Below are 57,671 nucleotides of genomic sequence, written 5' to 3' on the forward strand. Positions count from 1 at the left end.
CAGTTCCGAACTGGCGCGATTGCACGACGCGACACGCCCTTCACTGTCAAACGTGATGATGCCCTCGCTGGCGTTGGCCACGATCGTTTCAGAACGTTGATGTTCCTGGATCGCGATTCGCCGCAAGGGGCCGATGATGACCCACCACAGCACAGGCGCGCAAACCATCGTCAGCAACACCGCATCGAGCACCGCGGTCCCCGATTCACCCAGAAACTCGGGCATCACGTGGGGCAACAGAAACATCACGCCGACTTCGGCGGTGAAAACCAGCATCAAGACGATCCCCAGAATTCGCGTCGGTGAACGCAGGATCGATGACAGGGCGGACACGCGGTTGGACATGCGCAAAAACTGACGGAGGCTGGGAATTCGAGGCACCCGCGCGACCCGACACAAGCCGGCCCGCGGCTTGCAAACCTGATTCTGGCGGTTCTGGAATTCCCATTCTATCAGCGATTTCGACATCAAACATCTCGGCCGCACGGCGGACACCATCCACTTGCCGTCGACGGGATCGGCGGATCGCGCCGCACGATTGATCGACCCCTTCAAGGCTACGCTGCGAAGTATTGATCCCCTGCGTTTGACGAGGTGATAGCGGCAGGGCGCAAGCCCTCCGGTTCCTCATCGTTACCGGAACATCGGAGGGCTCGCGCCCTACCGCTAAAAAAGACTTCACAGCGTTTCCCTTCAAGGGATTGCAACCGATGTGCCAAAACCACCACGCAGCGATTTCATCACCGCACCGACGCATCACATGCCAGCGCAACGCGTTTCTCGCCTGAGTGCCAAGCTGTGGCGGAGAATGTCATGGAAAGAATCTGTCCATCACGTGAACAACTCTTGCCTTCGGTGCGTGTTTGCTGCTCAGAGCGGGTGGCAAGACAATGGGGGCAAGACAATGCCGAGGGGAGGTGAGGAGAAGGCAGAATGATTCGGGGCAGAATGATGAAGATGGGATGGGGAGATGGGGAGACAAGGAGATGGGGAGGATCGGTACAGAACAGCAGACTGCCACCCCACTATTCTGCCACCTATCGTTTTGCCACTCAGCTCCGACACCATTCAAAATCACTGTCCGCCGAAGGACGCGCCGCGGATTCCATCGCCGTCGGTGTAGTCGGCCGGGGCGTCCAGGCCGCCGGTCAATAACAGCCCTTCGACTTGGGCGTTGGCCTGTGCCAGTTGACCTTGGGCGGTGATCAAACGAATCGCCGATTCGAAATAGCTGCGGCGAACGACCAGGACTTGCAAGAACTCCAGTTCACCGGCTCGGTAGGCTTCTTCACTCAGGTCCAAACTTTTCTGCGTCTGGGGAATGATCTCCTGCTCGTACTTCGTGACCGCCGCCAACGAGGAGTCGAAGGCTTGTGCGGTCCGCGCCAGTCTGGCCTTGATCGCTTGTTCGATGCGTTTGACATTCTCCAAGGCTCGCGTGTAGTCGGCGTAGGCGGCGGAGATGTTGCCCGCGTTCTTGTTCCAGACGGGAAGGGGCGCGTCGAACTGCAGATTGATCATGCCCGAGTCGGTGGCGTTGTCATAGCCGGCACCGAACTGAGCGGTCAGGTTGGGAACCATTTGCACGCGTTGTCGCTTCAGCAACGCGTACTTTTCACAGACCAACGCGTTGGCGGCGGATAACTCGGGGCTCTCGGACAGAATCTGGCTGTAAGCGGCTTCCCAATCGCGGGATGATTGCGGTGTCGCGGGAGCGTCGACCAATCGCGCGGGGGCTGCATCGCCCAGTCCGGCGACGGCGGCCAGATCTTGCCACGCACCCCGATACTCGATTTCCGCTTGCTCGGCGGCGAGCATGATTTCGCTGAGCAACGTCTGGGCCTGCAAGACCTCGATCAGATTGCCCTCTTCGGCTTCTTGACGCTCCTTCGCGATCTGAACCCCGCGACGGGCGACCGTTTCAAAATTGCGCGTCGCGTCGGCTCGTCGCTGCGCCGCAACGGCCTCGAAAAAGCGGACACGAACATCCGTCAAGACGCGAAACCGCTGGGTCTGCATTTCCCAACGTTGGGCCGACATCGTGTGGCCCAAGACTTCTTGATTGAGTTCTAACTTGTTCCCGCGAACAAATTCCTGTTCCACAAACACGCCGTGCTGGTCGGTATTTTCATCGGCGAGTTGTTGCCCGAAATAGCCCAACGTCGGATTCGGGCGCGTCCCCACTTGGTTCCGCAACCCGGCGGCCTTGGTGGCCGTTGCGCCGGCGGCGATGATCGCGGGATTGTTGCTGAGCGCGAGTTGTTCGAGTTGTTCGAGCGAGTAGACGTTCTCGCCGACCGTTTGAGGTCCGTCGGCCGTCACCAGATCGCTGAACGATTCCAATCGCGATTCAACCGCCTGGAGATCGACCGGCTGCAATGCGATTCGTTCCAATTGATCGGCAAAACTGATCGCCTCTCCGTCCCCCTCGTCCGCGTAGGCGACCGTGTCGACGGCACCGGTCGTTTCACGTGTCGCTGTGGATCGCACCGGCGTGGCGGCGCCGGACTGCATGCCGTCGGGCGCTGCGGGCGCCGGGGTGGTCAGGGACAAGGCATTGATTGTCGCAGTCGCCGGCGGGTCGGGGTGCGGACCGACTTGAGCACAACCGACCAAAGACAACAAGCAACAAGCCGATAGCGACATCTTGCGATGTCTAATGGCATCCGTGCGCACCGCTCAACTCCCAAATGAGAAATGATCAACGGGCTTCCCTGCCAAGTTGATCCAAAGCACATCCGATCGACATGCAATACGAACGTTCTATCGGAGCGATTGTCGCGATGCTCCGTCTTGTAGTGGGGCTGAGCCTCAAAAGCACGGCTCTCGTGCCGGGCAATCCGTGCAACCGGTAGAGATTGACAGGGTGTGATAAACTCTCTTCCGAACAGTGATCTACCGCAGGAGAGAATGCGTTTGATGGACAGGTTTCTATTGCTGCAGATCCGCAATGCGGACGACCTGATGCGCGATCAAGAGATCGGGTGTTTCGCCAGGGCGTTGAACTGCGACCGATCTCAAATCGGGGTTCACGATTTGCTGGCCGGCGCGCCGACGATACGAGAACTCGATGCCGTCGATGTTGTTCTGTTGGGGGGCAGCGGTGACTACTCGGTCGCCGAGGGCGGGGACTGGCTGCCGCCGGCTCTGCTGGCGATGTGGGAGTTGTATGAATTGGGCAAGCCCACGTTCGCGTCCTGCTGGGGATTCCAGGCGATGGCCAAGGCGCTCGGCGGCGAAGTCGTGACCGACGCCTCGCGGGCTGAACTCGGTTCCATCGAAGTTCAATTGACCCAGGCCGGACGTAACGATCCACTGTTCGGGCCATTGGGCGACCGCTTTCTCGCCCCGATGGGACACCAGGACTGCGTCGTCCGATTGCCCCCCCAAGCCGTCTTGTTGGCGCGGAGTGAAACGAACCAAAACCAGGCCTTTCGAGTCAAGGATCGGCCCATCTACGGGACTCAATTTCATCCCGAACTGGACCGCGTCGCCTTCATTGAACGGATCCACGCCTACCCGGCCTACGTCGAATCGATCACCGGAGACTCGCTGGAAGTGTTCGAGGCAAGCGTGCAAGACACGCCCGCGACCGACCAATTGCTCAGCCGGTTCATGCAATGCTTGCGCGAATCGTAGGGCAGGCCGATGGTCACAGTGTGACCTACCTGCCGCGATGACAACTGCAACCGACCGATTCGGATGCCGTCGCCAACACGCCCGCACCGGCGTTGGCTTCCCAAAAGAACTCCGCCCGGGGCGCGTTGTCTCCGATGCGATTCATCCGATCGGCTTCGAACAGGTTGCCGTTGGCGATCACGAATTGGATCTTTTCCGAGTCACGAATCTGCTTGGTCGGATCGGCGCCCCGGCGGATCACGATCAGGTCCGCCAACTTGCCCGCTTCGATCGATCCCAGATCGTCATCCAGCCCCAAGTACTTCGCTCCGTTGATCGTTCCACAGGTGAGCGCCTGCATGGGAGTCATTCCACCTTGCACAAAACTCCACATTTCCCAGTGCGTGCAGATTCCCGGAAGCTGACCATGACCACCGGTTTGAACCAGCCCGCCCTGCTCGACCACTTGCCTGGCGATTTCGGCGACCTTGATGTGGTTGTAATCTTCCAACGGTGATTTTTCGCGGCGGCGGGCGCGGGGGTTCAAGATGTGCGGCGGGATGAACGTTTTCAACCGCGTGTGCAACCACAGGTCGTCGATCTCGTACCAATAACGCTCGCCCGAGAGCCCCCCGTAGGCGACGTTCAACGTCGGCGTGTATCCCACGCCGGTGCCTCGCCATAGATCCATGACGTCGTCATAGGCCGTTTGCACCGGTAAGGTGTGTTCGATCCCCGTGTGTCCATCGACGATCATCGTCATGTTGTGCATGAACGTCGAACCGCCTTCGGGGACGACCAACATGTCCAGCTTTCGAGCGGCCGCCAAGACTTGCTGTCGTTGATCGCGTCGTGGTTGGTTGTAGCTTTTCACACTGAACGCTCCGACGGCCTTCATCCGTTTGAGATGAAACTCGGCGTCGGCCAGGGATTCGATTTCGGCTTTGTAGGAGCCCGTCGCACCGTACAGAATCTTGCCGGTCGAAAACGTTCGTGGGGCATGGATCACGCCCGCCTTGGTCATTTCGCTGGCCGCGAAAATACTGTGCGTGTCGTTGCTGGGGTCATGGATCGTGGTGACGCCGAACGCCAGACGGGCGTAATCGATCCAGTTCTGTTGAGGCGTGATCCCGTCGGTCGCTTGGGCCCCGTGGGCGTGCGTGTCGATCAAACCCGGCAACACGATTTGGCCCTTGAGATTCGTTTTGATCGCATCGTCCGGCAACTCGACCTCCTCGCGACTTCCCACGGCAACGATTCGATTGCCGCGGATCAAGACGACGCCGTCTTCGATCACACCAGCCGGGCCCATCGTGACGATTTTTCCGCCGACCAACGCACGGGTTTCATCGGGTTTGGCGTGGGGATGGGTGAAGCCGATGTGGACGTTCTGGACAGCCGGCGGGGAGGTGTTTTCGGTTTCCTTTGCCTGGGCATCTGCTTCCGCATCCGCCTGATTCGCTTCCGCCTGATCCGATGGAGCATCGTCCGGTTCAACACCGACGCTTGCCAACTTGACCATTGCTTGAGAAACGTCGCAGGTGAACAGTTCCGGTCCGAGGGACCAGTGCAATGCCGAACCGTCACCGGAAAAATGCACAAAGTCGCCGGCTTGTTCGCTCACTTTGGCGATCGGCAAGCCCTTTCCGCCGGGACCGACTTTGATCGCCGACGGGGCGTGAACAAAGCGAGTGACATAGACATGAAACCGCTCGATCAGCGCCAGCGACTTTCCGTCCGGCGAGATCTGCATCTCGGTCGCCCAGTCACTCGTGTAGTGATCGCGGGCGTGTTGGCCGGAAAGGTCGACCGAATACAGGGTGACGTTGTCGGATTCTTTTCCGCCGCTGCGTCGCGTCAAGAAAACTCGATCGCCCGAGGCGGCGAACTGTGGATCGCTGCCCGATTGGGTGATCTGCTCTGCCACTCCGTCACGCCAATTGATTTGGTAAATCCCTTGTTCACGTGACCACAGCGCCGACCGCAGGTGGCCGCCGCCGCGGCGTTCAAACACCACCCGTTTTTCATCGGGCGAAAACGTCGGGTTGGTGTAGTGCCCCGGTTGATCGGTCACGATCCAGTTTTCGTCGGCCGCCGGATCGGTCGATGCGATTCGAATCGTTCCGAGATCACGATCATTCCATGTGGTGTAAACGATGTAGTTGCCGTCACGGGAGAAACACGGTGCAAATTCAAAGTGCCGGGTTTGTTCGGTCAAACGAACGGGTTCACCGTCGGGCAAGGATTTGACGTAGATGTATCCGAGTGCTTGATAGGCGACGCGGTCACCGCTCGGCGACACACAGACGTCGCGTAACATCTTGACATCGAAATCGACTTCGGCGACCGGCGTCTTGTGGCGAACAACGGTCTTGACGGTTCGCTTGTCGCGGATGCGGAACGGGATGATTTCGGACGCGCCGCTTTCCAATTCGATCCGGCGGATTTTCCCTTTCGCCCAAATCACGATGGATCGCCCGTCGGGGGTGAAATCAAACGCGCTGTAGACGCCGTGGATCGCCCACGATTCTTGCATGTCACGTTCCAGGTTGTCATCGACCAATCGAATTGCGCCCGATTCCAAATCAAACAAATGCAATCCGGTCTTCGCCCCGACACGGCGAACGAAGGCCAGTGTTTTTCCATCCGGCGACGGTGTCGGGCGGCAGGCTCCGCCGGGCCCGCGGATCAGGGTTTCCGTCGTGCCCTCGATCAGGTCCAACCGCTTGATCGCATAAATGCCCTGGTGCGAATTCTTGTCGTATTCAAAGGTGTCGCCCGGTGTCACGTCTTGGCTGTAATACAGGTAGCGTCCGTCGGGTGAAAAAACCTGCTCGTTGACATCCTTTTGGTCGTTGGGACGCTTGGTCAGTTGCACGCCCGCGGTCGCCCCGCTGGCAACCGCGTCGCGGTGGTACATCCAAAACTCGCCGGCACCGAGCGACCGCCGGCTGGTGAAGTGTTTGCGACCGACCAGATACTGACCGTCGGGCGACCAGACGGGATTGCAAACCAGACGATACGTTTCGCTGGTCACCTGGGTCGGTGAGGATCCATCGAGAGGGAGGATCCAGAGGTTGTCGCCGCCTTTCTTGTTTTTGCCGGTGCGGTCGCTGGTCATCGCGATCTGGCTGCCGTCCGGGCTAAAGCGTGGCTGCATTTCCCAAGCAACGGTGTTGGTCAAATTCTTGGGAAATTGCTTGCCCGTCGCTTCGGTCCCGTCAGCCCCCGTGATCGGCATCAGGTACAGGTCGCCGAGCAGATCAAAGACCAGCTGGGTTCCGTCGGGACTGACATCCAGGTTCATCCAAGTTCCCGTGTCGCAGTCGATCGCCTGTTGGCGACTCGGGCCGGGGTAGTCCTCAACGGCCCATTCTTGCGACGTGTCCGGGTCGGCGGCGACGGCGGGGAGTGTCACGACGACGAACCAAAACGCGAGTGAGCGAGGGAGCAGCATCTTAAAGCGGGGGAGCATGGTGCGATGAAAGTTCAAGGGGCGGGTGGCGGGACGGCAGGGCGACGCTGGACGCGAACGAGTGCTGCCGACGGACGATAGTGTAGCTGGAGCCCCGTTGTCTTGAAGGATCACCCGTCGCAATGGCTCGCTGTTCCGCGTCTCGGTGCGATACGGGTTCTCGGTGCGCGACAAGTTCCCGGTTGGCGACAAGTTCTCGGTGCGCGACGGGCACGCCAGTTGCATAGGCGACGATCCGATGGGGGCAATCGTCGCCTGAATGATCTCGGCAATTCGTTTCCCTTTTCGTTTCCTTCCCAGAGCATTGCAGATCCCGATTCGCCAAGCATACGTAGAACATCTGGAGGCTGCGTCGTTGACGCGAAATCAACCAGCTTGGCCGATCAACTGCAGCCAACTCGCTTGTGGTGTGGGAATGCGAATCAAGACCTACAACGCAATTTGAACAACTGGAGCACTGAATCATGAGACCAAATCCTTTCACGCACGTGTTGCCCCCGGTCGCACTGTTGGCGCTGACAATCTCCCCGTTGGTTGCCGAAGACACTCCGCCGCAACCGTCAACCCTTTTGGTCCGCTCCAACACCATCAGTTCCCATCAGCCGCGTGTCGGGATCGAGAAGGCCGCCGCCCGCCAGTCCGATTCGCTGAACCCGCTACGTGCGATCTTGATTCAGGGACAAGAAAGCTTGGAACGCTGTCGTCGCGACATTCAAGATTACACCTGCACGTTGATCGCCCAGGAACGGATCGACGGACAGCTTCAAAGCGTCAAGTGTTGCCAAGCCAAAGTCAAACATCACGATGAACCGGGCGCGGACGGCAATGGCTCGGTCAGCATTTACCTCAAGTACAAAGCACCCGAATCAATCAAAGGCAGAGAGGTGCTTTGGGTCGCCGGTCAAAACGACGGCAAGATGCTTGTCCGCAAAGGCGGGTCGCGGTTGGCGTTTATCACCGCACTGATTGAACCGACCAGCGAGATGGCGACGCAGAATAGTCGGTACACGATTCACGATTTCGGAATCCAGCGTCTGGTCGAACGGATGATTGAGTTCGGCAGCATCGAATTGGCCGGCGGCGAGTGCCAGACCAACGTGGTCGAAGATGTCGACGTCGATGGACGTCCATGCAGACTCTTCGAAGTCATCCACCCCGAGCGGCGGGACGATTTGCCGTTTCATTGCGCCAGAGTCTACATCGACAAAGAACTGCAATTGCCGACTCGGTTCGAAGCCTACGATTGGCCCAGCGAAGACGACGATCAACCCGTCTTGATCGAACGCTATGCCTACTGTGATCTACAACTGAACGTCGGTTTGACTCCGGAAGATTTCGACAAGGACAACTCCGAGTATCAATTCCGGTAGTCAATTCAGCCAATCCAATTTTCACCCTGCGAATAAGGAACCACAGGCAACCACGATGGCAACCAACGTCGACGAGCGGATCCAGTTGGTCGATCCGCGACCAATGTACGCGCAACCGCCGTTTGATCAGCAGTCAAAATTTGATGTCCCCGGATCGACGGCCCAGATGTCGCCCCAGCCGGATCACGGAGAACAGTCCTACCAAGGGTCGGGAAAACTGCGTGGCCTCTCGGCGCTGATTACCGGCGGTGATAGCGGCATCGGGCGTGCCGTTGCGATTTGTTACGCCCGCGAAGGCGCGAACGTCGCGATCAATTACCTTTGCGAAAATGACGATGCCGAGCAAACGGCCGAGTTGGTGCAGCAGGCCGGCGTCCGCGCCGAATTGATCCGAGGCGATGTGCGCGATGAATCCTTTTGCGCGGATTTGATCGAGCAGTCGGTCAGCAAGTTTGGCGGACTGGACATTCTGGTCAACAACGCGGCTTACCAACAGACACGGGATGGAATCGATGACTTTTCAACCGAAGTGTTCGACCGCGTTTTCAAGACGAATGTGTACGGGACGTTCTGGTTGTCGCGGGCGGCGATGAAACATCTGCCACCGGGAGGAAGCATCATCAACACGGTGTCGATTCAAAGCTTCCAGCCAGCCGGTTATCTGCTGCCATACGCCGCAAGTAAATCGGCGCTCGCGGGCATGACCAAGGCGATGGCAGAACTGGCCATCAAAGAGGGCGTGCGAGTCAACGCGGTTGCTCCCGGCCCCGTCTGGACGCCATTGATTCCCAGCACGATGCCTGCGGAAAAAATGGAAACGTTCGGCGGCAACACGCTGTTGAATCGTCCCGCCCAACCGATTGAGCTCGCGCCACTGTATGTTTGGTTGGCCAGTCCAGAGGCGAGCTGCGTCACCGGAGAGATCTTTGGATGCACCGGAGGCCGCACACCGCTGTGATGAAGCTGGGATTTGACTTGCGGGTTGGGAGAGAAGAAACTGTCGGCGGGACCGTGTTCGGTTCCGTGCCGCCAGAGACACCCGCATTGAGACCAAATCGGATTCGACATGATTCAATTCCTTGCTTCGAAGCGGGCCGGTTGCCGCCAGTCATTCTCGCGTCCTTTGCGAAACAGAATCACTCCGCTCGCTCGGATGGCAGTTGTCGCTCTGTTGACGCAAACCCTGTCTCTGTCCATTGCAAACGCGGAGTCCGCCACTCGCCCGAATATCCTCTACATCATGTCCGATGACATGGGCTATTCGGATATCGGATGTTACGGCAGCGAGATCGAGACGCCGAATTTGAACGCGCTCGCCGAACACGGCCTGCGGTACACACAGTTCTACAACACGGCGCGGTGCTGCCCCACGCGGGCAAGTCTGCTGACGGGGTTGTATCCGCATCAGGCAGGGATCGGTCACATGATGAATGATCGCGGCTACGACGGATACCGCGGCGATCTGAATCGAAACTGTGTCACTTTGGCCGAAGCTCTCAAGCCGGCCGGTTACCGGACCTACCTGTCGGGAAAGTGGCACGTCACCAAAATGATCCGACCGGAAAACGAGGCGGACAAGCACAACTGGCCTCGCCAACGCGGGTTCGATCGCTTTTACGGCACCATCCACGGCGCCGGTAGCTTCTTTGATCCCAACACGTTGACCCGCGACAACCAATACATCTCGCCATCGGCCGATCCCGAATACGGACCGGAGGAACAAACCAACGGTACGTTCTACTACACCGATGCGATCGCCGATCACGCCGTTCGTTTTATCAACGAGCATCATTTCGAAACCGGCGATCAACCTTTCTTCATGTACGTCAGCTTTACCGCCGCCCACTGGCCGATGCATGCCTTGGAAAAGGACATCGAAAAGTACAAGGGGAAATACGATGCCGGGTACGACGCCATCCGCGCGGCGCGGTACCAAAAAATGATCGAGCTTGGCGTCATCGATCCGAAGGCGACGACGAATTTCCCCGTCCCCGAAGGTGCCAAAGAAACCGAGTTCTGGGAGTGGGACAAACGCAACATGGAAGTCTACGCTGCGATGATCGACAACATGGACCAGGGCATCGGACGGATCGTCGAAGCGCTCCGCGATACCGGCGAGTTTGAAAACACACTGATCTGTTTCTTCCAAGACAACGGCGGCTGCGCCGAAGGCTATGGCCGGGGCGGCAAGGGCAAGCAACGCAGCGAAACGGCACCCCTGCCCGAATTGCCCGACGATTATCTGCAGCCCGACATGCAACCCAAACAAACCCGCGACGGATTCCCGGTCCGGACCGGCAAGGGCGTGATGGCGGGACCGGCAGACACCTACATCGGCTATGGACGCGCCTGGGCGACCGTCTCCAACACACCGTTTCGAGAATACAAACACTGGACCCACGAAGGAGGCATCTCGACGCCGTTGATCGTCCACTGGCCGGCAAAGGTCACTCGTCATGGCGAACTGGAACACACGCCCGGGCACCTGGTCGATTTAATGGCGACCGCCGTCGATGTCTCCGGTGCAGAGTATCCGACCGTTTTCCACGGCGGTCGCAAGATCAAGCCGATGGAAGGCAAGAGTTTGGTGCCGACGTTTGAAGGAAAACCCATCCAGCGCGAAGCGATCTACTGGGAACACGAAGGCAATCGTGCGATTCGCGTCGGGGATTACAAATTGGTCGCCAAGAGTGCCAAGGGGAAATGGGAACTGTACAACATCGCGAACGATCGCAGTGAGCAGCACAACCTTGCCGACGAGCAACCCGAGCGCGTCGAACAGCTGGCGGCGATGTGGCAGGCCTACGCCCAGCGGGCCGACGTGTTGCCACTGAATCCAATCAAAAACGCCAAGAAGAAGCATTAGATTGTCGCGTCCGGAGGATGATCCGGGCACGCAGAGGGTCCGGAATGGGTAGGAAGATTTTGGAGGTAGGAAGATTTTGGAGGTAGGAAGATTTTGGAGGTAGGAAGATTTTGGAGGTAGGAAGATTTTGGAGGTAGGAAGATTTCGGAGGGAGGAAGATTTTGGAGAAGTCCACCATCAAGGCCAATCCAATTTTCCTACCTCCAAAATTTTCTTACCCTAGATCTCGCTCTCGCCCGACCGCCCCAGCGACGCACTGAAAAAGCCGATCGTCGATTCGAACAGTCGCTCGCGGGCGGCATCTTGATCATCCCGTGACGTATCCGGATTGAGTTCGTCCAGGTTCGCGCGGCAAAAACCGCACCCCAGAGTTCGGACGTGAAAATCGACGTATTCCGCCCACGGCGGTGGCAGAATGCCGAGCGTGAATTTGCCCAACGTACTTCGCTTGGGGCAACTCGGTCGCTGCGATTCCCAGACGCGACTCAACAGGTCACTGGCCAATGTCATGTCGTTTCCCCAGTCGGCCAATGGCTCGGTCGATTGACTCACATCGTCTCGCAGCCGCCCGATCAAGCGTCGTTTGACCACGGCAATTTCGTTTTCGCTGCTGTTCATCACTGCGGCCAATTCCCGATTGCGTCGCCGCGCGAAGAACAACCCTTCGGCGATCTGCAATTCTTTGAATCGCTCGCCCGATTGAAGGAATTGCGCCAGACGACGCACCGCGCCGGCCAGCGCACGGATGGCCCGTTCGTCTTGCTCGTCGCGGCGGACGTACCAACTGACGCCCGGTTCGGTTGACACCGCGTCCGTGACGACATCACTCGCATCGGACCCGATGAAGTCACACACCGGCACCTCTCGATGGATGCCGCTGCGACGGTAATGGTCGATGATGCGATAACGCAGAATCTGAAACAGAAACGATTCCAATTCACCGTCGGCACGATAGTTTTCCTGCGACGACAAGAACGAGACAAACGTCTCTTGGACCAGATCCTCTGCGGTGGCCACCGATCCAACGCGTTTGACCGCGAACGCGATCAACCGTCGCTGGAAACGATCAACGAACTGCCGCCATCCCTCTTGATCACCGGACTGGACTAATTGCAAGAGATGCCCGTCAGCTTCGTTCATTTTTTGACTTTACGCGATCATCAACGCGGCGAGCAGAAAGCCCATGACCAAGACGCCGGCCAATCCTAACACGAGCTGGCTGCGATAATAGCCTTGGGTGACCCAATTCAGCGCAAGGCACAGCAAGATGGTCGCAATGACCAGAACCATCATTCCAACGGCTTGCGTCAGCTTACCCATGTAGGATCGTTGAAAGGATTCTTCGACGGTCATTCGAGCCACACTGACCTGTTCCTGGCCGGGGACTTCGACCAAAACGGCCTCCCGCCAAACGTCACCGTAGGAACGTGAAAGCCGCTGAGCGAATCGATCGATGACATGCCGCTCGTCGATGATCGCATACGGCTTGCCGCGAAAATGGATCGCGGCCTGGCGAACCGCATCGGACAACGCCTGTTTGCGGGCTTGCCCCTCGGAAGACTGAAGTTCGCCGGAGTAGCCGACGACAAAATTGCGTTGCGGATACATCGAAACGAACTGATCCAACGATTCGACCCAAGGCTTTTCGGTGACAAAGGCTTGAAACGACGTTTGTCGCTGGGCGGATTGAATGGTGCAGGTCAACAATCCGTTCTCGATAACTTGTTGACGATCCCAAGTCGCCGGTTGCGAACTCGCCGCAGAGACGATCAGTTGAACCGAAAGCTGGTTCTCGGTGGGTTCCGCCGGCACACTGCCGACCGACCGGACGACGACGCCGGGAAACAGCTTGCTCAGCTGTTCGGTGATCTGAGGGACCAGAGACACGGCGCTCGAGCCCGACGCGCTGACGACAATGGATTCGGGATCGATCACGCCGTCGATCTCGTCGCGCTGGAGCACTTGCTTTTCTGCGAGTTTTTCTCGCAGTCCAGCAGTCAGCGGCCTGATCGCGGCGGAGTAACTGGGATACACGTTCGCCGTGAACGCTTCGGTGTCAGCCGTTCGCCATTGCCCCGGCGATGGTTCACTGGTGGCCGGTTCCCCGGCCAACTCGACGATCGGCGGCGGCACAGGTCGCTCGGGGGCGGACGCAACGGCGGCAGGAGCCGGTGCCTGGGCCGCGGTGGGAGCAGCCACCTCAAACGATTGTGGCGACGGCACGGACTCCGCCACGCCGGTCACCGTCGAGTGACCGGTTCGGGGCGCCTCGTGGTTCGATTCCATGCGAAGGGTGAAGGTGGCGACCAGGAAGAGCATTGGCACCACCAACAGCAAAAACAGTCCGGCCAAGATTGATCCGACGCGACCGGCGGTCGACTTCGCGTTGACGGCAAACACGATCGTCAGGATCAAGACTGCGAGGTACAAGCCGGCAATGATAAACAGGGCAAAGGTCGCAATCGTCATGAGACTCGCTCGGCGGTTGGTGGTGTGGAGGCTGTGGATTGATCCAAGGAATGCACACGTGGTGCCGTCCCGTTGGCCGAGACGTCTGTCCCGGTCGTCTCATGTCGGTTCAGCGGAAACGGGTCCGGGGGCATCCATACCGCCGTCAATTGAACCGTGATCGCGGCCGTCATCGTTGCCGCCATCGATAAGATGACGTAGTCCAGAACGGCAGAATGCATCCCCAGCGCCCAACCACTCAGTCCGGCAACCACTCCACTGATCGTACCCGCGACCAAGGTTCGCGAGATGGTCACGCGTTGGGCTCGATGTGGGTCACAAAAGCAACGCCAATCGATCAGCATCGTTGCCGCCAGCGCACCGAGCCAGCAGCCGACATACACTTCGTATTGTGGGAAATTATTGAGAAAGTTGGCGACGAAAAAGTAGGCCACCAGCCAAATTCCGATCAACCAGGTTCGCGAGACCAGCGCTGTGGAGATGCCGGGATCTTGAGGCACGACCAGAACAAGCGTGACAGCTAACGCCATCGAAATCAGCCAAATCCCGAGTGTCATCAGTACGGCGGTCGATCCGTCGAAAAGCCCAGAGCAATACTCCGTGGCTGCGAAGGCCACCATCATCAAAATAGCTGTTGAACCGATGGACAGCCCCACCCGGGCCAAGTAACGAACGTCGGCCATCCGTTGCAGTCCCCCCGCAAGTACTTCGTCGCGATTTGATTTATCGGCCGGCGTTTCTGATTCGGTGGTATCGCTAACGGCGTGTCTCGCACCGACGGTGTCGGCCAAATCTTCGACTCCGATCGATTCAATTTGCGACGGCCTCCGGCGTGATGTCGATGCCGGTTTCCGTCCCACCAGCGACAGACTGGCGGGAATGGAATCATCCGTCACGTTCTTCGTTTCGCAGCCCAGTGCGGTGGCCATCTCCCGGGCCGACTGAAATCGTTTTGCCGGATCTCGGTCCATGGCTTTTCGCACAACACCGGCAAACGGTTCTGGCAATTCACTGACGTCGACTTCGCCCTTGAGATGTTTCATCAAAATCTCACCGACACTTTCTCCGACGAACGGAGGCTTGCCCGTCAGCATTTCGAACAGCATGACGCCCAGCGCGTACAGGTCGACGGTTTTGTCGTACCGTCCCATGCTGATCTCCGGCGCCATGTAGTGCACGCTTCCCACGGTCATCGTATGACCGCTGGCGTGACTGACCGTGATCACTTTGCTCAAACTGTAATCGCCGATTTTGACGATGCCGTCCTCAAAGAAAATGTTGTGCGGCTTCAAATCCCGGTGCACGATCCCGGCCTCATGCAGGTAGTCGATTCCTCTGGCCAATTCGCGAACAAAGAACAACGCTTGCTCCGGTTCGATCCCCTTCGGGGACGCATCCAAGATCTCACGTAGTGAGGCGCCCGAGACAAACTCCATGATCACCCAAGGCGTTCCGTCGAGACCTTGTTTGACATCGAAAATCATCACCAGATTCGGCGACTTGAGATTCATGCAGTGGCCGATGCCGCGCAGCTCGATGTCTTCGTAATTCTGCACTGCTTTCAAGGCGACTTCGCGGCCGGCATCGCTGGTGGCAAAGTAGACTTCGCCGAACCCGCCACGGCCGAGGGCGTGCCCGATCGTGTAACCCTCCAGCGGTCGATCGCCCGGTTGATAGTGAAAAGCTGCCATGCGGCGATCCTACGACAAATGGATTTGATTGAGTGTAAACCGCGTCTCGCCGAGCAAGACCGAGCGATCGGCCTCCAACTGGTGGACGTCGCCACCGGATCCGGCGTACTTGATCGCGTAACCGTCCGCAGCACGAAAAACGACGATCGGGCGTTCGCAAACGGAAATCGAAAAGTGTCCGCCCCGCGGGGAAAACAGCAATGAATCCGCCATCAGGGCCGCACAGCGAATCTCTCGCTTGGCCAGCCCCGCACCGGACAGCTGCAGCACCGCCGACCCGCTCGCCGGCACCGGCTTGCGAAACTTCAATCGACCGCGTCGCCCGAAACCGATCGAGTCGCCGTTTGCCAGCAGTCGCCGTTTCGTCGGCTGGTCATTGACACCAAATTCGGCTTCCGACTCGGCAAAATAGTCATCGCCCGCCCGGCGGATGAACAAGGCTGCCGAAGGGCCTTCGGTTTGCAGCGGCAGATCGTAGCGTTGGGATCGCGAGGAGGAACCGACCGAAATCCGATCGGCATCGAGCAACAAGACCGCCCCTAGCCCATCCACCCGCAATACCCAAGCCCCGAAACAGGTGTCCGACACCTTTTTGGGGGCTTGGGGGGTATGAGGGGCGGAGGTGGTGAGTGAGAGGCTGCCGTCGAGTAGTCCCAGTGGTCCCGATCGCACGTTGGCGGCGTGACGGGACAGTTCCGCGAGGGTCTGCCGCGTCTCGGAAATCCATCGCGTTGGGCCGACGACCTGGCCGACCAGGGCCAACTGATGATCGGCATCGGTGTACTTCCCCTGGCCAATCCGCTCCAACGCGGTGATGCATCGATTGAGACTGGTTCGAAGTTCATCCAAACGAGCATCGGTCGGTGCCAGCTGGAGTGCCTCGCGCAAACATGCGGCGGCGCGATCCAATCGACCGTTTTCCAAGTCGCCGACGACGCGTTGGGCAATTTGAGGAATCATCGCATTAAGCTTCTCGGCCACCAGATGATGGCGTCGGACATCGGCATCAAGCGACTGAAGGATCGCGATTGCGGTGCTCCAATCGTCTGAATCCATCGCCCGCTCGATCCGAGTGGCTGCATCGACCGCCAAATGGCGTTTGCGTTCGATTTCGGCGGCGAGCCTGGAATGGGATGGACCGGTCGGCAAAAGATTTTGTCCCAAAGTGAAGTGCCCCAACTGAGCTTGGATTTTAGCTGCTTGGGAGGAATCTTGCTCTGTGACGTCCCGCGAATGCTGCTCTGACTGCATTCGATTGATTTGCTCAGCCAAATCAGCGACTTGCTCGGTTCGCCCGGCCAGCATTTGTGCTTTGTCACAGTCGGCTCGTGCATCGCCGTAGCGTTGTTGCGCAAGATGCTGTTGTGCACGGCAGACCAGTTGGTCGATCAGCACGTCCGTGAGACGTTGTCCCTCGCGATGCTCTCGCTGTGGCGTCGCCACGAGTCCGTCAAACGCTTCCTCCAAACGCCCTGCAGCGATCACGGTTGCGATACGTTTGAGTTGAACTGGAAGCACGGTATGGGTGTCCCATGAAGGGAGAGGCGGACGGGAGGAACGAGCGGCTTTGGCTGGAGTTTTGTGGCGGGGGAATTGCTCAGCGATGACCAACGACCCTCCCCTTGCTTCGCTCGACCCTCCCGCACACGGGAGGGTTACTTCTTAACTTAGTGCCTATGTCCCTCGCTTCGCTCGACTCTCCCTGCCAGGGAGGGTGATACAAGCTGTTTTGGCACCAATGTCTGGCAGACCGGTGACGTCGATTCAGTCGGATCACGTCACTCGGTTTCAACGGTCACCATCGTTTTTGCGTCTTGGCCGTCGCCGAAGTACTCGTCGAACTCTGCCAGTACCTGATCTTCACTTTGATCCTGGTCGATCAGGTCGATGGCGAAGACGTCTTGTTCGTGATCCAAGACACGTTTGGCAACCGCCAGTCGCATTTCGATCTGCTGCAACAACTGATCGGCTTGGGACAGTTGGCTGCCGTCGACGTGGATACTGGATTCCAATTTGGACGCTTGAACCAATCGAGCTTGCGCGGCCAGCGACGCGACCTGCTGTTCCAATTCGGCTTTCCGGTGTCGCATCGAATCCAAGGACGCCAGCGCCGCGGCCAGCGATTCCTCGCGTTTTTCCAGCAGTCGTTCCTTGCTGGCCAGCGCGAGTTGTCCGGTTTTGTAACGGTCCAGCCGCCTGGAGAGTTGTTCGGTGATTTGGGAACGGGTCCAATTGCGGCCGCCGGCTTGGAAGGACACGGTTTGCGTCCGCAACTGTTCACGCAATTGGGAGAGCGTTGCCAGTTCGTTTTCCAGACGTTCTTCGGTTTCCGAAACATCTCGCTGAAGAGCCGCGATCTCGACTTCTTCCTGTGCGATGGTTCGCACTTGGGCCTGCAAATCGGGCAGGATGGCTTCGATCAGATCACGGGCGCGTCGCAGTTCGAATTCGACAGGCACGTGCTCGTTGACCGAATCGCGAACCGAACGGGCCGACGTGCGGACATAACTGAAAAAACCGGGCCCCAGCAACAGCACGCCGCCGATCAGGACCGCCAGGAATGCGGCGACGGAATATTTGACCGCTCGTAACATGACAACCAACCTTCAAAGAGGGAATGCGACCTGAAAATGACCGATTGCACGGTCCTCAACAGGGCAGTCGTTGGTTTGCGAAAAATGTGACAGAGAAATTGAAAAAGTTTTTTGCCGCCGCCGGTCGGCCCTCCGCTCACCACCGATTCCGGATCACGAAAACCAAGGATCGCGAGTCCGGTGCTGCCATCGTTTTGTAGCGATCTCGCAATCGGAGCGGATGTGTCGTTCAATTATCGATCCGGTACACTGCGGCACGTGACGCCCCGCTGACACGTGATCACCTCGCCGGACGCAACGACACTGCCGCGGCGGTGCATGTAGAAACTCGACCCCCGATTGCAAACGATGGCCTTTCTCAAGCGTATTCACCCAACCCCGCCGACGCGGAGCGGCCTGCGAGGGGCTCTGCTGTTGGGCTCCTTGCTGATGTTGCATGGGCTACCGGGATGTGGGTCGGCCGGTTCGGATGGGGCGAACGATGCTCGGTCGCCGGTCCGCCATGCGACCGACGACGCCCCGAGCGAGACTGGCGATGGCTCCGGCGGTCGACAACACGATGCGTCGCAAGCGTCGCTGTCTGATGGCGACGATGGTTTGGCCGCAGCCAAAGCGGCGTGGCGAGCGGGGGATCTGGATGTTGCGTTCAACTTGTTATCGAAGCAATTGATCAAAACGCCGGAGGATCCCGCGACGTTGCTGCTTGCCAGCCAAGTCGAACTCGCACGGGGCAACCGATCGACCGCGATCGAACTGGCCGAGGCCATTGATCCCAAGTCACCCGAGGCCGGCGAGGCGACGAAGTTCCTGGTGCAGCAGTCCATTGAAGCGAGCCGACCCGAAGACGCGATCGATCGGCTGATCAAGGCGTTGGACCAAAATCTCACGTCGCCCGACCAGACAGTCCAATGGCGGCATCAGCTTTGGGCACTACTCAATCGCACCGGACGTCGCCAAGAAGCATCCGCTCATGCGGATGTGCTCTGCCGATCCGGCCATTTCAACCGTGCGCTGTTGATTTCGTTGTTGCGTCGAAACGAATCCTATCCGATGGCGCTGAAGGACAAGGCGCCGCAAAGCGTTTTCTATCCGGGGTTGGGACTGGCACGCTGGCATTTTTCGCAAGGGGAATTCGAACAGGCCCTGGACCAATTACAGAACCCGGTTCCCGCAACCTTTTCGCCCGCAGCCAAATCGCTTGTCGGACGACTGTTGGCCGAGACTCAAGCAACCGAGGCGTTCGTCCAATGGTATTCCCGTTGCGATGACGCGACGATGCAGTTCAGTGATTATTGGGTGGCCTTGGGGATTTACTTCTATGATCAGCATCAATTCCAGGCGTCCGCCCGAGCATTGCTGGAAGGGATCGCGATTGATCCAACCGACGATGACGCCTGCCACCGATTGTCACGCGTTCTGGCGGCGTTGAATCGCGCGGAAGATGCCGCGGTGATGCGGGAGCACGCGATTCGCGTCGCGTTGCTAAGAGCCGTCGCCAAGCAACTCGCAGTGCAGCCGACCGATTCCGATCTGGTCGAGGCGCTGCCCGAAAAACTTCTGACACTCGGCAGGCCTTTCGAATCCATCGGTTGGGCGCTGCTGGACGTGTCGCGTTCCAACACCGCGAAACAAAACGCGTTGCTGCAACAGCGTGAGATGTTGCGCAACCAGCCTGATGTTTTACGGATGCCGACCGAGATCGCACTCGCGGAAATCGATCGCAACGAGTTTTCCATGTCCGAGGCGATCGACGCATTGGCTGCAGCGGCGTCCTCGTCGACCATCGCTGACCGACCGGATCTGGCGGGCGACAAACGGAATGAAACGCCGCAGGCCATTCCTGCTGCGGCGCCGGCCCCGACGCTGGAAAACGTTGCGGCGCAGGTCGGCATCGATTTCCAGTGGTATCACGCGGCCGAGATCGATCTGGCATCGATACCGCTGCACCAAATGATGGGCGGTGGGATCGCAGTGTGCGACTATGACCTGGACGGGGATCCGGACGTTTATTTCGGTCAAGGTTCCGGTGATCCGCCGAGTGGGCGGAGCACGCGTTCGAATCAGCTGTATCGAAACCTGGATGGGCATTTCACGAACGTGACGACGGATTCCGCCGTCGCAGATGAGCGGTATTCCACCGGCATTGCGGCTGGCGATGTCAACCAAGATGGCTTTCCCGACCTGTTTCTCGGTGCCTTGGGGGACAATCGGTTGTTGCTTAACTGTGGAGATGGAACGTTTCGCGATGCGACCGCGGCGCTCGGCACGTGCAGTCCCCAATTCACCAGCTCGGTCGCCATTGCTGATTTGACCGGCGATGCGATTCCGGAATTGTACGAATGTGTGTACGTGGAAATGGAAGGGGGTTTTCGGCTTCCCGAACGAGATCCCCAGGGACGCGAGCTGGTGCCGAATCCGAACGACTTTTTTGCCGAAGCAGATCGCTGGTATGCGGGACGTGGTGACGGTCGTTTTGAATTGAGAGAACTGGACCGCAGCCAGATCGAACCGGGGACGTCGTTGGGGTTGGTCATCACCGATATCGATTCCGACGGACAAAACGATGTGTTTGTCGCCAACGATGCACGGCCGAATCACTTGCTGGTCCATTTTGGCGAGCCGCCGGTCCGCGACGTCGCCGTACTGAAAGGACTTGCATTCGGTTTTCGAGGTTACAGCAATGCCTGCATGGGGATCGCCACCGGAGACTTCAATCGGGATGGGCGTTTTGACTTGGCAATCACCAATTACGCCGACGAACCGAACAACCACTTTCTGCAAGGCGACAGCGGAGTGTTCAGCGACTTTGCCACGCGATACCAGATCAATCAACCGAGCGAACCCTATGTCGGGTTTGGAATCAAAGCGATCGACCTTCATCGCAACGGTTGGCTCGATTTCTGCGTCACCAACGGACATGTGTTTGATCAGCGCGACCGCGGCAAGCAATTTCAGATGCCTCCGCAGGTGCTGGTCAATCAAGCGACGAAGTTTGTCGCCACTGACGTCACCGACTCTTCGGGATATTGGCAAGGCCGCTACGTCGGACGGTCACTGGCCAAGATTGACTTCGATGGAGATCACGATGTTGACTTCCTGGTCGGGCACCTGGACGCCCCGGTTGCACTGCTGGCCAACAAAACCGAGCGGATTGGAAACGGGATCCAACTGGAACTGGTCGGAACGCACTGCGAACGTGACGCGATCGGCACCCGCGTGGTCGTGACTGCGGCGGGGCAGACGTGGACGGACTGGGTGACGGCCGGAGATGGCTACTTTTGTTCTGACCAACCGGTGTTGGATTTCGGCATTGGCAGCGCCGAGCGGATTGATGCAATCGAAGTGCACTGGATCTCCGGACACCGTCAGGTGTATCGCGATCTCGCGATCAACCAACGACTTTTGCTCGTCGAAGGCTGTGACGATCGATGGGTGCGGGACAGCACAGTCCGTCCCGGTCATTGATCCGCCCGGCGACGCCCCAGCTCACCAGGACGGTGTTGGGACGAATTTGGTAATTCTTTTGGGGGGCTCGCATCGGTTTTCGGCTCGTTTTTTTTAGATTTTTTTGCGGGAAGTTGCCCAGATACACGTGCTTCGGTCTCAGCCTGCGCATACTGGCGACCGAGTTAGACGTCAGGTCAGGTTTGTCACAGTTTGTGTCAGCCCCATCGTTTGGCTTTAGGGGCGTCTGATTTATCAGTGTTTGTTCTTGGTGTTTTTACTTCTTGTTGAGTGAGGTGTACATGTTTTCTCGCAAAAGGGGCTCGCGGGGTTTTACCCTGGTTGAGCTGTTGGTGGTGATTGCCATCATCGGAATTTTAGTTGGATTATTGCTTCCCGCTGTTCAGGCAGCGCGTGAAGCGGCTCGTCGAATGAGTTGCAGTAACAATTTCAAGCAGCTTGGGATTGCGATGCACAATTACCATGCGGCGTTCAAGCAACTGCCGCTGCAAGGTGCCGGCACGGGGATTGGGTTGAATACCCCGAACTGGTGGCAGCAGGGCAATGACGCTAGTAAGCAGTGTCTCAGTGCTCTGGTCGGTTTGGCGCCGTTCTTCGAACAGCAAGGATTGTGGGACAACATCTCCAATCCCAGCACGCAGACGGTCACGGGGGCAGCTCCGCCCTCGAACACCAATTTGACCAACCCGCAACGGTGGCCCGCGATGGGGCCGAGCCCCCGGAACTTCTCGACGAGCCCAGGCTACGTTCCGTGGGCGACCGAGATTCCGATGCTGCGTTGCCCGAGTGATCCGGGTGTCGGCTTGCCCGCCTTGGGACGAACGAATTACGCACTCTGCATGGGTGATTCGCCAAGTCCTTGGCACAACAGTTTCAAGAACGGAAATCTGACGGATTCGGGATCATGGGCACACCGCGCGGCCCGGTCGGTCAATCGCGGGATGTTCATGAATCGTCGCGCGTCAAAGTTTCGTGATGTGCTCGATGGGTTGGCCAACACGATTGCCATGGGCGAAATTCGCACCGATTTGGGCGACCGTGACATCCGGTCGGCCGCTTCGTGGCGTGCACGGGGCAGTCAGGACGTCAACGACAACCCTTCGTTCTGCCGGGACGCGGATGAAATCGATCCCGACAAGCCGACCAAGTGGTGTAGCGGTGGCAATTGCACCAACCCACAGCAACTGGTCAGCGACAGCAACAGTTCTCGAGGCGCCAGTTGGGCCAATTTCCGCGCGATCATCACACAGACGTTTACGGTGCTGCCACCGAACAAAGAGGTCTGTGTCGGTCAGTGGATCGATGGCCCGGGCACTTGCCCGCCCAGTAGTAATCACCAGGGCGGTGCGCACGTGCTGATGGGTGACGGTGCGGTCGTCTTCATGACCGACTCGGTCGAAGCGGGCGATCCCCGTGCCGGCGGTGTGCGGTTGGGACAAACCGGTCCGCGTTCGCCGGGCGCGGAAAGCCCCTATGGTCTGTGGGGCGCCCTCGGCACCAAGGCCAGTGGGGAAACGATCGAAGAGCAATTGAACCAGTAAGCGGTTCGATTCAACCAAATGCTTCGATGCGACCTCGCCCACCGAAACGGTGGGCGAGGTTTTTTGATCCCGATTTCGTTTGGAAGGATCGATGCGCCTGAAATTGGTAAGCCCCAGGCTCGCGGGCTGTCGATTTAGTCGATGTTCTCAACTCAACGTGATGATCTAAGGATCGACGCGTCAGCGAGGGCCGCCGTGTGGCCCCTTGCTAACGCATGTGGGCTTAAATCGACAGGCCGCTAGCGGCCTGTCGGTTTAGTGTATCCACAAAACGAGGGGAGGTGGCTTAGTAGGCATCGTCACGATGTTTGCTATTCTTGGCGGATCGTCGTCGCGATTCACTTCTCACGCAGGGAGGCTTGCCCAGTGAGCCAGAGACAACCCAAGACCAGCTATTGGCAGGAAGCTCCTACACCACGCGGGCAACTGGTCCTCATTCCCACCGCCCTGGAGGAACTCATCCCTCAGGATCATCCCGTTCGCTTGGTCGACGAGATTCTCGATCAGATGGACTGGACTGATTGGGAGGCGGCCTACAACGGCGGATTCGGTCAGCCGCCGATCCATCCCAGCGTAATGGCAAAGATCCTGCTGTTTGCCATGATTCGGCGAATCCGATCCAGCCGGAACATTGAATACGAACTCAAGCATTCGATCGATTTTATCTGGCTTAGCAGCGGTCGCCGCATCGATCACAGCACGATCAGCGACTTCCGCCGAAACAATAGTGATGCAGTCAAAGGCATCTTCAAACAAATGGTCAAGCTGGCGATCAACCTGGGGATCGCCAATCTCTCGGAACTGTGCATCGACGGCACACGCATCCTGGCTGACGCCAACAAATACAAGACTTGGACGGCCAAACGATTAGCCAAAGCACTCGAAGAACTTGACGCGCAAATTGATGAGGCCCTGGAAACCTTCGAAGTCAACGACGCATGCGACGAAGATCTCATCGGCCAGGACGTTTCGGCGGACCGCCTCCCCGCCGCCGTCGCCAACTTGAAGTCACGCCGCTCACAACTGGCCGCTCATCTGGAGACGGTCAATGCGATGGACGAAGTCCGCAGGAAAAATGGGACGAAGGGCCCCGCCCAGTTACCCAAGACTGACACGGACAGTCGCATTCTTCCCAATAAGGAGGGTGGTTACGCAGCCAACTTTACTCCGATGGCGACGACCGAAACGCAGAGCGGCCTGATCGTTGCGGCGGACGTCTTGATCGGCAACGTCGAACACCACGAATTTGCCACCATCGTCGACTGTGTGGCCAACGACTTTGGAATTGACATTAAGCGAGTCATGGCTGACTCGGCTTACACGACGGGCAAAAACCTCACTGCGGCTGAGGAAAAACAGATCGAACTGATTGGCCCGCTTGCCGAAACCAATCGCGAGAACAACCCTGCCGAGCGTTCGGATTTGACTGAGCCCGTTGCCGCCGATCAGATTGATCAGTTGCCGGTTAATCCACAAACCAAACGATTTGACAAAGCAGCGTTTGTGTACGACGAAGCGAACGACTGCTATTACTGCCCGGCAGGCAAAGTGCTTTCACATCGGACGACCGAGAACACGACGCATGGCGACGGCTCTCCGGTGCAGCGAAAGGTTTACACCTGTTTTGAATGCGAGGGCTGCACGCTGGCTGGGCGTTGTCGCAAGAACGTGAAGCCAAAAGACGAGGCAAGCAGCAGCGAGGCATCGTCCCAGGAGTCCAGCGAAGCGACCTCGTCGGACAAGCGAGCGGGCAAGCGACGTGGTCGCAAGCCTGGCCCGCCACGTGGTCGCGAGACGATGCATGATGAGCATGAAGGAGCGCGACGTCGGCAGCGTGCGCGAATGGAAACGCCTGCAGCCAAAGAGGCTTACTCTCGTCGTCAGCATTTCGGTGAAACGCCTTTCGCCGTGATCAAGAGCACGCTTGATATGCGGCGATTCCTGCTTCGAGGTATCGCAGGTGTGAATCAAGAATGGCGCTGGGCGGCGACCGGATTCAATCTGAAGAAAATCATGAGTTACTTGGCGAAGCTGCGCGCCGCCGCGGCGACACAATCGCTCGGAACAGCAAACTAGGGGAGATAGGGGGCATTTCGAACGAAATCCGCCACAAGCGAACGCCACGATCCCGTCAACACGCTTACCAACGACTCTGGATGCCCCGCATAGCACCATAAAAGCCTCGTCCGGAACCAAAATCGAATCAACCGTCCCCAGGAACTAAATCGACAGGCCGCTAGCGCCGTTCCGCTAGCACCGTGAGCCGAATGTCGGCGGCATGACCCCGAAGGGTGTCAAAGCCAGTAGCCGGAGGTGAGCGCAGCGACACCTCCGGACATCCAATCCCCCACATGACACGACCCCGGAGGGTGTCGAAGCAAATCGCGCTCGAGCCCTCGGACCCGGCCTGCCGCCGCGATTGGATCGGCATCTCGATCGGAAACACGGACTACCCCGCCGCCGGCGGATTGATTCGCTGCGACCCCAGCCGGGGTCGAGGGGAATTTGCGACGGGCTCCCCGGAGGTGGCGCTGCGCTGACCTCCGGCTACTCGCTGCAATCCCTTCGGGATAGTGGATTCGCTGGCGCTCTCCATTGACACCCAACGAAGTGTTTCTTGTTAGCGGCAGGGCGCGAGCCCTCCGGTCTTTGAACGCTAAAACCGGACGGCTCGCGGGCTGTCGATTTGAACGATGTTCTGAAAACAGCGCGATGACCTTAGGCGCGACGCGTCAGCGAGGAGCGCCGTGTGGCCCCTTGCTAACGCATGCGGGCTTCAATCGACAGGCCGCTAGCGCGACGGCGTTGCACCCACGCCACTGCACTCAATCGCGGACGCGAATCCAGTGATCATGAAACTTGATGCCCTGCTTCTGGTCGATGGCCGGCATGTGGCAGTCGATGCAATCGGTCTGGGGGGACACCGGGCAGATGACGTGGCTCGACTGAGTCTGGTCGTGGCATTGGATGCAATTTTTGATCTGGCGACTCATCTCGTCGGGGCCATGGTGGCTGACGTGCGGGGAATGGCACGTCGTACATCGCAGGCTCTGTTCTGATTTCAAATAGCACTTGCTGCGTAACATGCCGACCGGTTGAAACCGAACCAACGTATCGGGATAGTCACGTAGTTCGAGTTTCGAGATGCTGCGAGGCAGACGGTGGCAATCACCACACAGCTGAAGCTCCGATTCTCGGTCCCAGGTTTCCATGCCGACCGAATACGGTGCCGGTTTGGGGGAAAGGCGAGCTGATCGGACATGTTCACTGCCCGGACCATGGCATTTCTCGCAGTCGACATTCGGGGTCAGATCCGCGATGTGTCCCTGCCGGATCGTCGCGGTGGTGGTGTGGCAGTAAACGCAACGTTCCAACACCTCGCCTTGCAACGGACTGCCGAATCGCTCCGCTGCCGAATCCGGTGTCTTTTCCTCGTGTCCCACGGTCAGTCCCAATCGATCGCCGGCATAACAGCTAACGCGATGCTCGATCGCTGTCGTCTCGCCGCCCGGTGTCGCCTGCAGCGTGAGAAACGTTTGGGCGTTGAATCCAGACCCCAACGCGTATTGCAACATCAGTGATGCCGGGGGCTCGGGGCCATCGAGTTTCGCGATCAGGTTTCCCTCCGCGTCACGCTGGTAGGAGTAAATGCCGTACTGCGGTCCCCCATCGAACGTTTCTCCGGCAAAAATTTGGGGCAGGTCGGTGTCGGCCACCTCGAAGAATGTCGAGGCATGACCATGGTGGGCATGGGCAGCGAAGTTTTCGCGATGACACTCCCCACACACCTTCCGCCCCACGTAGGTCAATCCAGTCGCGCCGGTCAACCCAGCTCCGTCGGTCAATCCAGCTTCGTCGGTCAATCCAGCTTCGGGCGTCACGTCGGCCGGCTCCGCACGTTCGCGTGGATCGGGGGCAACGCCGTCGGCGGATGATGGGGGGAAGACGACCGCACGAATCGGACGCTGCACCGATCCAGGATCTGAGAATGCTTCGTCCGACCGCTGCGACAGCTCACCGAAACTCGCGATTGTCAGGACCAGAACGAGGATCAGCGAGATCAAGACGAGGGGCTGGAAGCGGTTCAAGACGTGGCTCCGGAATGGGGCGAGGTGGATCCTGGCGATCTGCATCGTTTGCATCATTGTGAGAGACGTCGGTGCAAACAACAACAAGCGTTCCCGCAATGACGACGGATGCTCTTTTTTATCTCGCTCCGGCCAGACCGATCGAGGGTTCGTTGCGACTGGCCGTGATCCCATCTATGCTGGTTTCGAAAGCGAATCTTTTAAGCTGTGGCCGCGTCAGCAAGTTGCCACGGCGAAGGTGCGAAGACCCAGTGGGAAAGACCCCGTGGCAAAGCGGGTGTTTCACGCCGGATGTTTTAACGGGTGCCAAGTGAATGTCGGACAATTCAAATCGGCGAGACGCCGTCGCGGAGGGATCGGTTGGTGGCACCGTGGTGATGCTGATTTGTGTTTGCGTACTCGGCGTGTGCTCACTGTGCGGTTGTGATCGAACGCAGACCGCCGCGGAGGTCACCCCACCCTCGCGATCGCCGCGTGACAGCGTCATTCAGGACGGCATCGATCAGGACAGCGTCGATCAAGACAGCGGATTCAGGTCGTCATCCGGCGGTGACGTCGACGCCCCTGGTCCATCAACGACCGACGTGGCGGATGGACGTGATCGCGGCGCACCCGGTGAACCCGGTGATTCCAACACCCCGCAACCTGCCACCGCGGAACAACTGCGCGAAACCGCGTTGCGCGCCTTGGAGCAGGGGCAAGACGATCTGGCGTTCCAACTGGTGCGTCAAGTCATGCGAATGACGCCCGATCATCCCCAAGCGATCTTTTTACACGCGTTGGTACTCGGCGATCGTCATCGATTCCACGAAGCCATTGAGATATTGGACGATCTGGCCGCTCGCATGCCGGCGACCCGTCTACCGGCAATGGGCCAAACCGCCGAGTGGTTGGTGCTTGCCGGGAACTACGACCAGGCCGAAGCACGCTATCGTACGATCCTCGACGAGATCCCTGACGCGACGATGGTGCACCGTCACCTGGGACAGTTATTGCTGCAGCAGGGCAAACGGATCGAGGCGGCGTCGCACTTTCGCTACCTGGCGCAGCGCGGTGAGGTCAACCAGGACGAGCTTCGGTGCCTGCTGTCGCTGGTCAAGCCGTTGCCGAAGCAAATGGAATCGGGCAGACTGGAGCCGCTGAACCGATTGGCCCAGTCGAGAAACCAAATGGCACTCCAAGATCTCGACGCCGCCTTGGAAATCTTGCAGCCCGAGGAGCACCAAACGTCTCGCGCGGGAGCTGACGCAAACCGCCAAGCCGTCGCCTGGGCGGAAGCCTCGTTGCGGGCGCGGATTCAGGCCTTGAGAAACGAGTGGGACGCGGTCCGACAGTGGGCCGAGTCCGTTCAACCCGATGCGGCCGACGCGGACGGTTGGTTTGCCGCCGGATGTCACGCCGCCCATCAGCAAAACCATGACCAAGCGATTCGATGTTTTTCGCGAACGCTGCTGATCGATTTCACCGACGTCGATGCGTACGACAGGTTCAGCAAGTCGTTGCGCGCGGCGGGGCAAACCACCGTTGCCGATGAAGCCGACAGGCGAGCCAAGTGGATTCGACAGACTCAAGACATCGGTAACCGACTGACAATGAATCAAAGTCGCGATCGAGCTCTCGTGGCAACTTTGGTGACCTTGTTGCAACAGCTGAAACGTCCCGTCGAAGCGTTCGCTTGGCAGAGCATCGATCTCGTCTTCGCGGTCAACGATGCCGCGATCAGCGAAGCAGAGGCGGAAAACGCGTTTTTGGCCATCGGGGAACAACGTGAACGGTTGCTGAGATCCGGCGGGCATCAAATCGCTCCGTCCTTTATTCTGTGTGGTCTCCAAATCGATGCGTTGGAACTCCGCCAAGGTGACTGAGGGCAGCAACGGCATGGACAGCATTGGATTCCTCGCTCGTTGCCGATGGGCGACCCTGTCTCGCCTGACCGACTGCGTTTGTTTGACCCATCGCGTTTGTCTGACCCATCGCGTTTGTCTGACCCATCGCGGTCGCGTGGCTTCTTGGGTGTGCCTGAGCCTGCTTGGTCTGGCTCTGGTCTCGGGGTGCGGATCCGAGCCATCCCCAGCCTCATCCCAATCCCGCCCGCCCGCTGTTTCCGAGGACCACGTCGCTGCCAGCGATCGCGACAGCGGTGATCCTAACAGCGGTGATCCTAACAGCGGTGATCCTAACGGCGGTTCCAACGAGGTCGCCGACGGCGTGGCGGATCGCAAAGGCATCATTGAGCGAGCCGATGCGTTCAAGGCCCAGGCACGCTATCGGGAAGCCTCTGAGTTGTTGAAGACCTTGTTGATTGTCGACCCGGAGGACACCGAGATTCTGTTTCGGATGGCCATGTTGGCGGCCGCCGATGGTGACTTGGCCGCGGGCGTGGAATTGTTAGGTGAGATTCCCGTCGATCATCCGCAAGCCGGCTTGGCCGCGCAGGGACAATCCGCCGATTGGTGTCTGTTGCTGCATCGTTACGACGAGGCGGAGCAGCGATACCGTCGGCTGCTGGACCGGATGCCAAATGCGGTCACCGCCTTGCGTCAACTCGCTTTTTTATACAATCGTCAGGGGCGTCGTCAGGAGGCAGCCGAACTGGTCAGGCGACTGTGCTTGCTAGGCAACGTGATGCAGGACGAACTGCACTCGCTGATCTCGCTGAGCGATGCGATGTACAGCCCGCCGGACGATCAGCGTTCGGCAACGGACCAACCGCAGTTGCCCCCGGGCGGACCGCAGTTGCCCCCGGGCGGTCCGCAGTACGTGCCCATCTCTCCCTACGGCGACGCCCGGCTGGCGTTCCAAGAGCGGCGGTTCGACGACGTCATCGAACTGCTCAGGCCGGCCATCGAACGATCGCAGGCGCCGCCGGCGATGGTGGCATTGTTCGGTCGCGCTGCCGGCGAGCTGCAAAGTGATTCGATGCTCGCCTGGTGGCTGACACAGTTGCCGCCACAAATCACCGAGTACGCCGACTACTGGGCCACGCTCGGGATGATGGAACTGATGGAGCGACGCTACGACTCTGCGATTCGCGTTCTCGGTGAAGCCTTGCAGCGCGACCCGACCGATTTTGCATCGACCAGTCGGATGCGTCAGGCCCTGGGCTCGTTGGGCAAGGAAGACGAAGCCCAGCATTGGTTTGACCATTGGACCCGATTGCGAGCGTCGATCGATGCAAACAATCAAGTCGCCATGCAGCGGCCTCCGGATCCAACGTCAGTTGAATCATTAGCGAACGCGCTGGATGACCTGGATCGACCGTTGGAAGCGATTCTGTGGCGTGCGATCGTCGCTCACGGTGCAGGCGACCGGGAACGTCTGGTGGAGCTGAACGAGCAGCGTGAAGAGCTGCTCGCCGATGGCAAACCGTTTCCCGATCGTCAATCGCGATTACAGGGAACGGACCTTGAGCACTATCCGCTGCCGGACCTGAAGCAGTGGGCGCTGGGCGAAACAAACGAGACCCCGACGGCGGCCGCTGCGATACGCAACGATTCTGTCCCGGCGTCCTTTCGCAATTTGGCCAATGCGATGGGCATGCGGCATACCTACCGTGTCGCGGATCAACCGCAAAGACAGCGCTACGCGATCTACCAGACGCTCGGCGGTGGGGTCGCGGTGTTGGACTACGATCTCGATGGCTGGCCGGACCTGTTTTTTGCACAGGGCGCCGCCGATCCGCCGGGTTTTGAAAGCCGAACGGGCAACCCGTCCGGTGGAACGTCGCTCTATCGAAACGAGGCGACGAGGCTGGTTGAGACATCGGCGCTCGGTAATGCGTTGCACCAAAGCTACACATTGGGTGTCACGGCGGGGGATTGGAACCAGGACGGGCTGCCGGATCTGGCCGCGGCGGGAATCGGCAGGTCGGTGTTGCTGATCAACAACGGCGATGGGACGTTCGCCATCGACCCACTGGAAAAACCGGCGGGTGTTCATCGTGTGCCCGCGTCGATCGCCATCGCCGATCTCAGCGGCGACCACCTTCCCGATCTCGTCGAGATCGGTTACGTCGATGACCCGGACATGACCGTGAAACCGCCTGTGGACTCCGAGGGCAACGTGCTGATCACGGTGGCGCCGAATAACTTTGCCGCCGCTCGTGACTTCCTCTTCACCAATCAAGGAGACGGATCCACCGGCTTTCGCCCGCTGAGCGACCAAGACGATTCTCGAACCGGGCTGGGATTGGTGATCGCTGATTTCGACGGCGAGCCGGGAAACGAAATCTTCATCGGCAACGATTCGCTGCCAAACCGACTCTGGAAGCTGGGGCACCAAAATGATCCCGTGGATCTGGCGTCGATTCTGGGCTGCGGCTATGGATTCAGCGGTGGGGCGACCGGTGCGATGGGAATCGCCGTCGGGGACTTTGACCGAAACCACGAAATCGATTTACACGTCACCAACTATGAAAACGAAAACGCAAATCTTTACTTGATGAAGCATCGATCCTTCCAAGACCGCAACCGCCAATTTAATCTCGGCGAAGCCTCCAAAGAACGCGTCGGATTTGGCACCCAGGCGATCGACTATGACAACGACGGTGACGAAGACTTGGTGGTGACCAATGGGCATCTCGACAACGCCAAAAGCATTCGAGGCGGCCACGCCCAGCCGATGCAATTGTTTGCCAACGTGGGATCTGAATTTCGCTTGATGGACGTCGCTGACCCCTCCGGGTTTTGGAGCGAGCCCCAGTTCGGCCGCGCATTGGCCACGCTCGATTTGAATCGAGATGGACAAATGGACTTTGTCGTCACCCAAGTCGAGCGGTCATCGGCGTTGCTGGTCAACCAGACCGATGCAGGGCAGCATTGGATGCAAGTGGCGCTTGTCGGAACTCGATGTGAGCGGGATGCCATCGGTGCTCGTGTCGAATTACACACGGCGGGTCAGACGACGGTGCGGTGGATGGTTGCAGGCGACGGGTATTTGTGCCGCAACGAGCAGACGCTTCATTTTGGGCTCGGTTCCAACGCAACGGTGGACCGGCTGCGGGTTCAATGGCCCACCGGGCAGGTGCAAACGTTTGAAAACATCCCGGCCGATCGACGCGTGCTCATCGTCGAAGCGGAACCGGAACTGTTCACGTTGCCGTGACCCGTGACGCACGTCGTGACGCGTGAGTGGTCGCGAACCTTACGACGTCTCCAGGTGCCCAAAAACCGATCGGCGGATTTCGGGATCACGGATCTTCCAGATGACCGCATCGATAAAGTAATGGTGCACATTGACGATCATCATCGTTGCCGTTCCTAGGAACAGGAACGGCACCGAGACCGTCGACATCGTCCACCCCAGGATTTGCGTCCATTCAAACACCACGAATCCGATCATCACCAAGGCGGCGTAGTAGATCAGCATGTGCAACTTCATTCGTCGCGTGTTCCCGCGCGCGTTCATTTCCACCCGCGCGGGAAACATCAGGTATTGCACCGCGTGGAAGATTTGAAGCAGGAAGAAGGACTGCGGATAAATATCCACCATCACATACCAGCTGAACGTCGCAACCCAGGGCAGCCACACCGTCGCCGGCACGGCACGTCCTTGTTCGACCGACATCAGACGAAATCCCCACAAACCCAACAAGAAACAGACCAAGACGACGACGCGACAGATCTGCATCAAGGATTCCATCAAGAATTCACCGGCACGCTGTTGCGGAAACCATGACGTCAGCAAGCCCATCGACTCGACGCCCCAGGTGACGTGATACACAAAGAGCGCATAGAATCCACAACGGATCAATCGCCGATCCCTTGCCGTCATCTTGAATCCGGCCAAGTGAGCGAAACAGGCGGTCGCGCCCCAGGACTGGCCGACGTAGTGCCAGCCCAGCAGCACAGGCGCCAGCCAACCCAGCACGATCATTCCGGTGGGCCGTCTGCCCTGCATTTGCTCCACACTCGATGAGCCTTCCTGAAGACTCCAGACCGCGATGTAAACCAAGAAGGCGAGGGCCAACAGGGGCGCACCGATCGTGACCATCGGGTGCAGCCGAAAATTCTTGCGTCGCGAATACAGCACGCGATACGACGCCATGAAGTGTGGCCCATTGATCAAGAGATCGCTAAACAGATAAGCGTTCACCGCGATCAACATGTTGTCCATGCCGCTGGAACTGATCGATCCATAGGCGATCACGACCAGGGCGATCACCAACGATAGCCCCCCGCCACAGATCGCATCGATCCTCGGACTGATCAACGCTTTGGCGGGAGCGGCGGCTGAATTCGCTTTTTGCAACACGACAAAAGAACCTGGTGCACTCTCCGCACGGGCGAATTCGAATTAATTTCGTTCCTCGAACATCGATCCGAATAGTCTACATCAACCGGGCGCGGTCGGCCACGGAGCATTGGGGCGTTCCGTCAATGCCGCGAACTGTCTGCGGGAGCCTTTTCCGATCCACAGTGTGACCGGTCGCTCGCCGCACTGGCGGTAACGTTTTTCGAGCACGTTGGGATTCTGGGACACGCCCCTGGTCTTCACCCGCCAGGGATAACAATTCATCGATCGCAACGTCTTGCGCAGCTTGCGGTCGTCACAGGCCCCCGACCAGATCACGGGTTCACAGATCGCCAGATCACTCTCGATCGCGGTGTCTCCGGTCAGAAAGCCGCTGGGACCGCCGATCATGTCGTAGCCGTATTGTCCGGCAAACGATTCGGTCAGTCCGGCCGCTCGAATCGCGGCGTCGGGGTCGGCCAGATACTCCATCGGCTTCTCAACTCGGCGGCCAGTCTGGCTGTCTCCATCGCCGGTGTAGGTCGTCGCGGTGCCATCGGTGCGAACCAGCACGGCGGTGCGTGAAGCTTCGATCAGCGGGTGGCCGAAACACGCGGCGGCCCGGTCGATCGCCTGCCCCGTCAACAACGTTTGCTCGCGGACACTGCCGCCGAGCGAAATCCATAGCCGATGCCGTTCCGGGCGATCTTCGATCACCGCGGCGGGCGCCAGTTTCACGATCCCGGCGGCGCAGCGGTCCAGGATGTGTTCGACGACGTCCCACGACGGCGAGTAGTCTTCCGGACGCACCTTGCGGCCACTGTCGTCGCGTCGATCGGGGTCCAAATGAATCGTCGCGTCGGCGGCGATGGACACCGCCGCGACGTCATCCTGGCGAACCGCAACCTGTGATTGAGCGGGCTGAACATTCATCCGTAGATTCTCCGTGGCCATCGCGACCATCATCGGATCACTATCGACCGCGGTGACTTGCACCTCGGCCGAGCCGATGTGCTTGGCGATCGCCATCGTATCGGCACCCAGACCACAGCAACCGTCGAGAACCGAACTGGAATTCATCCACCGCGCTTTCAACTCGGCGACCGGAGCGGGCGTTGCTTGACTGAGCGAGCGTTCGGTGCACCACCAGATCCCCTCTCCGAGTTTTGCACGAGCTTTGGATTGCAGATTCAATGACACGAGCACGACGGCGGCCAGATCCTCGCCGACCAGCGAGCGAATCTTGGCAGCCAAGGCGGTGTCCCAAGTTCCATGCGCCGACGCGATCCGCAGTGCGTCCTCGCAGCGTTCCAAATCGTCGGCGGTAATCGAAGAAGTCATCGTAAGGCAGGGATCGGTGGGGAGAATCATTCAGACCGGCACGTGGGCCATTGCCGCACGCGGCCAAACCAGCACGTGGCGTCAGCCAGTGGCGCGCGAGTGGCAGTGGTTTCGCCACGCGCCGCTCGCTAACGCTTCCCGCTGGTGTGCGTCACGACGTCAGCGTTCGCTTGAGGAACCGTCGCAGCGCCGGTTTGGTGGCTTGGCCGAGCCGATTGATCGCCAGCGTGGTTTCCTGTTCGTCGCTGGAGACGGTGATTTTTGCATCGCCGAGATCGTCGGCTTCGGCCGGATCGAGTGGCTCATTGGCCACGATCTTGACCGCATCGAGGTCGCGCGTGCGAATCGACAGTTTGACGTCACCGTCGGCACCGACCACGTCGACTCGGTTGGCAGCCGACATCCTCAAACAATCTTCACCGCCGATCTTTTCGATTTGATCGAACAAACGGTCGGGCAGTTTGATCGGCCAGTCGGGCGTTGCGTTGTCGTCGAACCCCTTGGGCATCGAATGCCATTTCCGCCCCAGCGTTTTCCAGATCGTATTGGCGTCGTGTTTCTTCTTCTTGCGTTTCGGTGTCGCCTTTTTCGCTTGCCCGTTCGACTTGGCTGCCGTTTTCGATCCTCGAGAACGGGTCTCTGGGCGACTGGCTGCGTCGATTCGCAACCGTCCGGAACCGGACTCGGCGACGGATTCGGCAGTCGGTTTCGACTTTTTCGCCGACGGCTGGAGCGCCTCGGCGACGAAGGGCGCCGTGACGGAAACCGGTTCGCCGTTTGACCGTTCGGCCGTCGCGGCCAATTGTTCGGGTGTGCCTTCGAAGACGATCTTGCCGCCGTCGACGCCGGCACCAGGCCCCATGTCGATCACCCAATCGGCGCATTTGACAACGTCCAGGTTGTGCTCGATGACGACACAGGTGTTGCCCAAGTCGACCAGACGCTGGATCACGTCCAGCAGTTTCGCGATGTCGTCAAAGTGCAAGCCGGTCGTCGGTTCGTCCAGCAGGTACAACGTTTTGCCGGTGCCCGGACGGGCGAGTTCCGACGCCAGTTTGACCCGTTGGGCTTCACCGCCGGACAGCGTCGGAGCGGATTGGCCCAGCGTGACATAATCCAATCCGACGTCACACAGGGTTTGCAACACGCGGGTGATGCGGGGTTCGGAGGCGAACAGCTCCACCGCCTCGCCACAGGACATCGCCAACACGTCCGAAATCGACTTGCCGTGATACTTCACCTGCAACACGTCTTCGTTGTACCGCCGCGATCCGCATTCCTCGCACGGCACCCAAACGTCCGGCAGGAAATGCATCTCGATTTTACGTTGGCCACTGCCCTCGCATGTCTCGCAGCGTCCGCCGGGGACGTTAAAGCTGAACGTTCGCGCGGTGTACTTTCGCTCGGCCGCTTCGGGGATCAACGCGAACAGGTTTCGAATCGTATCAAACACGCCGGTGTACGTTGCCGGATTGCTGCTGGGCGTGTTGCCCAGCGGTGATTGATCGACACGAATCACTTTATCGACGTGGCGGAGGCCTTCGATTTTTTCGTGACGTCCGGGTTTCATCCTTAGCCGATGCAAACGCTTGCCCAGGATCGGGTACAGGGTGCCTTCGATCAACGTGCTCTTGCCACTGCCGCTGGGCCCGGTCACGACCGTCAACACGCCCATCGGCAATTTCAGATCGACGTGATCCAGGTTGTTTTCCGACGCGCCGATCAGGGTCAGGTAATCGACCAGCGGCTTGCCACCGTCGGTCATCACCGGGCGTCGTACCGACGGCAACGGGATGTGTTTGGTGCCGTTGATGTATCCGGCCGTCACGCTTCGTTCGACCGGCGACAATTTTGTCGGTGGGCCTTCGGCCACGATTCGGCCGCCATGCCGACCGGCGCGTGGCCCGAAATCGCACAGGTAGTCGCTGCCGGCGATCACGTCGCGATCGTGTTCGACCACCAACAGCGTGTTGCCCAAGTCTCTCAATCGATGCAGCGCCGAAAGTAGACGCAAGTTGTCACGGGGGTGCAGCCCGATCGTGGGTTCATCCAACACGTACAGCACCCCGCACAATCCGCTGCCGAGTTGGGCGGCCAATCGAATCCGCTGCGCCTCGCCGCCGGACAGCGTCGCCGCACCGCGATGCAGCGTCAAATAGTTCAGTCCCACGTCCAACAGGAAACGCACTCGCGATTGGATTTCACGCACCAATTCGCCGGCGATCTTTTTCTCCCGGCGATCGAGTTTCCAATCGGTGACGACGCCATCCAAACGATCCAGCGGCATGTGAACCAGATCAGCCATCGTCCAACCGCGAAACTGACAGGCGGCCGCTTCTTCACGCAATCGCGATCCGTCGCAGGCACTGCAATTGATGTCGTCGACGAACTGTTCCAGCTTGCCGCGCAATCCCGGTGTCAAACGCGACGCTTCCTCTAGCGCCGGATAAAAGCCTTTGAATCGAAAGCGGAACAACTTGGCGGTGGACGTTGAATTCGGTTTCGCATCGCTTTGCCGGACTTCGATCCAGCGATCGCCCAGCCCGTGAAACAGCAATCGGCGGTGTGTGGCGGTCAACTCGTCGAACGGCAGATCGATCGGGATGCCGGTCTGCCGCGACAGCGCCCGCAACAACCACAACGAGACCTCGTGATCGACACTCGGCCACAACAGTGCGGCACCGTCGGCGAGCGTTTTGCGCGGCGAATCGATCAGGGCGGCTGGGTTGGTTCCGGTTTGCTTGCCCAGTCCTTCGCACTGCGGACACCAGCCGACGGAGCTGTTGAACGAAAAGTGGTGTGGTGTCAGTGTGGGAAAGGATCTGCCGCATTCACCGCAGACGAGATGCTGGCTGTGCGTGATCGTTTCCCAGTATTGTTCGTCGCGATCCGGGTTGGCGATCGCGACCTGGATCACGCCGATCCCCAACGATAGCCCTTGTTCGACGCTGTCGCTGATCCGCGAGCGCTCCTCGTCGTTGACCGCGATCCGGTCCACGACGACTTGAACGGTTTGTCGTTTCCGCGGGTCGAGTGCCGGTGCTTCGTCGAGCGAGACCGTTTTTCCATCGATTCGAATCCGCTGGAAGCCTTGGCTACGCAGCGATTGCCAGGTGTCCTTGGACGCTTCTCCGGCCACTACTTCGATCGGCGAGAGCAACAAGGCTCGCGTCCCTTCGGGCATCGACAACACTTTCTCCGCGATTTGCTCGGGAGTCTGCGTGCCGACTTCGACGCCGCAATCCGGACAGTGTCGTGTCCCCAGCCGCGCCATCAAGATTCGCAGGAAGTCATAAATCTCGGTGACCGTGCCGACGGTACTGCGCGGCGAATGCCCGAGGTTTTTTTGTTCCAGCGCGACCGCCGGTGATAACCCTTCGATCCGTTCGACCTTGGGTTTTTGCACCTGGCCGATGAACTGTCTTGCGTAGGACGAAAGCGATTCGACGTAGCGACGTTGGCCTTCGGCGTAGATCGTGTCCATCGCCATCGAGCTTTTGCCGCTGCCGCTGGGGCCACAGAACACGGTCATGGCGTCACGGGGAATTTCCGCGGAGACCGATTTCAGGTTGTGTTCCGAAGCCGCCTGGACCACCAAGTGGGTTTTGGCCTTTTCCGGCGGCGGTGCCAACGCAGCCGACGCTCTCGTGGCGGTCGCGTGGTGCTTGGCCGGCTTGCGACGTTTAATGCCCATCACCTTGGCCAATGCCGCGCCGGTGTAGCTGTCCATGTTTTTGGCGATGTCGATCGGTCGCCCGGCGGCCACAATTTTTCCACCGCCGGCGCCGCCTTCGGGACCCAGGTCGAGCACGTAGTCGGCCGTTTTGATGACGTCCATGTTGTGTTCGACAATCACCACGGTGTTGCCGCGATCGGCCAAGCCGTGAATCACGCGGAGCAACAATTCGATGTCGGCAAAGTGCAATCCGGTCGTCGGTTCGTCCAGCACATACAGCGTCTTGCCGGTTTCTCGTTTACTCAGCTCGCGAGAGAGTTTGATCCGTTGGGCTTCGCCGCCCGAAAGCGTCGGGGAGGGTTGGCCGAGTTTCAAATACTCCAGACCGACGTCGACCAGCGTTTGCAGTTTTTCGGCAACTTTGGGAACGTTCTGAAACAGCTCGAGCGCCTGGGCGATGTCCATTTCCAGCACGTCGGCGATCGACGCGCCTTTGAATTGGACCGAAAGCGTTTCGCGGTTGTATCGTTTGCCGCCGCAAACGGGGCACGTCACCCAGATGTCGGCCAGGAAATCCATTTCCAGCTTTGACGCGCCGTTGCCGTCACAGGCGGCGCAGCGTCCGCCATCGACGTTAAAGCTGAATCGACTGGCGGTGTAGCCACGCGTTTTCGCTTCGGTCAGTTTGGCGAACAGGTTGCGGATTTCGTCAAAGACTTTGACGTACGTCGCCGGGTTGCTGCGTGGCGTTCGCCCGATGGGTGATTGATCGATCGCGATCGTCTTGTCCAAAAATTCCAGACCGCTGATTGAATCGTGGTCACCGGGTTCGCATTCGGCACCGTTGAGTTCACGCCGCAGGGCGGGTTCCAAGATGCCGCCGATCAACGAACTCTTTCCGCTGCCGGAGACACCGGTCACGCACGTCACGGTTCCCAGCGGAATCGTCGCATCGACGTTTCGCAAGTTGTGAAACCGGGCGCCGTGAATCGTCAGTTGGGCTTCGCTGTCGATCGGCCGTGGCGTTTCTGGGATCGCGATCTGACGATCGCCGGAAAGAAACTGGCCGGTGACACTGCGCTTGTTCGCCCCCAATTCGTCCGCCCCGCCGATCCCGACGATTTCTCCGCCGCGAACTCCCGGGCCGGGACCAAAGTCGACGATCCGATCGGCCGCCCGCATCGTGTCTTCATCATGCTCGACGACGATCAACGTGTTGCCGGCATCGCGGAGCCGCACCAGCGTTTCGATCAATCGGTCGTTGTCTCGGGCGTGCAAGCCGATCGACGGTTCGTCCAAGATGTACAGCACGCCGACCAGCCCGCTGCCGATCTGGCCGGCCAAACGAATGCGTTGTGATTCGCCACCGGAAAGCGTCGGTGCGGTTCGGCCCAATGTCAGATAATCCAGACCGACGCCGAGCAAGAAGCCCAGTCGCGTGCGGATCTCTTTCAACGCTTCGGCCGCGATCTTGGCGTCGGTTTCTCCCAAGCTGATCTCGGCGAAAAACTGACTCAACTGATCGATCGACAAGTCGCACAAATCAGGCAGCGAGAGCGCGTGATTGTCTTCGAACGCGTCCGACGTCGTCGTGATCGTCGCCGCACTGGCCTGGCGATTCAGCCGACGGCCTTGGCAATCGACGCAATCGATCGTGTTCATGAACTTCTCAAGATGCCGCAACTGCATCTTGTTCTTGGTCGTGCGATAGCGATCAAGCAGCTCAGGAATAAACCCGTCGAACGACCCGGTGTACTTGCGACTCTTTCGGCCGCCGCGCCACGTCAATTGATACGTCGAGTCGCTGCCCCACAACCACATCTTCTGGGCTTCGGCGGGCAGGTCCCGCCAACGTGTTTCCAGCATCGAACCCGGCTCGAGTTCGAGCAGCTTGTCCATCGCGGTCGCGAAGCCCTTGTAGATGTGCCGACGATAACGACCGATGTCGCCCCATTGGCCCAGCAACGTGATCGCTCCCTTGCGAATCGACTTGGATTCGTCGGGAATGATCAACTCCGGAACAAACGTGTACAGATGCCCGAGCCCGTCACAGGCTTCGCACATCCCTTGCGGACTGTTGAACGAAAACAGTTGCGGCGTCGGCGGGCGAAAACTTTCACCGCACGAGCCGCACGAGTAACGCGAAGAAAACAGGATGTCTTCTTTGGCCGGTCGCGCCGAATCGCTGTTGGGCTCCGACAGCGACACGATCACCGACGCATCGCCGAGTTTCAGCGCCAGATCGACCGCTTCGTTGATGCGTCCGCGGTCGCGATCATCGATGCCCACGCGATCGACCACCACTTCGACATCGTGGCGACGGGCCCGATCCAGTGGCGGAGGATCTGACAGGCGAATCGTTTCGTTGTCCACGCGGGCGCGTGTGAACCCTTGTTTACGCAAATCTTCGAACAGGTCTTTGAATTCGCCCTTGTGCCCGCGGACCAGCGGCGCCAGAACCCAGATGGTCTCTTCGGGGTCCAGATCCAAGATCCGCGACGTGATTGCGTCGGACGGTTGGGCGGCGATCGGGACGTGGCAATTGGGGCAGTTGGGCGTCGCGACACGGGCGAACAGGACGCGCAAGAAGTCGTAGATCTCGGTGATCGTGCCGACGGTGCTGCGGGGATTGTTGCCGGTCGATTTTTGAGCGATCGAAATCGAGGGGCTCAGGCCGCTGACCAGATCGACATCGGGCTTGGGCATCTGCCCCATGAATTGCCGGGCGTAATTGGAGAGCGACTCGACGTACCGGCGCTGGCCCTCGGCATACAGCGTGTCGAAGGCCAGAGACGACTTTCCACTGCCCGAGACACCGGAAAAACAAACCAGTTCACCACGCGGCAGGGTCAGATTGACGTCACAGAGGTTGTGCTCGCGGGCACCCTTGACCTTGATTTCGGTCGTCGACATTCGGGGCAATTCGTGGTCAGTAGAAGACGGCATTCCTTTCCCCCGTAGTCTAGCGGGCACGGCAATCTGGCGAAATGAGAGGTTTTTGCGGGTTCCGGCGGAATCGACCGGCAAAAATGGACTCCAGGTGAGTTGAAATCGGGGCAGTTCGTAGAAACACAGGTCGCGCCGGAGAGCGACGCAACAATACTGATGGCCCGAACCGTGGAATCGATTTCCAGTCCGTCGCCTTTGAATTGACAGTCTGGAAGCTTCTCCCGCTCTTCTTTCTGCCGTTGCACCCCCCGGCTTGTCGACGATTTTTCCGATGCAACTCTATTACTTCCTGGCCGTCATTCTCTCGCTCAGCTTGGGCTCGCTGCCGGAATCGAACCAGCCCTTCGGTCATGCAGTCGGATTCAGCGGGCTGGTGATCGTCGCGTGGTGGGGGCTGTGTTATCTGGCGGTCCGGATGGTCGCCGGGCTGATCGACAAGGGGGAAGTCGAGGCGACGGTGGGCTACGATTGGTTTGATCGTCAAACCGAGTGTTTTCGCTGGTTCTCGCTGGGGCTGATCCTGCTTTGCCTGGGCGGATTCGGGCTGGGCCGGAACTTGGACCGGTTGCCGCTGACTCAACACTCCTTGGCGCTGCAGTCGATCGTTTTGTTGTTTCCCGCGATCGCAATGATGGCCGGATTGTGGGCCGGGGAGTCGCTTTTTGCGGCGCGCATGGGCGTGGCGCGACGGGGGTGGTGGGCGACGTTGACGTCCACGTTTTCGGCCCTGCGATGCAGCGTCGGTTGGCTCGTCGCACCGATCATCGGCTTTCTGGCGATCATCGATCTGATCTCATTGACGGCGGTCGGGGACCAGATCCCGAACTGGGCGGCGTGGATTGCGTTGGTCGCCGTGATGGTCGCCGGCATCCCGATCTTGGTACGGCGAGTGTTTCCGACCCGTCAGATCGATGCTGACACCAAGCAATGGATCCAATCGGTCGTCACCTCCGGCGGCATCCGACGCTGCAAAATCGTGATGTGGGACACCAATCACCAAACCCACAACGCGATGATCGCCGGCCTCTTCGGGCGTTTTCGCGTGTTGCTACTGAGTGATCGATTGGTGCGAGACCTGACACGAGAGGAGTTGGCGATGGTGATTCTGCACGAAGTGGCCCATGCCAAACGGTTTCACGTGCCGCTGCGAATTCTGGCCCTGGTCCCCGCTTGGTTGCTCGGGGCGGGGCTCGAACGGGGGCTGATGCATGATTCCATGCCGGTCGGGGCGGCGGACTGGGCAGCGGACTGGGCGGGCACGCTGGGCAGCGTGCTCAGTCTGGTGGCGACCGTGTTGATTCTGCGTTTGGTCAGTTATCGCAGTGAATTTGACGCCGACACGGTGGCCTGTTGGTTGGCGCCGGCCGTTTCTCGCTCGTGCGAGCGGGTGCCCACGACCGAGCCGGAGGCACGTCGCCAACTCGCGTCGGCGCTGCTGCGAGTGACCGAAGGTTGCGCGGCGGCGCGCAGGCCGACGTGGCTGCATCCCGGCATCGCCGATCGGATCAACGCCTTTTCCCCACCCCAAGTGGCCTAAGCATCCAGCTTGCGGCTCCTGAATTTCACCGAATTTTTGCCTTCTGATCGCACTCCGTATTGGTTTTCTGCAGAAAATTTGCCTATGTTGAATCGTTCACGGCCGGGCAACCGGTCTGTCCCATTGTCGATTCTAACCCCAAAATTGAGTCCAGACATGAAACGATTTTTAGCCTCCGCGGCCGCCGTTTTGCTCGTCGCGACCGCTACCACGTTGACCGCCGACGTTGACCTGAAAGACATCCAATGCGTGGTGGCAAAGAAAGCTGCTGACGCCAGCAAGTCAGCCGACTACAAAGACGCCAAGGTGTATTTCTGCTGCAACGGTTGCGCCGGCAAGTTCGCCAAGGATACCGAGAAGTATGCCGTCAAAGCCAATCATCAATTGGTCGCAACGAAGCAGTACGTCCAAAAGAGCTGCCCGTTCAGTGGCGGTAAATTGAACGAGTCGACGGCGATCAAATTGGCTGGCACCGAAGTCGCGTTTTGCTGCAACAATTGCAAAGGCAAAGCGGAAGGCGCCGAAGATGACGAAGCCAAGTTGAAGCTGATCTACAACGACAAGGCCTTCAAGAAAGGCTTCGAGCTGGCGAAGAAAGAATAGTCGCTCGTTTTAGAATCTGATGCGCTATCGCCTTGTCGTCCACCTCGACCCGTTGACGGCGATCGCAGTTTTTAACGCGGCGTTGCTGTTGATCGGCATCGCCGCGTTTTTGTTTTACCTGGTCCTGCGCCGTAGCAGGCCACTGGCGGACTGGGCCAGAACGCATCGCAGATCCTTTCAGGTTGCCGGTGCTGTTTATCTTGCGTCGATTCTGATCACCGCGTGTTTTCAAACCGGTTGGTATCGTCACGGGATCGGTCTGTTTGTCGCCGGACTTTCCGGGCTGATCTGGAGCCTGTTCGTTGCCGCCCTCGCGGCCCAGCGCACGATCCGTTTGCAGACGTTACTGTGGCTGACGCTCTGTCTGTCGCTGGTCTTTGCAGGCTGGACGACCGGCGTCAATCGGTCCCGCAGTCGGGCCCGCATGATTCGCGCGATTGAATTGGCCGGCGGCAACGTCATCGTCGATCGATTGGGGAAACACGCCGCCGAAGTTCAGTTGCCCAAGTGGTCCTTCGCATTGTTTGACACGTCTTGGGATCGCGTCAGGCATGCGACGATTCCGATCGAAGCGTTCACGCCGAGCGCCGTCCGATCATGGTGCCTGGACGAAGTCTCAGAGATCTATCTGTTGGACGCGAAGAACCAACGAGCGGCCGTTGATGCCGATGCGATCGCCGCGCTCGATCGAAGCGGCCAGTTGAACGATTTTGCAGTCTACGGTGGAACCATCGACCAGCGTGGGCTTCAGTTGCTGGCGAAGTTCTCCGCCATCGAGTCGCTGGCGTTTGATTGCGATCACTCCCCATTGGACGACGAAATCAAACAGTTCAAAAATCTGGAATACCTTTATCTGACCAACCCCACGGTCGATGACGTCTTCATCGAGCAAATCGATGCGTTGCCAAAGCTCTATCACCTCGGTCTGACCGATCCGGTTTTTGCGTCCGCCTTTGTGACTTCAGCTACACCGTCGGTAGATATTGTTTTTGTCTCAGGCGGCAAGATCGAGACGGGCGCGCTGTCCGCGCTGGGACGGTTCCGGGGGTCACTGGGATTGTCTGGCTGCTGGTTGAGCTTGTCGCGGAATGAGCCCCCGGACATGCCCGAAACGAGCGGGATCGGTTTCTATCAATGCAATCTCACCGATGAGATGTTGATGCAGTTCTCCGCGCTGCCCAAACTCAAGTGGCTGTCCATCAAAAAGGGAAACGTGACGCGACCAGGACAAGAAGCCTTTCATGCGTTGCAGCCGGACGTGGCGATGGATTTTGTCTGGTAAAAATCTTTCCGCCGATCTTTGGTGGCAAAGCTTGCGAATGATTTCGGCGCGAGAAGGACGGCATCATCTTGCAGTCATTGGGGCGACGTCTTCACGCCACCGCAGTTGCGGTTTGGCACATTCTTGTCAGATTCCACCGCACTTGTTTTGCCACGGCGCTGGCCGATTCGCTATGGTGTACGAACCTTATCCCGCTTTTTGAACGATGTGCACGAGACAACCTGCGAGCCATGATGTTCAGCCGACCCTTGACTCTACGCGTGGAATTACAATCGGGGCCACGGTCTGCCGAGCGACCCGCCCGACGATCGCTGCTCGCGTCGGCGCGACGTTTACCGCTCGCTTGTTTGGTGTTGGTGCTCTCGACCGGCGCTGTCGCGATCGCAGACACAACCACTTCTGATTCGCCAACCACTTCTGCTTCGCCAACCGCTCCTGCTGCGGCGGTGGCATCACGAGCCTCGTCCGCCGGTCCCGACCAAGCCGAGGCCGCGGCGCAGGCGACAACCGACACCGCACCGAACAAACTGGATCAGCTGAAACGCGAAGTCGGCGCCGTGCGTGAAGCCTATCAGGGTTGGGGAATGAAACGCAGGATCGAAGTCTTTGAGACGGTGCGTGAGGAACCGTCGATCGAGGCTGGACGATCGATCGACTGGTCGAAACAAACCCTCGCATACAGTTGCGTCGACGACTTCCTGCGACTGGGCGAGCGGTTTCGGGCGGAACGTCGAGAACCGGCCCTGCAGAAGATGATCTTTGCCTATGACGGTCAAGTCGGACGGATCCGGTATCTGCACGGTGCCACCAACCGCCCGCTGTCGGCCAACGCCAACGCCTATGAACGCAACGGCGCGCCGCGGTTACCGCACGCCGTTCTCGTCGAATATTATTACTCGCGGCATCTCGACTGGTTGCTCATTGACGATTACCAGACCCATTTGTTTCCACCGCAAACGGTGATCGGTGAACCCAAAGTCGAAGAAGTCCAGCTCGATGGCCATCCATGCTGGAAAGTGCAGTGGTATGGCATCAACAACGAAGACCTGGACGTGATGACCGACTGCGAGGTCTATCTGGCCAAAGATCGCTTCCTGCTGCCGCTCCGCCAGAATTACGAGACACCGGCCGGCGACAGGTGGCCGGAACGGAAGACGATTCACATCGATGCCTTTCAAATGGATTCGGCGACCGGATTGTGGTACCCCGAACAGGTAACGACTGCCAGGAAATGGAGTTCGCAATCACAATGGACCCGGATTCGTTTTGAGCTGGACGAACGATTCGGCGACGTCGAGGTTTACTCTGACGCACCGGTCGTCGCCCCGCAACATTCGAAACCGCCCACCGCGGTCGTCTCCCAGTTTGCCCCGGCCGCCGTGTTGACCGAACTCTCCGGCCCCAGCGCAAACTCGATGGTGGTGCGCCGCGCCTTTGAACCCAAGACCGCCGGCGGCAGTTCGATCGGGTTGCTGCTGGTCTTCGCCACCCTGGCGATCTGGTTCAAAGCGACGCGTCTGGGCCGCGCGCTGCGGCAGTTCCTCGGTCGGCATCCGACCTTCATGGGGCTGAGCGGAATTTCGTTGACGGCCGGTGTCGGCTACATCAGTTCGTATCCGCCCGGTTGGACGACCTACGGTTTGGCGATGATGTTTGCCGGACTGTTCGGACTCATCTGGATCACGCTGACGTTTATGCTGATCGGTGATAAACAGGTTTCCATCCGAACGGTCCTCTTCGCCGCCGCCTGCACCGCACTGTGTTTCGGCGGCTATAGCAAGGGGATCAAGCGGATCCAAGTTCGCCAGCGGATGATCAGTGAAGTCCGCGACTTCGGCGGACGCGTCGAGATGGGGCTGTGGCACCTCGATGAGGAAGGCTTGTATCTTCCCAACCGTCTCCGCGAGTTGCTCGGCGAAGCCTGGTCGGGGAGGGCCAATCGAGCCGCGATCTCCTACGAATCGTTCTCCGAAAAGAACATCGACCGTTGGTGTTTGGATGAAGTCAAATGGCTCGGATTGGCGTCGCGAGAGGACGCGGCGTTCGAAGTCGACGGCGACACGCTGTCTCGGCTCGGTGCGACCGACACCCTGTGGACGCTGCACGTCGAGGGCGGCTATATGGACGGCGAAGCCCTAACAGCGGCGGCCAAGTTTCCGCGGCTGATCGACTTGCACTACGACTGCCAACATCGCGCGGTTGCCGAAGAAATCGCACTGCTGGGCCAGTTAGAACGCGTCTGGTTGACCAACGCAGTCGTCGATGATGAATTGATCAAGTCCCTGCGCGGCATCAAGAACCTGGATTTCGTCACGCTGATCAAGCCGCGTTTCGGAAACTGCGATCGCCCCTATCACGATTGGAGCATTGACGGGGTGGAGGTGCAGCATGCCACCGTCACGCCGCAAGCCGTTAACACGCTGGGGCAGCTTTCAACGAATTTGACGTTCGTCGATTGCAACGTCCAACTGCCCACCGCCGCCGAAGTCACGTTGCCGTTGACCACCGGTTTTTCGTTTCGCGACAGCAACCTGGACAACCGGTCGTTGTTGCAGCTAACCAAGGCGCCTCGTTTGTTGTCGGTCGGTTTGACCGGTACCGACGTGTCGATCGACGGCATCGAAGCCTTCTCACAACTTCGCCCCGAAGTCGCCTTGGCGTTGCGATCACCCCGCGAATGATCCCCTGTGTTTCAATCGTGTGGCGGTTCAATAGTGCGGTGGTTTTTCATCCTGCGGATCCGAGGTCGGTTCGGAGGCATTCTTGAGGCGGTCAACGGTCTGTTCCCACTTGGCGACACGTTTGTTGACGCGATCCAACAACATCGCTTGTTCGGTCACGACATCGTTGAGCACGTCGTATTGACGCTGCAAGTGGGCCAATTGGATCTCCAGGTGGGTGATTCGTTCGATTTCGTTTTTCATCGGTAGCGGTGTCCCGTGTAAAGGTGACGCGACAAGGGGTTCGGCGGTCGAAGCCGAGACGGGTTTCGCGTAGAATTCTCAGCCATGTCTTTGCCAGCCAGCCCTTAACCTGTCAATATCCAAGATGGTCTCTCCACTTCATCCTCGACAACGATTGCTCATGGGGCCCGGCCCCAGCACCGTGCCGGCGCGTATTTTGCAAGCGATCTCCGCTCCCACACTCGGGCACCTCGATCCCCAATACATCGGGTACATGGATGAGACCTGCGAGATGATTCGACAGGTCTACCGTACCCAAAACGCACTCACCTTTCCCGTCTCCGGGACGGGAATGGCCGGGATGGAAGCGATTCTGGTCAACCTGCTGGAACCCGGCGACGAAGCGATCGTGATGATCAACGGGGTTTTCGGTGGCCGCATGAAAGACAACATGGAACGTTGCGGCGCGACCGTCCATGCCGTCGAGATCCCTTGGGGCAAATCGTTCACGCTGGACCAATTCGCCGAAGCCGTTGCGGCCCACCCCAAGGCCAAACTGCTGGGTGTGGTCCACGCCGAAACCTCCACCGGTGCCCTGCAAGACCTCAGCGGCGTCGGCGACTTGTTGCACGACGCCGGCATGCTGTTCGCCGTCGACGCAGTCACCTCGCTGGGCGGCCATGACCTTCGCGTCGACGAGTGGGGCATCGATGCGATCTATTCCGGAACGCAAAAGTGCCTTTCCTGTCCACCCGGGTTGTCTCCCGTCTCGTTCTCCGACCGCGCGATCAAGCGAATCGAAACGCGATCGACCAAGTCTCAGTCTTGGTACTTGGACGTTTCGATGTTGAAAAACTATTACACCGGCGGCGGCGGTCGGGCCTATCACCACACCGCGCCGATCAACATGGTCTACGCGCTCCGCGAGGCCCTGGCGATTGTCTTGGAAGAGGGCCTGGAAGCACGCATCGCACGCCACCGTGAAATGCACGAACTGCTCCGCGATGGGCTGCAAAAGCTGGGCCTGAGTTACATCCCGGATCATTCGCTGTGTACGCTCAACTGCGTCACGGTCCCCGAGGGCGTCGACGAAGCCGCCATCCGCCGACGCCTGCTTGATGAGTTTGATATCGAAATCGGCGGCGGTCTGGGGGTGTTCGCCGGCAAAGCATGGCGAATCGGATTGATGGGCGAATCGGCCACCCAAAAGAATGTGCTGACCTTGCTGGCCGCGTTGGAAGCGTGTCTTTAGCCATTGATGATTGCACGCTTCCTCGGCAACGAAGCTGTTAGCGGAACGGCGCGAGCCGTCCGGTGTCAGCGTGAAAGACCGGAGGGCTCGCGCCCTTCCGCGAACAAAAAGAACCCGGTTTGATCAAACTACGTGGCATCGGGCCCCGCGCCCCTTGGCTGCTGAACGATCCGCCGTCAACACAAACGATTCCCCACCCTCCCTCCCAACGGTTTGCTTGCCATGCCATCGGTCGATCTGCAAACGCTAAGCGACCTGCTGCCGCCCGGTCGGCTCAGCGACGACGCTGCGTCGCAAGCCGCGTTTGAATCCGACGGGCTGACGGCGTTTCGCTGTCGCCCGCTGGCAGTGGTGATCCCGCAGAACGAAACGGAAGTCGTCCAGACGGTGCGTTGGTGCGACCAGCATGCGGTGCCCTTCGTCGCCCGTGGCAGCGGCACCAGTCTTTCCGGCGGCTCGATGCCCGTCGCCGGCGGCATCGTGATTTCGCTCAATCGGTTGCGGCAGATCATCAAGGTCGATCCCGACAATCGGATCGCGGTCGTCCAGCCCGGTGTCATCAATCTGCACGTCTCGGCGGCCGCCGCGCGACACGGCTTGTACTACGCACCGGATCCGTCCAGCCAAAAAATTTGCACCATCGGTGGCAACATCGCGTTCAATTCCGGCGGTGCGCACTGCCTGAAATATGGCATGACGTCCAACCACGTGATCGGGATTCGTGCGGTCACGGCCAGCGGAGAAATCGTCACGTTCGGCGGCGAGTCTCTGGAATCGGTCGGACCGGATTTCACAGGGCTGTTCTGCGGCAGCGAGGGACTGTTCGGGGTCGCGCTGGAAATCACGCTGCGCCTGCTGCCTCAACCGGAGTGTTTTCATACGGTGCTGGTCGGATACCGATCCCTGCGTGCGGCCGGCGACGCGGTCTCCGCAGTCATCGATTCGGGCCTGTTGCCCGGCGCGATGGAAATCATGGAAGCACTCGCGATCGAAGCGGCCGAGGCCGCCACCCAGTGTGGTTACCCCAAGGGTGCCGCCGCCGTGTTGATCGTCGAATTGGAAGGACCGCGCGAAAAGATCGAAGCCGAAAAGCAGCAACTCGAATCGATCATCGCCGCGACCGACGCGTTCGAAACGGTGGTCGCCGCCGACGACCAGCAGCGCGCCGGGATTTGGGCCGGGCGCAAGAGTGCGTTCTCCGCGGTCGGAAAGCTGAGCCCCGACTTTCTGGTTCAAGACGGCGTCGTTCCGCGAAAACGCTTGGGCGACGCTTTGGAAGCGATCGAAGGCTTTTCCAAAGACTCGGGGCTGCGGGTGGCCAATGTCTTTCACGCCGGTGACGGTAACTTGCATCCGCTGATTTTGTTCGATGATTCGGTCGACGGCGAACTGGAACGCGCCGAAGCACTGGCCGGAAAAATCCTCGACCTGTGTGTCCAGATGGGCGGGTCGATCACCGGCGAACACGGTGTCGGGATGGAGAAGCGCGAGTTTCTTCCCAAAATGTACGACGAACCCACGATGGAATTGATGCACCGCTTGAGAGCCGCGTTTGATCCCCAGACGATCGCCAACCCCGGGAAAATGTTCCCCGGCGCCGAAGCACCCGCGCTGTCGTCTCACGGATTGCACCCCCTGGAAAAGGCCGGGGTGATCAGCCGTGAGTGAACTCGTCGACGTCGAAACGATCGCAGCCTTGCAAGAGTTGGTCCGCCACAGCGAATCGATTCTGGTCGTCGGCAATCGCACCAAGCCGGCGCTTTCGTCGGTCGCTGCGCCGACTCAACGGGTCACCACGCGATCGCTTTCGGGGATCATCGAATACGAACCCTCGGAGTTCACGTTCACCGCGTTGGCGGGAACGACGCTGGCCGAAATCAAGGCGGCCCTGGCGTCGAAAAACCAGTACCTGCCGTTCGATCCGTTCTTGACTGAGACAGACGCGACGGCTGATGACAATGCGACGACTGGGGCAGGCGCGACGATCGCCGGCACGCTGGCAGCCGGGCTCAGCGGTCCCGGTCGACATCGCTACGGCGGCGTCCGTGATTTTGTCTTGGCCGCCCAATTCGTCGCCGGCGATGGAAACCTGATCCAGTCCGGTGGCAAAGTCGTCAAGAACGCGGCCGGATTCGACATCCCGAAACTGTTGGTCGGCAGCTGCGGCCGCCTGGGCGCGATCACCGCATTGACCTTCAAAGTCTTCCCGCGGCCTGTTGAATTCCACACCTACCAACTGCAATCGGCCGACCACGAAGAAGCGGCGCGGCTGATCGCAGCGCTGGCGCGAGGCCGATGGGAACTCGACGCGATCGACTACCGATCCGAGTCCCGTTCGATCTGGATCCGCATCGGTGCGGCCAAAGCCGTCTGTGATGCGATCGCGACCGACATCAGCCGCTCCCTTCAAACGCACACCGTCGCACCGATGACCGATGAACAAGCCGTCCAGTCGTGGGCACCGTTGATGCAGCTTCGCTTCGGCGGATCCAATCGACGCTCCATCGTCAAGATTCCGATGGTGTTGCAACAGATGCAACGACTGGCAACATGGTGCGACGACCGCCGCGACAAAGTCTCCTTGCACGCCAGCGTTGCCGGCAGCATCGGCTGGCTAGCCGTCGCCGACGACACGCTCGCTGACGTCGATGCGTTCCTGGCGGACGCATCGATGACCGGATTGGTCATCCGCGGCGATCAACAGTCAACCGGTCGCTGGATGTTGGGCACCCGACGCTCCGCCCCGATTGACCAGAAAATCAAAGACGCGATGGACCCGCCAGGGCGTTTCCCCAACCTGGGAGGTGAATGATGCGACACGAGATCAAAACGTCCCAGCACGGTCCGATGGGCCAGACGATGGCCGACGCGGTGAGCACCTGTGTGCACTGTGGTTTTTGTCTGTCGGCCTGCCCGACCTACCAAGAGCTGGGGCGCGAAACGGATTCCCCCCGTGGCCGAATCATTTTGATGAAGGAGGTGCTCGAAGGCACGTTGCCGATCGAGACCGCGGCTCCGCACATCGACGCTTGCTTGGGTTGCCTGGCATGCGTCCCGGCCTGCCCGTCGGAAGTGCCTTACGGGGATTTGATCAGCCCGTTTCGAGCGATCCAGGAATCCAAACGTCGGCGCTCGCTGGCTGATCGTTTTAAACGCACGCTTGCCCAGTGGACGCTTCCCTATCCGAAACGGTTCCGCCTAGCAGCCCTCTCCGGGCGATTGGTGAAACCACTTGCGCGATGGATGCCCAGCCCGATTCGTGTGATGCTGGATCTGCTGCCCGAATCGCTGCCCCAGGCGGCGCCGCTGCGTGAAGTCTACCCGGCGAACGGCGAGCAGCGCGGACGCGTCGCATTGTTGGCCGGATGCGCCCAAACGGTGTTGGATCCCGACATCAACGCGGCGACGATCGAAGTGCTCAACCGAAATGGGATCGAAGTGGTCGTCCCGAAGGCGCAAGGGTGCTGCGGAGCATTGTCATGGCACGTCGGGAATCTGCAGCAAGCACAAAAATTCGCGAAGCAGAATCTGGACGCGTTTCCCAGCGACATCGATGCGATCGTGACCAACGCGGCCGGTTGCGGCAGCGGGCTGCACGAATACGGTTTGATTCTCAAGGGCACGCCAGATGAAGCCCGTGCGGTGGAGTTTACCAAACGGGTTTGTGACGTCTCGGTGTACCTGACCGGGCTCGGTGAGCTTGCACCGTTTCCAGCGTCTGCGGCACCACAGACGGTCGCTTATCACGACGCCTGTCACTTGGCCAATGCCCAAGGGGTTCGGTCGCAGCCGAGGCGTTTATTGGAGCGAGTGCCTGGGGTGACGTTGGTGGAGATCGCCGACGGGCATCTGTGTTGCGGTTCGGCCGGAACCTACAACATCGACCAGCCCGAAATCGCCGATTCGCTCGGTCGTCAAAAAGCGGACAACGTGGTCGCGACCGAAGCGGACGTGGTGGCGATGGGCAACATCGGTTGCTTGACACAGATCGCCAACCACCTGCGCCGCCGCGGGTCGCCGATCCGGCCCCGACACACGATGCAAATCCTCCGGGATGCCTACCAGTCGAACTAACTCGGCCTCCCGTCGCGCAGGTCGCTCACGCCTTGTTGATCGAATCGGATCACCCAAGGCACACATGACATCACCCGGCTCGCGTTAGCGCCCGGGCCACTCCTCGTGCTGGGGCACGCAGGCACGCGCCAAACGGCTGATTCAGCCACCCGCCGACCCGTTCCGCTACCCACACAACAGGCGCCCGCGCGACGCTACGCCCAATCGTCGGCCGATTCGAAATCGTCTGCCTCGCCGGGTGCCGTTTCGTCTACCGCGGCATCCTCCTCCAAGGCGTCGACCAGGTCGCTCAGCTGCAGACCGACGTCGCCTGTCGGCCGGCCCAAGGCGATCCCGCTGCCTTCCTTGGTGCCGTCCGCAGTGCCGTTCTCGCCACCGGGCTCAAGCCCCTTGAGGACTTCGGAGAGCTTGGCGTCCAGTTCGTCCAGCTTGTCGAGCACGTCGTCCTGGCGTCGTTCAAGTTCCCCCAGCAATCCCCCCGGTTGCGACTCAGCGGGTTCGTCGTCGAAGTGATGCGGGGGGACAGCCATCGGCGAATACTTTCGATGCGGGGACAGGGGAATCGAGCGACGCGAGCGAACGAAGCGGTCGCACCGTTGCCATCGGACGAAACGGGGAGGGATCGTTCGTGCTGCTCCAAACAAACCAGTCAGCTCAACTGGGCAAAGATTGCCGGTTACTGCGGCTCTGCCGGATTCCTGGCCGTTTGCCGGGGTGGCGGGGAATGGCGGTGATGATTTGTGCGTTCCTGTCGCGCCCGACGGTGGAACATGGGGGTTGGCGGGGGAAAAATGCCAGAAACCGTGGGAAATCTGATCAATCCGAAAAGGATGGCCGTTGCGGGAGTGGTATGCCGATCGTTACACTCCCGCGTCTCTCAATTGGCCCCTGCGCGAAATCCACCCAAGTGTGGCTGACGGCACACTCTGGGGGGCCGATCTGGGTTTGGTAGCGATTCCAAGTCAAAATCAGAGGTTCTAACGATGCAGATGGAGAAACAATGGTTAAGTTGATGGTCCGTGACAGCGAAACAATCCAAGAGGCAGTCCGAAGATTCCGGAAATTGGTCGAACGCAGCGGAATCAAAAAAGAAATGCGTCGCCGCGAGCATTACCAAAAACCCAGCGAGATTCGTCGCCGCCAGAAGATCCAGGCGGAGCGACGCAACAAGCGAGCCCGAATGCTCGGCCGCTAACTGCGACCGAGGAAAACGTTGCCCGTTTTGGCGGAATTCTGTCACCGCCCGGCAGCTCCTGGTCGATCCTATCCACCAAACCCCGGGCGTCTGAAGCGCCCAAGGCCGATGCGACTCCAACGTGCCGCCGCCGCGTCCCCTGCTGACCCGCGGCCAGACTCGCATCCCTGCAAGGGCGTTTAGCTCAGTTGGCTAGAGCACCTCGTTTACACCGAGGGGGTCGGGGGTTCGAGTCCCTCAACGCCCATTCCTAAGTCCTTTCAGAGAAAGGGCTTAGGGCGACCGCAAAAAGGCCCCTTGGGCCCCTTCAAGACAGGCCCCTATCGCGGGCCCCTTTTCCGACGGTTTCATTCCGGGTTTCCATCACTCGGATATTAGAAATTCACGAGTATCGATGTCGGGAAGGGTCCATCCATTTTCTGCGTAGGCTCGATTCGATCGGCTAGCCCGCGTCGATTCGCTCCAACCCGCGCGGATCTTAGCAGCCCGTTCAGCGATCTCCTCAGGGGACGGCATCTCAGAGGCACTACGCCTCCTAGGACGCCCCGAGACGAACGCGGGAAAGCGGGGCGGGGCAATCGCCGCGAAGTCTCGGGGGCGCCTTAGGATCGATCGGGGCATGGGCTATCAATCCTCAAACCGGGGAAGATCGGAAAGCCTCACGCGGGCCTCAGCGGATCGCTTTCGGCGTTCGCCCTCCTTCGCCCTCGCAATCGCACTACCTAGGTCGTCGTTCCGAACCGGCTTCAATTTCGCCAGCTCACTTTCAATCTCTCCGATCGCACCGGCCATCCGTTTCAGCGCGTCAAAGTCTCGGTCGTCCGGAGGCGCGACGGCCAATCCCTTTTCGACGTGGCCTAAGTTTTCGATCACGTCATTCCGGAGCGCCGTATACCGTTGCTTGGCTTGTCGCAGTTTCTTGGTTAAGAAATCCAGTTCAGCCTCACGCCGTTCGTCCGGATCGGTCGGAGGTTCAACGTAGGCGTTATAGCGACGGTTCCACCGGGCACCGTCTCGATAAAGATCGTCATACGTCCCATCCATCGCGGGGACGCTCTCGCCGTGTTCGTCGTCGAATTCGCAGCGCGTATAGGTCTTAATAATCTGGGGCATGGGTTTTCCTTTAAGGGATCAAAGGGTCACGACTCGGAAAGCGGGATCAGCAGCGGTTATCTCATCGGAGGCGACGAGCGCGAGGCAAAGGGCAGACGCCAAGTCACCGTGCCCGCGTTTGTCTCGGGGAGAACGGAGGCGGAAACCGTAAGCCGTCTCGACAAGCGTCAACCTTTCGATATCGCTCCGAAGTCCGTCCACGTCGGATAGTTTTATGCGGCGGTCGGTAAAGATCTCGCGCAGCTTCGTCGCCATCTCTCGCAACGCCTTCGCCGTCGGGGCAATCGATTCGACGTTTACCCCATCAAAGCTAAGGCGTTGGCCTAGTAGCTCCGCCTGCCACGGGTCGACGGCGACGGAGCAACCGAACCGATCAACGCACTCGCGCAAGTCTTCCTCGACTTCCATCAAGTCAACCTTCATCCCCTTCGGAGGTCGCCAGCGTCTCGCGTAGGCCAACCGGATCTGGTCGGTGTCGTCGCGGTACTCGTTTCGACGAACGGCCAAGACAACCAATCCGGAGTGGTCGCGCGAGACGCCCAAGTCCAGGCCCGCTACGTATCCCCAGCACGGTTCGCTACCGAACAGCGGTACAAGTCTCCGCGAGAACGCGGCGGCAACGTCCGTCGGACAGAGGGCCGGTTCAACTTCGCCAGCCGACCATTCGTTCCACCACAGCCGACGGTACGCGCTATTGGGTAACAACCGACGTTGTTCTTCCAAAGCCGAATCGGCAATCCAACTTGCGGGTCCGTCCTTGCGGGAGAAGATCCAAGCCGGGTCCGCGCTTATCGCTTCGTAGAGTCGGTGCTGCCACGTGTCGACAAAACCGGCGTTACTAATTCCAACGAGCACGCACGACGCACGCTTCGCTACCGTCGACAGGATCGAAGCCCAAAGCGCTTCGGCGGATTCGGTCCAGTGGGTTATCTCGTCGAAGAAGATCGCATCGGCCAGCAAGCCATACGACGAACCCACGTCACTCGTTTCGATCGAAAGAGTCGAGCCGAAGCCGGGATGGTCGACGGCGACGTTCACGACGCCAACGCCCTTCTTAACTTCAAGGATCTTCCCGAGCCACGGGTTCAATCGTATCAACCGCTCGCACGCGTCACGAAGTAATCCGGCCTGGTCGCGGTCGCAAGCGAATGCGTAGGTGCGGAGGACGCGCGGGGCGAACGCGAGAAGGTAACACGCCATCACGGCAATGTCCGTCGTCTTAGAGGCGCCCCGCGCCCTTTCGAAATAGGCGCGCATCGGAGGGGCGTCACCCTTCCAACGGTTCAGGCAACGGAGGACCGAAGGGTCCAAGGCTTCGAAGTCACGACGCTGCCAATCGTCCATTACTTCGCCAAACCGTTTCGGTCGACCGTCTACGTCAACAACCAGCGACTCGCGATATGCGGCAGGGTCTTGCGAGAACCGGCGATACAACGTCACGTCAATCATCCGTCGCCCCTTTCGTCGTCGCCAAGGGCATCGAGCCAAGGCGCGTTCGACGACCTTCGATTCAGGCCAATAACTCGGGACAGACCGATCAGGGAGTTAACGGCTTGGGTCCAACGCGCGAGGCCCTTCGTGCGGTCGATCTTCCCGGAGGCGAGATCTTGCTCAATCGATTCGAGGAGGCATTCTAGAAACGTAAACCGCTCGGCCAGCGAGTTGCGGACATACGAAACCTCTTCGGGACCGCCCATGTCGGAAACAATCGCTTCGTAGTTCGCCTTCAGCGCCCGAACCAACCGCGTCCGCGCGTCCATCGTCCCCAGGAATCCCGGCTCAATGCTCTCGGCCTCGGTCAGCGTTTCGGGCAGGCCCTTCGGCTTCGGAGGCGGGCAGTTCTTTAGGCGTCGTCCGGTCATCGCTACTCGCGCGGGGGTATCTCTCTAGAGCAAATCTATACGTAAAGGTATAGTTTTAGGATACCCTAGAACCGAGCAGGTAAATAGCCCCTTATTCGGGCCGTAGGCTCACGAAAAGACGAGGGGGAACTATTTTGTGGGTCTACCACTCACGATTCCGCATCCGTTCGGCACGCGCTTCGGGGTTAATTCGATGCAGGTAACGGTTCGTAATTACTGGCGAGGAGTGGCCTAATTGGGCCTGGATGTCCGTTAGCGGCACTCCTTCGTCGACTAGCTCAGAGGCGCCCGTATGGCGGAGACCGTGTGCGTGGACACGCTTCTCAATACCCGCTTTCTTCGCCAGCCGTTTCATCTTGGCTCGGATCTGGGCGGTCGCGAGTTCTTTGCCCAGTGCGTTCTTCGATATCCCGCAGAAGATCGGTTTACGCCCGGAAATCCCCAGGGTTTTCCGATAGTCGAGCCACCTGTCAAGC

General features: G+C 59.4%; 36 protein-coding genes and 1 tRNA gene (2 of these 37 cut by a window edge). 19 read left to right on the forward strand and 18 right to left on the reverse strand.

Going from position 1 to position 57,671, the window contains the following annotated elements; translation table 11 throughout:
* On the reverse strand, positions 1-345 hold the start of the coding sequence (locus TBK1r_RS29345; protein WP_419580505.1) for a sensor histidine kinase. 1,008 nt of this gene lie to the left of the window's left edge; only the first 345 of its 1,353 coding nucleotides appear in the window; the start codon lies at positions 343-345; the stop codon falls past the left edge of the window.
* A gap of 729 nt (positions 346-1,074) precedes the next feature.
* Complete coding sequence (locus tag TBK1r_RS29350; protein WP_419580506.1) at positions 1,075-2,553, reverse strand: TolC family protein; 1,479 nt, start codon at positions 2,551-2,553, stop codon at positions 1,075-1,077.
* Positions 2,554-2,919: 366 nt separating this feature from the next.
* On the opposite strand from TBK1r_RS29350, the gene TBK1r_RS29355 reads away from it, so the two are divergent.
* The gene (locus TBK1r_RS29355; RefSeq protein ID WP_145218619.1) at positions 2,920-3,639 is read left to right on the forward strand and encodes a type 1 glutamine amidotransferase; all 720 of its coding nucleotides are present in this window, start codon (positions 2,920-2,922) and stop codon (positions 3,637-3,639) included.
* Positions 3,640-3,664: 25 nt separating this feature from the next.
* Here TBK1r_RS29355 and TBK1r_RS29360 read toward each other — a convergent pair whose 3' ends face one another.
* Positions 3,665-7,093, reverse strand: a complete 3,429-nt coding sequence (locus TBK1r_RS29360) for an amidohydrolase family protein (RefSeq protein ID WP_145218621.1) — start codon at positions 7,091-7,093, stop codon at positions 3,665-3,667.
* Between the two features lie 464 nt (positions 7,094-7,557).
* On the opposite strand from TBK1r_RS29360, the gene TBK1r_RS29365 reads away from it, so the two are divergent.
* From TBK1r_RS29365 to TBK1r_RS29375, 3 genes are all read left to right on the forward strand, one after another.
* A complete protein-coding gene (locus TBK1r_RS29365; RefSeq protein WP_145218637.1) occupies positions 7,558-8,463 on the forward strand; it encodes a DUF1571 domain-containing protein in 906 nt (301 codons plus the stop codon).
* Positions 8,464-8,518: 55 nt separating this feature from the next.
* Positions 8,519-9,421, forward strand: a complete 903-nt coding sequence (locus tag TBK1r_RS29370) for an SDR family oxidoreductase (protein ID WP_145218640.1) — start codon at positions 8,519-8,521, stop codon at positions 9,419-9,421.
* Positions 9,422-9,616: 195 nt separating this feature from the next.
* On the forward strand, positions 9,617-11,329 hold the full coding sequence (locus tag TBK1r_RS29375) for an arylsulfatase (RefSeq protein WP_145218642.1): 1,713 nt from the start codon (positions 9,617-9,619) through the stop codon (positions 11,327-11,329).
* Between the two features lie 219 nt (positions 11,330-11,548).
* Here TBK1r_RS29375 and TBK1r_RS29380 read toward each other — a convergent pair whose 3' ends face one another.
* The 5 genes from TBK1r_RS29380 to TBK1r_RS29400 all read right to left on the reverse strand — a co-directional run bounded on the left by TBK1r_RS29380 (position 11,549) and on the right by TBK1r_RS29400 (position 18,083).
* The gene (locus TBK1r_RS29380) at positions 11,549-12,469 is read right to left on the reverse strand and encodes an RNA polymerase sigma factor (protein WP_145218644.1); all 921 of its coding nucleotides are present in this window, start codon (positions 12,467-12,469) and stop codon (positions 11,549-11,551) included.
* Positions 12,470-12,478: 9 nt separating this feature from the next.
* Entirely contained in the window at positions 12,479-13,798 is a 1,320-nt protein-coding gene (locus TBK1r_RS29385) for a hypothetical protein (RefSeq protein WP_145218646.1), read from the reverse strand.
* Positions 13,795-15,489, reverse strand: coding sequence for a serine/threonine-protein kinase (locus TBK1r_RS29390; RefSeq protein ID WP_145218648.1), 1,695 nt, complete (start codon positions 15,487-15,489; stop codon positions 13,795-13,797). The genes TBK1r_RS29385 and TBK1r_RS29390 overlap by 4 nt, the downstream gene beginning before the upstream one ends.
* Positions 15,490-15,498: 9 nt before the next feature.
* A complete protein-coding gene (locus TBK1r_RS29395; protein ID WP_145218650.1) occupies positions 15,499-17,007 on the reverse strand; it encodes a hypothetical protein in 1,509 nt (502 codons plus the stop codon).
* A 260-nt stretch (positions 17,008-17,267) separates the two neighbouring features.
* Positions 17,268-18,083, reverse strand: coding sequence for a coiled-coil domain-containing protein (locus TBK1r_RS29400; protein WP_145218652.1), 816 nt, complete (start codon positions 18,081-18,083; stop codon positions 17,268-17,270).
* A 348-nt stretch (positions 18,084-18,431) separates the two neighbouring features.
* Between TBK1r_RS29400 and TBK1r_RS29405 the strand changes: the two genes are divergently transcribed.
* The 3 genes from TBK1r_RS29405 to TBK1r_RS29415 all read left to right on the forward strand — a co-directional run bounded on the left by TBK1r_RS29405 (position 18,432) and on the right by TBK1r_RS29415 (position 25,165).
* Positions 18,432-21,548, forward strand: a complete 3,117-nt coding sequence (locus TBK1r_RS29405; protein WP_145218654.1) for a CRTAC1 family protein — start codon at positions 18,432-18,434, stop codon at positions 21,546-21,548.
* Positions 21,549-21,829: 281 nt separating this feature from the next.
* Positions 21,830-23,089 carry a DUF1559 domain-containing protein gene (locus TBK1r_RS29410; RefSeq protein ID WP_145218656.1) on the forward strand — a complete coding sequence of 420 codons (1,260 nt, stop codon included), beginning with the start codon at positions 21,830-21,832 and terminating at the stop codon, positions 23,087-23,089.
* Between the two features lie 366 nt (positions 23,090-23,455).
* Positions 23,456-25,165 carry an IS1182 family transposase gene (locus tag TBK1r_RS29415; protein WP_419580133.1) on the forward strand — a complete coding sequence of 570 codons (1,710 nt, stop codon included), beginning with the start codon at positions 23,456-23,458 and terminating at the stop codon, positions 25,163-25,165.
* 749 nt (positions 25,166-25,914) lie between these two features.
* On the opposite strand, the gene TBK1r_RS29420 is transcribed toward TBK1r_RS29415, so the two are convergent.
* A complete protein-coding gene (locus TBK1r_RS29420; RefSeq protein ID WP_419580507.1) occupies positions 25,915-27,177 on the reverse strand; it encodes a multiheme c-type cytochrome in 1,263 nt (420 codons plus the stop codon).
* A 314-nt stretch (positions 27,178-27,491) separates the two neighbouring features.
* Between TBK1r_RS29420 and TBK1r_RS29425 the strand changes: the two genes are divergently transcribed.
* On the forward strand, positions 27,492-29,042 hold the full coding sequence (locus tag TBK1r_RS29425) for a tetratricopeptide repeat protein (protein WP_145218660.1): 1,551 nt from the start codon (positions 27,492-27,494) through the stop codon (positions 29,040-29,042).
* Entirely contained in the window at positions 29,014-32,280 is a 3,267-nt protein-coding gene (locus tag TBK1r_RS29430; protein ID WP_145218662.1) for a CRTAC1 family protein, read from the forward strand. Before TBK1r_RS29425 ends, TBK1r_RS29430 begins: the two co-directional genes overlap by 29 nt.
* A 39-nt stretch (positions 32,281-32,319) precedes the next feature.
* Here TBK1r_RS29430 and TBK1r_RS29435 read toward each other — a convergent pair whose 3' ends face one another.
* The 3 genes from TBK1r_RS29435 to uvrA all read right to left on the reverse strand — a co-directional run bounded on the left by TBK1r_RS29435 (position 32,320) and on the right by uvrA (position 41,338).
* The gene (locus TBK1r_RS29435; RefSeq protein ID WP_145218664.1) at positions 32,320-33,429 is read right to left on the reverse strand and encodes a hypothetical protein; all 1,110 of its coding nucleotides are present in this window, start codon (positions 33,427-33,429) and stop codon (positions 32,320-32,322) included.
* A gap of 81 nt (positions 33,430-33,510) precedes the next feature.
* Entirely contained in the window at positions 33,511-34,749 is a 1,239-nt protein-coding gene (locus tag TBK1r_RS29440; RefSeq protein WP_419580508.1) for a methyltransferase domain-containing protein, read from the reverse strand.
* Between the two features lie 151 nt (positions 34,750-34,900).
* Positions 34,901-41,338, reverse strand: coding sequence for an excinuclease ABC subunit UvrA (gene uvrA / locus TBK1r_RS29445; RefSeq protein ID WP_145218667.1), 6,438 nt, complete (start codon positions 41,336-41,338; stop codon positions 34,901-34,903).
* Positions 41,339-41,645: 307 nt separating this feature from the next.
* Here uvrA and TBK1r_RS29450 point away from each other — a divergent pair, with 307 nt between their 5' ends.
* The 4 genes from TBK1r_RS29450 (at position 41,646) to TBK1r_RS29465 (ending at position 47,477) form a co-directional block, all read left to right on the forward strand.
* Positions 41,646-42,911 (forward strand): M48 family metalloprotease, encoded by a 1,266-nt coding sequence (locus TBK1r_RS29450; protein ID WP_145218669.1) that lies wholly within the window; start codon positions 41,646-41,648, stop codon positions 42,909-42,911.
* 156 nt (positions 42,912-43,067) lie between these two features.
* Entirely contained in the window at positions 43,068-43,514 is a 447-nt protein-coding gene (locus tag TBK1r_RS29455; RefSeq protein WP_145218671.1) for a hypothetical protein, read from the forward strand.
* 19 nt (positions 43,515-43,533) lie between these two features.
* On the forward strand, positions 43,534-44,796 hold the full coding sequence (locus TBK1r_RS29460; protein WP_145218673.1) for a leucine-rich repeat domain-containing protein: 1,263 nt from the start codon (positions 43,534-43,536) through the stop codon (positions 44,794-44,796).
* A gap of 446 nt (positions 44,797-45,242) precedes the next feature.
* Positions 45,243-47,477 (forward strand): hypothetical protein, encoded by a 2,235-nt coding sequence (locus TBK1r_RS29465; RefSeq protein ID WP_145218675.1) that lies wholly within the window; start codon positions 45,243-45,245, stop codon positions 47,475-47,477.
* Between the two features lie 27 nt (positions 47,478-47,504).
* Here TBK1r_RS29465 and TBK1r_RS29470 read toward each other — a convergent pair whose 3' ends face one another.
* Positions 47,505-47,720: a SlyX family protein gene (locus TBK1r_RS29470; protein WP_145218677.1), complete on the reverse strand. Its 216-nt coding sequence runs from the start codon at positions 47,718-47,720 to the stop codon at positions 47,505-47,507.
* Between the two features lie 160 nt (positions 47,721-47,880).
* Between TBK1r_RS29470 and TBK1r_RS29475 the strand changes: the two genes are divergently transcribed.
* The 4 genes from TBK1r_RS29475 (at position 47,881) to TBK1r_RS29490 (ending at position 53,025) form a co-directional block, all read left to right on the forward strand.
* Positions 47,881-48,951 carry a pyridoxal-phosphate-dependent aminotransferase family protein gene (locus TBK1r_RS29475; RefSeq protein ID WP_419580509.1) on the forward strand — a complete coding sequence of 357 codons (1,071 nt, stop codon included), beginning with the start codon at positions 47,881-47,883 and terminating at the stop codon, positions 48,949-48,951.
* Positions 48,952-49,173: 222 nt separating this feature from the next.
* A complete protein-coding gene (locus tag TBK1r_RS29480) occupies positions 49,174-50,619 on the forward strand; it encodes an FAD-binding oxidoreductase (RefSeq protein ID WP_145218681.1) in 1,446 nt (481 codons plus the stop codon).
* Positions 50,612-51,763: an FAD-binding protein gene (locus TBK1r_RS29485; RefSeq protein ID WP_145218683.1), complete on the forward strand. Its 1,152-nt coding sequence runs from the start codon at positions 50,612-50,614 to the stop codon at positions 51,761-51,763. Before TBK1r_RS29480 ends, TBK1r_RS29485 begins: the two co-directional genes overlap by 8 nt.
* Complete coding sequence (locus TBK1r_RS29490; protein WP_473772467.1) at positions 51,760-53,025, forward strand: (Fe-S)-binding protein; 1,266 nt, start codon at positions 51,760-51,762, stop codon at positions 53,023-53,025. The genes TBK1r_RS29485 and TBK1r_RS29490 overlap by 4 nt, the downstream gene beginning before the upstream one ends.
* A 194-nt stretch (positions 53,026-53,219) precedes the next feature.
* Here the strand turns inward: TBK1r_RS29490 and TBK1r_RS29495 are convergent, their stop codons facing one another.
* Complete coding sequence (locus TBK1r_RS29495; protein ID WP_145218684.1) at positions 53,220-53,555, reverse strand: hypothetical protein; 336 nt, start codon at positions 53,553-53,555, stop codon at positions 53,220-53,222.
* 470 nt (positions 53,556-54,025) lie between these two features.
* On the opposite strand from TBK1r_RS29495, the gene rpsU reads away from it, so the two are divergent.
* Together rpsU and TBK1r_RS29505 are read left to right on the forward strand one after the other, a co-directional pair.
* Positions 54,026-54,220 carry a 30S ribosomal protein S21 gene (gene rpsU, locus TBK1r_RS29500; RefSeq protein ID WP_094417928.1) on the forward strand — a complete coding sequence of 65 codons (195 nt, stop codon included), beginning with the start codon at positions 54,026-54,028 and terminating at the stop codon, positions 54,218-54,220.
* Positions 54,221-54,393: 173 nt separating this feature from the next.
* Positions 54,394-54,467, forward strand: a tRNA-Val gene (locus TBK1r_RS29505).
* A gap of 380 nt (positions 54,468-54,847) precedes the next feature.
* On the opposite strand, the gene TBK1r_RS29510 is transcribed toward TBK1r_RS29505, so the two are convergent.
* The 4 genes from TBK1r_RS29510 to TBK1r_RS29525 all read right to left on the reverse strand — a co-directional run.
* A complete protein-coding gene (locus TBK1r_RS29510; RefSeq protein ID WP_145218686.1) occupies positions 54,848-55,333 on the reverse strand; it encodes a hypothetical protein in 486 nt (161 codons plus the stop codon).
* 18 nt (positions 55,334-55,351) lie between these two features.
* Positions 55,352-56,782 carry a hypothetical protein gene (locus tag TBK1r_RS29515; RefSeq protein ID WP_145218689.1) on the reverse strand — a complete coding sequence of 477 codons (1,431 nt, stop codon included), beginning with the start codon at positions 56,780-56,782 and terminating at the stop codon, positions 55,352-55,354.
* On the reverse strand, positions 56,779-57,195 hold the full coding sequence (locus TBK1r_RS29520) for a hypothetical protein (protein WP_145218691.1): 417 nt from the start codon (positions 57,193-57,195) through the stop codon (positions 56,779-56,781). The genes TBK1r_RS29515 and TBK1r_RS29520 overlap by 4 nt, the downstream gene beginning before the upstream one ends.
* A gap of 142 nt (positions 57,196-57,337) precedes the next feature.
* Positions 57,338-57,671, reverse strand: partial view of a tyrosine-type recombinase/integrase gene (locus tag TBK1r_RS29525; RefSeq protein WP_145218693.1) — the 3' portion only. It continues 278 nt past the right edge of the window; the window shows 334 of its 612 coding nt (coding positions 279-612); its start codon lies off the right edge, out of view; it ends in the stop codon at positions 57,338-57,340.

Source organism: Stieleria magnilauensis, assembly GCA_007753675.1.
GTDB classification, from domain to species: Bacteria; Planctomycetota; Planctomycetia; order Pirellulales; family Pirellulaceae; genus Stieleria; species Stieleria magnilauensis.

What these genes read in the sequence shown, in the direction of transcription:
- TBK1r_RS29355 (WP_145218619.1), top strand. Translation starts at nt 2,920, where the DNA reads ATGGACAGGTTTCTATTGCTGCAGATCCGCAATGCGGACGACCTGATG.
- TBK1r_RS29360 (WP_145218621.1), bottom strand. Translation starts at nt 7,093, where the DNA reads ATGCTCCCCCGCTTTAAGATGCTGCTCCCTCGCTCACTCGCGTTTTGG.
- TBK1r_RS29365 (WP_145218637.1), top strand. Translation starts at nt 7,558, where the DNA reads ATGAGACCAAATCCTTTCACGCACGTGTTGCCCCCGGTCGCACTGTTG.
- TBK1r_RS29370 (WP_145218640.1), top strand. Translation starts at nt 8,519, where the DNA reads ATGGCAACCAACGTCGACGAGCGGATCCAGTTGGTCGATCCGCGACCA.
- TBK1r_RS29375 (WP_145218642.1), top strand. Translation starts at nt 9,617, where the DNA reads ATGGCAGTTGTCGCTCTGTTGACGCAAACCCTGTCTCTGTCCATTGCA.
- TBK1r_RS29380 (WP_145218644.1), bottom strand. Translation starts at nt 12,469, where the DNA reads ATGAACGAAGCTGACGGGCATCTCTTGCAATTAGTCCAGTCCGGTGAT.
- TBK1r_RS29385 (WP_145218646.1), bottom strand. Translation starts at nt 13,798, where the DNA reads ATGACGATTGCGACCTTTGCCCTGTTTATCATTGCCGGCTTGTACCTC.
- TBK1r_RS29390 (WP_145218648.1), bottom strand. Translation starts at nt 15,489, where the DNA reads ATGGCAGCTTTTCACTATCAACCGGGCGATCGACCGCTGGAGGGTTAC.
- TBK1r_RS29400 (WP_145218652.1), bottom strand. Translation starts at nt 18,083, where the DNA reads ATGTTACGAGCGGTCAAATATTCCGTCGCCGCATTCCTGGCGGTCCTG.
- TBK1r_RS29405 (WP_145218654.1), top strand. Translation starts at nt 18,432, where the DNA reads ATGGCCTTTCTCAAGCGTATTCACCCAACCCCGCCGACGCGGAGCGGC.
- TBK1r_RS29410 (WP_145218656.1), top strand. Translation starts at nt 21,830, where the DNA reads ATGTTTTCTCGCAAAAGGGGCTCGCGGGGTTTTACCCTGGTTGAGCTG.
- TBK1r_RS29425 (WP_145218660.1), top strand. Translation starts at nt 27,492, where the DNA reads ATGTCGGACAATTCAAATCGGCGAGACGCCGTCGCGGAGGGATCGGTT.
- TBK1r_RS29430 (WP_145218662.1), top strand. Translation starts at nt 29,014, where the DNA reads ATGCGTTGGAACTCCGCCAAGGTGACTGAGGGCAGCAACGGCATGGAC.
- TBK1r_RS29440 (WP_419580508.1), bottom strand. Translation starts at nt 34,749, where the DNA reads ATGACTTCTTCGATTACCGCCGACGATTTGGAACGCTGCGAGGACGCA.
- uvrA (WP_145218667.1), bottom strand. Translation starts at nt 41,338, where the DNA reads ATGTCGACGACCGAAATCAAGGTCAAGGGTGCCCGCGAGCACAACCTC.
- TBK1r_RS29450 (WP_145218669.1), top strand. Translation starts at nt 41,646, where the DNA reads ATGCAACTCTATTACTTCCTGGCCGTCATTCTCTCGCTCAGCTTGGGC.
- TBK1r_RS29455 (WP_145218671.1), top strand. Translation starts at nt 43,068, where the DNA reads ATGAAACGATTTTTAGCCTCCGCGGCCGCCGTTTTGCTCGTCGCGACC.
- TBK1r_RS29460 (WP_145218673.1), top strand. Translation starts at nt 43,534, where the DNA reads ATGCGCTATCGCCTTGTCGTCCACCTCGACCCGTTGACGGCGATCGCA.
- TBK1r_RS29470 (WP_145218677.1), bottom strand. Translation starts at nt 47,720, where the DNA reads ATGAAAAACGAAATCGAACGAATCACCCACCTGGAGATCCAATTGGCC.
- TBK1r_RS29475 (WP_419580509.1), top strand. Translation starts at nt 47,881, where the DNA reads ATGGGGCCCGGCCCCAGCACCGTGCCGGCGCGTATTTTGCAAGCGATC.
- TBK1r_RS29480 (WP_145218681.1), top strand. Translation starts at nt 49,174, where the DNA reads ATGCCATCGGTCGATCTGCAAACGCTAAGCGACCTGCTGCCGCCCGGT.
- TBK1r_RS29490 (WP_473772467.1), top strand. Translation starts at nt 51,760, where the DNA reads ATGATGCGACACGAGATCAAAACGTCCCAGCACGGTCCGATGGGCCAG.
- TBK1r_RS29495 (WP_145218684.1), bottom strand. Translation starts at nt 53,555, where the DNA reads ATGGCTGTCCCCCCGCATCACTTCGACGACGAACCCGCTGAGTCGCAA.
- rpsU (WP_094417928.1), top strand. Translation starts at nt 54,026, where the DNA reads ATGGTTAAGTTGATGGTCCGTGACAGCGAAACAATCCAAGAGGCAGTC.
- TBK1r_RS29510 (WP_145218686.1), bottom strand. Translation starts at nt 55,333, where the DNA reads ATGCCCCAGATTATTAAGACCTATACGCGCTGCGAATTCGACGACGAA.
- TBK1r_RS29515 (WP_145218689.1), bottom strand. Translation starts at nt 56,782, where the DNA reads ATGATTGACGTGACGTTGTATCGCCGGTTCTCGCAAGACCCTGCCGCA.
- TBK1r_RS29520 (WP_145218691.1), bottom strand. Translation starts at nt 57,195, where the DNA reads ATGACCGGACGACGCCTAAAGAACTGCCCGCCTCCGAAGCCGAAGGGC.